Genomic DNA, 56,203 nt, shown 5'->3' with positions numbered 1-56,203 from the left:
GCAGCGAAGCAAGCCCAGGAACAGCAGAAGCAGGCGGAAGAGGCGGCAGCCAAAGCCGCAGCAGACGCGAAGGCGAAGGCAGATGCTCAGGCTAAGTTAGCCGCAGACGCGGCGAAGAAAGCGGCTGCTGATGCTCAGAAGAAAGCGGAAGCGGAAGCGGCGAAGAAAGCGGCTGCTGACGCGAAGAAGAAAGCGGAAGCGGAAGCGGCGAAAAAAGCGGCTGCCGACGCACAGAAGAAAGCCGAAGCGGAAGCCGCGAAGAAAGCTGCCCAGGAAGCCGAGAAGAAAGCGGCTGCTGATGCTGCGAAAAAAGCGGCCGCCGCCGAGAAAGCTGCGGCAGAAAAAGCCGCCGCTGCGGAAAAAGCTGCCGCTGATAAAAAAGCAGCCGCTGAGAAAGCCGCTGCCGATAAAAAAGCGGCTGCCGAAAAAGCCGCGGCTAAAAAGGCCGCAGCCGCTGAGAAAGCTGCCGCTGCCGCCGGTGTGGACGACCTGCTGGGTGACCTGAGCTCCGGTAAGAATGCACCGAAAACGGGCGGTGGGGCCAAAGGAAATGGACAGCCGTCAAAAGACAGCGGTGCCTCCGGAGCCAACGGTGGGGCAACAGGTGCAGATATCAGCGCTTATGCCAAGCAGATCCAGGTTGCGATTCAGAGCCGACTCTTTGATGCAGGCCTGTATCAGGGCAAGCAGTGCGTACTGCACATCAATCTTGCGCCAGACGGCAGGTTGAAAAGCGTGACGTCTGAAGGGGGCGATCCTGCGCTCTGTCAGGCTGCGTTGGCCGCAGCCAGATCGGCGAACATTCCTAAACCGCCTAGCGAGGCTGTTTATGAAAAGATAAAAGATGCCAAACTGGACTTTAAGCTGTAATCAACTCTTCTAACGGAAGTCTGAAAAACAGTCTATGGTCGTAAACAGGATAAGTAGTTTTGTCTATTTGGGTTTGTTAACATTCTGCTAAATTATCGTGGGTAAGGTTACCCAGATAAGGGAGATATGATGAAGCAGGCATTACGTGTAGCAGTTAGTTTTTTAATGCTGTGGGCAGCTGTACTGCACGCAGAAGTACGCATTGAGATCACCCAGGGGGTGGACTCAGCGCGTCCAATCGGTGTCGTTCCATTCCAGTGGGCAGGCCCGGGCGCTGCGCCTGAAGATATTGGCGGCATTGTTGCAGCTGACCTGCGTAACAGCGGTAAATTTAACCCGTTAGATCGTTCTCGTCTGCCGCAGCAGCCGGGTACCGCGCAGGACGTTCAGCCTGCTGCATGGTCTGCGCTGGGTATTGATGCGGTGGTTGTCGGCCAGGTTACCCCTGCACCAGACGGCGGCTATAACGTTGCGTATCAGCTGGTGGATACCGGCGGTGCGCCGGGTACCGTTCTGGCTCAAAACACCTATAAAGTGAACAAGCAGTGGCTGCGTTATGCAGGCCACACGGCGAGTGACGAAGTGTTTGAGAAGCTGACCGGGATTAAAGGTGCGTTCCGTACCCGTATCGCGTACGTTGTGCAGACCAACGGCGGCCAGTTCCCTTATGAGCTGCGCGTCTCTGACTACGATGGTTACAACCAGTTCACCGTACACCGTTCTCCGCAGCCGCTGATGTCTCCGGCATGGTCTCCTGACGGCTCCAGGCTGGCGTACGTGACCTTCGAGAGCGGCCGTTCCGCGCTGGTTATCCAGACGCTGTCTAACGGTGCCGTGCGTCAGGTTGCGTCATTCCCGCGTCACAACGGTGCACCTGCGTTCTCTCCGGACGGGACTAAACTGGCGTTTGCCCTATCTAAAACCGGTAGCCTGAACCTGTACGTCATGGACATTGGCTCTGGCCAGATCCGCCAGGTAACCGATGGTCGTAGCAACAACACGGAGCCAACCTGGTTCCCGGACAGCCAGAATCTGGCCTTTACGTCTGACCAGGCCGGTCGTCCACAAGTTTATAAAGTGAATATCAACGGCGGAGCAGCGCAGCGCATTACCTGGGAAGGTTCTCAGAACCAGGATGCTGACGTCAGTGCCGATGGTAAAACAATGGTAATGGTCAGCACTGCGGGTGGTCAGCAGCACATTGCCAAACAAGATCTGGTAACGGGAGGCGTACAAATACTGTCGTCAACGTTCCTGGATGAAACGCCAAGTCTGGCACCTAACGGCACCATGGTAATCTACAGCTCTTCTCAGGGGATGGGATCCGTGCTGAATCTGGTTTCTACAGATGGGCGTTTCAAAGCGCGTCTTCCGGCAACTGATGGACAGGTAAAATCACCTGCCTGGTCGCCGTATCTGTAATAATAATTAATTGATTACTAAAGGAATCTTAGAAATGCAACTGAACAAAGTGCTGAAGGGGCTGATGATCGCTCTGCCTGTAATGGCAATCGCAGCGTGTTCTTCTAACAAGAACGCAAGCAATGACCAGAGCGGCGAAGGCATGATGGGTGCCGGCACCGGTATGGACGCTAACGGCAATGGCAATATGTCTTCTGAAGAGCAAGCGCGTCTTCAGATGCAGCAGTTACAGCAGAACAACATCGTTTACTTCGATCTGGATAAATACGACATTCGTTCTGACTTCGCTGCAATGCTGGATGCGCACGCAAACTTCCTGCGTAGCAACCCGTCTTACAAAGTCACCGTAGAAGGTCATGCGGACGAACGTGGTACCCCAGAGTACAACATCTCCCTGGGTGAACGTCGTGCAAACGCTGTTAAAATGTACCTCCAGGGTAAAGGCGTTTCTGCTGACCAGATCTCCATCGTTTCTTACGGTAAAGAAAAACCAGCAGTACTGGGTCACGACGAAGCGGCTTACTCCAAAAACCGTCGTGCCGTACTCGTTTACTAAGAGAATTGCATGAGCAGTAACTTCAGACATCATCTGATGAGTCTGTCGTTACTGGTTGGAATAGCGGCCCCCTGGGCCGCTTTTGCTCAGGCACCAATCAGTAGTGTCGGCTCAGGCTCGGTAGAAGACCGGGTCACTCAGCTCGAGCGTATTTCTAACGCTCACAGTCAGCTTTTAACTCAACTCCAGCAGCAACTTTCCGATAACCAGAACGATATCGATTCCCTTCGTGGTCAGATCCAGGAGAGTCAGTATCAGCTTAATCAGGTTGTGGAGCGCCAGAAGCAAATTTTGTCGCAGATGGATAGCCTGAGCAGCGGCGGTGCGGCTGCACAGCCCGCAGCAGGCGATCAAAGCGGTGCGGCGACGCCTGCTCCAGCGGCAGATGCCTCAGCGTCGTCTGGAGCGCCTGTACAGAGCGGTGACGCGAATACGGACTATAACGCGGCCATTGCCCTGGTGCAGGACAAATCGCGCCAGGACGATGCTATCGTTGCGTTTCAGAACTTCGTGAAGAAATACCCTGATTCCACTTACCAGCCCAATGCGAACTACTGGCTGGGTCAGTTGAATTACAACAAGGGTAAAAAGGATGATGCGGCGTTTTATTTTGCCTCTGTGGTGAAAAATTACCCGAAATCACCGAAAGCGCCGGATGCGATGTTTAAAGTTGGCGTGATCATGCAGGACAAAGGCGACACGGCTAAAGCCAAAGCGGTTTATCAGCAGGTGGTTGCTAAATTCCCGGGCACCGACGGCGCCAAACAAGCGCAAAAACGTTTAAGTTCGATGGGTTGATTACCGCATGACCAGAAATCGCGTTATTTCTGGTCGTGCAGCATGATTCCTAAGCAGTTAAGTGATCTTCATCGAAATTTTTGTTGCGCAGAATTCTTAAATCAGTAATATATGCCGCCGTTGCCACGGGATATCAAACAACGTGAAAGCAGCGCAAAAGTGGGTCGTTAGCTCAGTTGGTAGAGCAGTTGACTTTTAATCAATTGGTCGCAGGTTCGAATCCTGCACGACCCACCAATGTAAAAAGGCGCCCTAAAGGCGCCTTTTTGCTATCTGTCGTTCCCCAGTGCTTTGTAGGTCGGGTAAGGCGACGCCGCCACCCGACAAATGCTGCCGGCACCAATTCCCGATGACAATCCGCCTCAAATTCGCTATCTTGTTTAGTATATAAAACACCATTGCCGTCATTTTTGCTTTCTACCGCAAAACAAAGGCAATATTGTTAAGCCAGTCAAACGAGAAGCCAAAATGAGTGTGATGTTTGATCCCGAAGCCGCAATTTATCCCTTCCCGCCGAAGCCAGCGCCGCTAAGCCGGGATGAGAAGCAGTTCTATCGTGAGAAAATTAAGCGTCTTCTTAAAGCGCGTGATGCGGTGATGGTGGCGCATTACTACACTGACCCGGAAATTCAGCAGCTGGCAGAAGAGACGGGCGGCTGTATCTCAGACTCGCTGGAGATGGCGCGTTTCGGCGCTAAACATCCTGCCTCTACGCTTCTCGTTGCGGGCGTTCGTTTTATGGGCGAAACGGCAAAAATCCTCAGCCCGGAAAAAACGATTCTGATGCCGACGCTGAATGCCGAATGCTCCCTCGATCTCGGCTGCCCGATTGATGAGTTCACCGCCTTCTGTGATGCTCACCCCGACCGTACCGTCGTGGTTTACGCCAACACCTCCGCTGCCGTCAAAGCCCGGGCAGACTGGGTAGTGACGTCCAGTATCGCCGTTGAGCTGATTGAACATCTGGACAGCATGGGTGAAAAAATCATCTGGGCGCCCGATCGCCATCTGGGAAACTACGTGCAAAAACAGACCGGTGCGGATGTGCTGTGCTGGCAGGGTGCCTGTATCGTCCACGATGAGTTCAAGACCCAGGCGCTGACCCGGATGAAAGGCTTATACCCGCAGGCCGCGATTCTGGTGCACCCGGAATCCCCGCAGTCGATCGTCGAGATGGCGGACGCCGTCGGCTCAACCAGCCAGTTAATTAACGCGGCAAAAACGCTGCCACACAAGCAGCTCATCGTGGCGACCGATCGCGGTATCTTCTACAAAATGCAGCAGGCCGTGCCGGAAAAAGAGCTGCTTGAAGCGCCAACCGCCGGAGAAGGGGCGACCTGCCGTAGCTGCGCGCATTGCCCATGGATGGCGATGAATGGCCTCAAAGCCATTGCGGAGGGGCTGGAGAACGGTGGCGCTGCGCATGAGATCCACGTGGATGCTGCCCTGCGTGAAGGCGCGTTAATTCCGCTTAACCGCATGCTGGATTTTGCGGCTACACTACGTACTTAACTTATTACGCCCCGGAGAAAAAATGGATTTTTTTAGTACACAGAACATCCTGGTTCACATCCCCATCGGTGCGGGCGGCTATGACCTGTCGTGGATTGAAGCGGTAGGTACGCTGGCCGGTTTACTCTGTATCTGGCTGGCCAGCCTGGAGAAGATCAGCAACTATGCGTTTGGGCTGATTAACGTTACGCTGTTTGCGATCATCTTCTTCCAGATCCAGCTCTACGCCAGCCTGCTTCTACAGCTGTTCTTCTTCGCGGCCAACATCTACGGCTGGTATGCCTGGTCGCGGCAAAACAGTCAGCAGGAGGCGGAGCTGCAAATCCGCTGGCTGCCGTTGCCAAAAGCCCTCGCCTGGCTCGCGGCCTGCGTGGTGGCTATCGGCCTGATGACCGTCTTTATCGATCCGGTATTTGCCTTCCTGACGCGCGTGGCGGTCTCGGTGATGTCGGGGCTGGGATTGAACGTCACCCTGCCAGAGCTTCAGCCGGACGCCTTCCCGTTCTGGGATTCCTGCATGATGGTGCTGTCGATTGCGGCGATGATCCTGATGACGCGTAAATACGTTGAGAACTGGCTGTTGTGGGTGGTGATTAACGTGATTAGCGTGGTGATTTTTGCCCTTCAGGGCGTTTATGCCATGTCGCTGGAGTATATGCTCCTGACCTTCATTGCTCTCAACGGCAGCCGCATGTGGATTAACAGCGCGCGTGAGCGTGGCTCTCGCGCGCTTTCCCGTTAATGGTGATGTGCGTGTGAGTGGCCGGACTGCGCCTCGTTAAGGTGGCAGTCTGGCCCGCTGCAAGGCTGGTACTCCATCTGGATAGTGGAGTGCGCAATCTCATAGTGATGCTCAAGGAAATGCTGAATACGTTCAAGCAGCGCGTCGTGATCGTGGGGTGGAACAACCTGAACGTGCAGCGTCATAAGCGGTTTTTCCCCAACCAGCCAGACGTGAACGTGATGGACGTTACGAACCTCAGGAATGGAGCGACTCAGGCTGCGCTTCAGTTCGCCAATATCCAGTGATGTGGGCGCGCCTTCAAGTAGCTCATTTACGCTCTCCTTCAGTAGCCGCCAGGCGCTGCGCAATACCAGGCACGATACCAGCACGGAAAGAATCGGGTCGATAGGGGTCCAGCCCGTACCCATAATAATCAGCGCGGCCACAATCGCACCAACAGAACCCAGCAAATCACCGAGCACGTGCAGCGCTGCGGCCCGCACGTTCAGATTTTTTTCGCTGCTGCCGCGATGCAATATCCAGAACGCCAGAATATTGGCCACCAGGCCGGCAATGGCAATCACCATCATCGTTGTCCCGGCTACCGGTTGAGGATGCCGAAAGCGCTGAAAAGCCTCCCAGACGATGAGTATGGTAATCACCACTAAGGCAATCGCATTCACAAAAGCGGCAAGCGTGGTCAGCCTGAGCCAGCCAAACGTGTGGCGGGCATTGGGCGGGCGACGGGCAAACTGCACGGCCAGCAGCGCGAAGAGCAGCGCCGCGGCATCGGTAAGCATGTGTCCGGCATCGGCCAGCAGCGCCAGCGAGCCGGAAATAAGGCCACCGATGACCTCAATAACCATAAACGTGGCGGTGACCGCAAATGCCAGCAGAAGCCGTTTGGCGTTTTCATCGCCGGAAGAGGGAGAATGGGAGTGGGAATGCGCCATGATATCTTTCCTGATTTATTATTATTTTTAGTGTAGCGTTTTTAAGTGCTTAAATAAAAAAGGAGAGCATGCGCTCTCCTTATTTCTTCTTAGACAGGCTTACTGAGTGGTGCCGTCCGTTTTGGTATTGGCATCGCTACCCACTTTGTCATTGGGGTCCGGACATTTACCGTCTTTACACATCGAGTTTTTATGAACCTCATCGTTGGTCATGCCGTCGTGGTTCATGGTGCCGGTATTCGTACCGCCGGTGTTAGTATTGCCCGTGTTGATATTGCTGTTATCAACATTATTTGGCGCAATATTCTGTTTTGCATCCGGTGCAACCTGGCCTGCTTCGGCAGCAGCATTCGCGTCACCGTTGCTGCCGGATGAACCTGCATCGGCTGCCAGCACGCTGCCGCTTGCCAGGGTAAGGGTTGCCGTCAGGAAAAGCGTAGTCAGTTTCGTCATTTTCATCATGGTGCTCCTGTTCTTATCGTTACGCTGGATAACATTCTCCAACAGTGCATCTTGTTCAGTGGCGAAAGATCCCGGATTTCTGCGTAAGGGCAGAATGGAATCGCGTATAAATATTTAAATTCAGCTGTTACAAGTAAAAAGTTTAGGCCAGATCTCATTTTTCGCTATTTTGTGGTTAATTTTAGGCGAATTCCAGGAATTATCTGCGTGAAGTGTAAAATCCCGTTTACACTTCAAGGCCGACAAGTTAGATTGAAAGCATTGCTTTCATTACTAAAGATATGGCAGAGCCGGAAAGAAGATGAATTATCAGAACGACGATTTACGCATTAAAGAGATCAATGAGTTATTACCTCCCGTAGCGCTCCTTGAAAAATTCCCCGCCACTGAAAATGCCGCCAACACGGTGTCTCATGCCCGCAAGGCGATCCACAAGATCCTCAAAGGTAGCGACGATCGTCTTCTGGTGGTGATCGGGCCGTGCTCTATTCACGATCCTGCTGCGGCCAAAGAGTACGCGTCACGACTGCTCACCCTGCGTGAAGAGCTGAAGGACGAACTGGAAATCGTGATGCGCGTCTATTTCGAAAAACCGCGTACCACCGTGGGCTGGAAAGGGCTGATTAACGATCCGCACATGGACAATAGCTTCCAGATCAACGATGGCCTGCGCATTGCGCGTAAGCTGCTGCTGGAAATTAATGACAGCGGGCTGCCGGCGGCGGGAGAATTCCTGGATATGATCACGCCGCAGTATCTGGCTGACCTGATGAGCTGGGGCGCCATCGGCGCGCGCACCACGGAATCTCAGGTTCACCGCGAGCTGGCGTCTGGCCTCTCATGCCCGGTGGGCTTCAAAAACGGCACGGATGGCACCATCAAGGTCGCGATTGATGCCATCAATGCGGCTGGCGCGCCGCACTGCTTCCTGTCGGTGACCAAATGGGGCCACTCGGCTATCGTGAATACCAGCGGTAACGGCGACTGCCATATCATTCTGCGCGGCGGTAAAGAGCCTAACTACAGCGCAAAACACGTGGCGGAAGTGAAGGCGGGTCTGGAGAAAGCGGGACTGGCGCCGCAGGTGATGATCGATTTCAGCCATGCGAACTCCAGCAAACAGTTCAAAAAGCAGATGGAAGTCGGGGCGGATGTTTGTCAGCAAATCGCCAACGGTGAACGCGCGGTGATTGGGGTGATGATCGAGAGCCATCTGGTGGAAGGCAACCAGAATCCTGAGGGCAGCGAGCCGCTGGTCTACGGTAAGAGCGTGACGGATGCCTGTATTGGCTGGGAAGATACCGATGCGATCCTGCGCCAGCTGGCGGATGCGGTAAAAGCGCGTCGCGGCTAAGTTTGTCGCGGGCAATAAAAAAGCGTGGATTGCTCCACGCTTTTTTTATGTCCGGCGAAAATTACTTCGCTTTACCCTGGTTCGCCACTGCCGCCGCTTTTGCAGCGATTTCGTCGGCATTACCCAGATAGTAATGTTTAACAGGTTTGAAGTTCTCGTCGAACTCGTACACCAGCGGTACGCCGGTAGGGATGTTCAGCTCGAGGATCTCATCTTCACCCATGTTGTCCAGGTATTTCACCAGCGCGCGCAGGGAGTTACCGTGAGCAGCGATAATAACGCGCTCGCCGCTTTTCAGGCGTGGCAGAATGGTTTCGTTCCAGTAAGGCACCACGCGGTCAATGGTCAGCGCCAGGCTTTCGGTCTGTGGTAGTTCAGCCTCAGTCAGCTTCGCGTAGCGCGGATCGTGACCCGGGTAGCGCTCGTCATCTTTGCTCAGCTCTGGTGGCGTTACCGCGAAACCGCGACGCCACTGCTTAACCTGCTCGTCACCGTATTTCTCTGCGGTTTCCGCTTTGTTCAGACCTTGCAGCGCACCGTAGTGACGCTCGTTCAGCTTCCAGGATTTCTCAACCGGCAGCCAGGCCTGATCCAGCTCGTCCAGAACGTTCCACAGGGTATGGATGGCACGTTTCAGCACAGAGGTGTAAGCAAAGTCAAAGGTGAAGCCTTCTTCTTTCAGCAGTTTACCTGCCGCTTTTGCTTCGCTCACGCCTTTCTCGGACAGATCAACGTCATACCAGCCGGTGAAGCGGTTTTCATTGTTCCACTGGCTTTCGCCGTGGCGCACCAGGACAAGCTTAGTATTAGCCATTTCTTACTCCTCAAGCATTTTGAATGATAACAATTCTCATTATATTGCCGTGACTGTGCCAGCAGCAACGCTTAACCCTAACCATAGCGAAAATAGTTCGAGAGTGTAAGATGCATGTGAATCCAGGGTTATGATTTTGTCTGCGATCGCCGCTATTTTCAGCAAGCGGAGATAAAAAAGCCCTCGCGGTGAGGGCAGGCTTTTTTGCCGGACGGCGCTTCGCTTATCCGGCCTACATTCATAGGCCCGTGCAGGCGCAGCGCCGCCGGGCGTTAAGCGCGCGGAATGAAATGATACTCGGTAACGCTCGTGTACTCTTCACCCGGACGCAGTACGCAGTCCGGCTGCGGCCATTCTGGATGGTTAGGGCTGTCCGGCAGGAATTCGCTCTCCAGCGCCAGACCTTGCCAGGCGGCGTAGTCGTTATGTTCACGCGCCGTGGTGCCCTCCAGGTAGTTGCCGGAGTAGAACTGAAGGGCAGGGGCGGTGGTGTAGACCGTCATCTGTAACTTCTCATCCGCAGACCAGACCTGTGCGGCAGGTTGAGAAAGATCGCCTTTCGCCTGCAACAGGAAAGCGTGGTCGTAGCCCTTCACCTTGCGCTGATCGTCATCACTCAGAAAATCCTGGGCGATGGTTTTCGGCTGACGGAAATCAAAGCTATTGCCGCTTACCGGTTTCAGCCCCTGATACGGAATACCCATCTTATCGACCGGCAGATACGCGTCCGCCAGGATCTGGAGTTTGTGGTTACGGACATCGGTCTGGTTGCCGTCGAGATTGAAGTAAGCGTGGTTAGTCAGGTTGACCGGGCACGGCTTGTCGACCGTCGCGCGGTACTCAATGGCGATGCGATTATCCCCGGTCAGGGTGAAGCGCGCGGTTGCGGTCAGATTGCCCGGGAAGCCCTGGTCACCGTCGAGGGAGTCCAGAGAGAACCAGACCTCACCGTCATTTTGCTGCACAATCTTCCAGCGGCGTTTATCAAACCCTTCCGGACCGCCGTGCAGCTGATTTTCACCCTGGCTTGAAAGCAGGGAATATTCTACGCCGTCCAGCTCAAACCGGCTTCTGGCGATGCGGTTGGCGTAGCGGCCTATGGACGCGCCAAGAAAAGCCTTCTGCTCAATATACTGCTCGGGGGATGCGCAGCCGAGCAGGGTTTCGCGCACGCTGCCGTCAGGCATGGGGACGCGGGCAGAAAGTAGGGTTGCGCCCCAGTCCATCAGCGTAACCACCATCCCGGCGCTGTTGCGCAGGGTTAACAGGCGATACGGCAGACCATCCGGTGCGAGTGTAGGTATTTCGTTTAGCACTGTCCGGCTCCTTGTGATGCTTTGCAGACATAGAAAGTTTCTTTGATGCCCGTTTTGGCTTCGTACTGTTTCGCCACGGCGTCCTGAACGGCAGGGACCAGCTCTTCCGGCACCAGGGCGACGACGCAGCCGCCAAACCCACCGCCGGTCATACGCACGCCGCCTTTGTCGCCAATCGTGGCTTTTACAATTTCAACCAGGGTGTCGATTTGCGGCACGGTGATTTCGAAATCGTCGCGCATGGAGGCATGCGATTCTGCCATCAGTTCGCCCATGCGCTTCAGGTCACCTTTCGCCAGCGCGGAGGCGGCTTCTACGGTACGGGCATTTTCCGTCAGCACGTGACGCACGCGCTTCGTTACGACCGGATCCAGCTCGTGGGCAACCTTGTTAAATTCATCGAGAGAAACATCACGCAGGGCCGGCTGCTGGAAGAAGCGCGCGCCGGTTTCACACTGCTCGCGGCGGGTGTTGTACTCGCTGCCCACCAGGGTGCGTTTGAAGTTACTGTTGATGATCACCACCGCCGCACCTTTTGGCAGCGGAACCGCTTTGGTGCCGAGCGAGCGGCAGTCAATCAGCAACGCATGCTCTTTCTTGCCCAGCGCGGAAATAAGCTGATCCATAATGCCGCAGTTGCAGCCCACGAACTGGTTTTCCGCTTCCTGACCGTTGAGGGCGATCTGCGCGCCGTCCAGCGGCAGATGATAAAGCTGCTGGAAGACGGTGCCGACCGCCACTTCCAGCGATGCAGAAGAGCTTAATCCTGCTCCCTGCGGCACGTTGCCGCTGATAACCAGATCGGCCCCGCCGAAATCCTTGTTACGCTTCAGAAGATGCTTCACCACGCCGCGCACATAGTTCGACCACTGCTGGCTGTCGTGGGTCACGATCGGCGCGTCGAGGGAAAATTCGTCCATTTCGTTGCCGTAATCCGCGGCGATCACCCGCACCATACGATCTGAACGTTTCGCGCAGCCGATCACCGTCTGGTAGTCAATGGCACAGGGCAGCACAAAACCGTCGTTATAGTCGGTGTGCTCGCCAATTAAATTAACGCGGCCTGGCGCCTGAATAACGTGGGTGGCAGGGTAGCCAAATTTTTCAGCAAACAGGGATTGTGTTTTATCTTTCAGATTCATTTTTAGACTCCTGATTCGCGGTAATGGACGTCGCTAACGGCACGCAGACGTTCTGCCGCCTGTTCCGCCGTCAGGTCGCGCTGGGTTTCCGCCAGCATTTCATAGCCCACCATGAATTTACGTACCGTTGCTGAGCGCAGCAGCGGCGGGTAGAAATGCGCATGCAGCTGCCAGTGTTGATTCTCTTCGCCGTTGAACGGCGCGCCGTGCCAGCCCATGGAGTAGGGGAAGGAGCACTGGAAGAGGTTATCGTAACGGCTGGTCAGTTTTTTCAGCGCCAGGGCAAGGTCGTCTTTCTGCGCGTCGCTGAGGTCGGTAATGCGCTGGACGTGGGCTTTTGGCAGCAGCAGCGTTTCAAACGGCCACGCCGCCCAGTACGGCACCACGGCAAGCCAGTGCTCGGTTTCCACCACGGTGCGGCTGCCGTCCGCCAGCTCACGCTGGGTGTAATCCACTAGCATCGGTGAACCGTTCTCTGCAAAATAGGCTTTTTGCAGCCGGTCTTCACGTTCGGCTTCGTTCGGCAGGAAGCTGTTCGCCCAGATCTGGCCGTGCGGGTGCGGGTTAGAGCAGCCCATCGCCGCGCCTTTGTTTTCAAACACCTGCACCCACGGATAGGTCTGGCCCAGCTCCGCCGTTTGCGCCTGCCAGGTGCTGACAACCTCTTTCAGCGCCTCAACGCTCAGCTCCGGCAGCGTTTTGCTGTGGTCGGGAGAGAAGCAGATCACGCGGCTGGTGCCGCGGGCGCTTTCGCAGCGCATCAGCGGGTCGTGGTTTTCCGGCGCGTCCGGCGTGTCGGTCATCAGCGCCGCGAAATCGTTTGTGAAAACGAAGGTGCCCTTGTAGTCCGGGTTTATATCGCCCGTCACGCGCGTGTTGCCCGGACAGAGGAAGCAGTCCGGATCGTGCTGTGGCAGCGTCTGTTTTGCAGGCGTCTCTTGCGCCCCCTGCCAGGGGCGCTTGGCGCGATGCGGTGAAACTAAAATCCATTGCCCGCTGAGCGGGTTAAAACGACGATGCGGGTGATCGACGGGATTAAATTGCGTCATGACAAATCCTTAGTCCGGATAGCCCTGCGGATGGCGTGACTGCCAGTGCCAGGTATCCTGTGCCATTTCATCGAGCGTGCGGGTGACACGCCAGTTAAGCTCTTTATCCGCTTTGGAGGCATCGGCCCAGTAAGCCGGAAGATCGCCATCGCGGCGCGGCGCGAAGTGGTAGTTCACCGGCTTGCCGCAGGCTTTGCTGAAGGCATTCACCACATCCAGCACGCTGCTGCCGACGCCGGCGCCGAGGTTGTAAATATGCACGCCCGGTTTATCCGCCAGCTGCTGCATCGCCGCCACGTGGCCGTCGGCCAGATCCATCACGTGAATGTAATCGCGCACGCCGGTGCCGTCTTCGGTGGGATAATCGTTACCAAAAATCGCCAGGGAGTCGCGACGCCCTACGGCCACCTGCGCGATATACGGCATCAGGTTATTTGGAATGCCCTGCGGATCTTCGCCCATGTCGCCTGACGGATGCGCGCCAACCGGGTTGAAGTAGCGCAGCAGCGCGATGCTCCACTCAGGCTGGGCTTTTTGCAGGTCGGTCAGGATCTGCTCCACCATCAACTTGCTTTTGCCATACGGGCTTTGCGGCGTACCGGTCGGGAAGCTTTCAACGTAAGGAATTTTTGGCTGGTCGCCGTAGACGGTCGCGGAGGAGCTGAAGATAAAGTTTTTCACGTTTGCCGCACGCATGGCGGAGATCAGACGCAGGGTACCGTTGACGTTGTTGTCGTAGTACTCAAGCGGTTTTGCTACCGATTCGCCCACCGCTTTCAGGCCTGCGAAGTGGATAACGGTTTCAATCGCGTGATCGTGAAGGATTTCAGTCATCAATGCTTCATTGCGAATATCGCCTTCCACGAAAGTCGGCTGTTTTCCCGCAAGGCGTTCAATGACTGGCAGCACGCTGCGCTTACTGTTGCACAGGTTATCAAGAATGACGACGTCGTGACCGCTTTGCAGCAGTTGCACACAGGTATGACTACCTATGTAACCGCTACCACCTGTTACCAGAACTCGCATATTTCGCTCCATTAGGCTTATGGTATGAATTAACCATAGCATATCAGAGACGCGAAAAGTGTGACATGGGATAAAATAGTGGTATCGTTTACACAGGCTTTCACACGCGCTTTTTCACCTGCTTCGTGCATTTTAGATCAAAGAGATAGAGAAGTATTGTTGCGGGTTGTCTGAAAAGCGGAGGGCGGCGCCCTCCACGGGTTAATCGATTTTGCTCAGCAGGTAGCGGTAATGCTCGCCGTCAGGCACAAATTCCAGCCGATGGGTCATGCAGGACGGGGCGTCTTCAGCATGGTGGGAGACAAACAGCAGTTGGGTTTCACCTTCGCTAATCAGTACATCCACAAAGCGTCGGATCAGCTGTCGGTTAAGCGGATCCAGTCCCTGCAACGGTTCGTCCAGAATCAGCAGCGTAGGGTGTTTGACCAGCGCGCGGACGATCAATGCCAGCCGCTGCTGCCCCCACGACAGGCTGTGGAAGGGCGCATCAGCTACCCGATGGTCCATCCCCAGAATATCCAGCCACGCCTGCGCCAGCTTGTGCTGCTTGTCCGATACCGCCTGATAAATACCAATAGAATCAAAGAAGCCGGACAGGATCACGTTGCGCACCGTGGTGCTCACGCGGTAGTCCAGATGCAGGCTGCTGCTGACATAGCCGATGTGCTTTTTGATGTCCCAGATGGTTTCCCCGCTGCCGCGACGGCGACCGAAGAGGGTCAGATCGTTGCTGTATCCCTGCGGATGATCCCCGGTGATCAGGCTCAGCAGCGTGGATTTACCCGCCCCGTTGGGCCCGACGATCTGCCAGTGCTCACCGGGATTAACCGTCCAGCTGAGGTGATTAAGAACAGGGCGATCGTCGTAGGCAACCACGCCATCGCGCAGCACGATGCGCGGCTGATCGGGATCAAGTCCGTGTCGCGCCGATGGCGCATCCGGCTCCGGCAGGGCGATACCGTCCAGCTTTTCGCTGTGCGCCAGCTGCGCAATCAGCGCCTGCCGGAGCAGTCCGGCCTTCTCGCCGGTTTCGGTCAGGCTACAGTCAGCCAGCACGCCCGCATAATGGACGAAATCAGGGATCTCATCAAAGCGGTTAAGGACCAGCACAAGCGTGTATCCCTGCTGGTTAAGCGTCGTCAGCAACGCGGCCAGCTGCGCGCGGGACTGCACATCCAGCCCGTCAAACGGCTCATCCAGAATCAGGAGTTCCGGCTCGCTCATCAGCGCCTGGCACAGCAGCGTTTTGCGCGTCTCGCCGGTAGAAAGGTATTTGAAACGGCGGTTAAGCAGGGCGGTAATGCCAAATTGCTCCGCCAGCTGCTGGCAGCGGGCAGGGTCTTTGATTTCATCCTGGATAATCTCCGCCGTCGTGCGGCCGGTATCTTCTTCACCGGGGCTGAGCAAATCGGTATTGTTACGCTGCCACTCATCGCTGACCAGCTTTTGCAGCTGTTCGAAGGAAAGGCGCGTTAGCCGGGTAAACGTGCACCGACGCTCTCCCTCCAGCTGGGTTAATTCACCCGCCAGGGCGCGGGCCAGTGCCGATTTTCCGCTGCCGTTCGTGCCCACAAACGCCCAGCTTTCTCCGGCGCGCAAGGTTAACTCTGGCAGCGATAAGGTACGGGTATCGCTAAGACGAAACGTGCCTTGCGAAATATGCAATGATGACATGTGTTATCCCATTTTTTGCAGCAACAGATGTCAGGGATACCCAGAGTCGTCAGGGTTGTCAATGCGCTTAGCATAATGTGGCGATAATTACCCGGTCGGCATTGAAATATGCGGTCACCACAGCACCTTCGACTAATTCAGCCGCGTCGTTCACCGGAACGGTGGCGCAGAGCGACTGTCCATCCGGCAGGGTCATCAGCACTTCACTCTGTTCTGCGCCGCGTTCAATGTGGCTAATTTCACCGCGTAGCTGGTTGTCGGCCTCTGCGGCCTGCTCAGGGTTAAGCGCAATGCCGATCCAGGGCGCTTTAAGTAATACCAGCACCTCCTGACCTTCATTCAGCCCGAGGCGCTGACCGCTTTGCGCGGTGATGGCGGCTTTAAGGCGCGTCGTACCGTCCGCCAGCAGGATCTCAATATGCTCCTGCACCTGCGAATGGTCGCGTCCCGTCACCGTACCAAACCACTGGTTGCGGGCGCTGGTCTGTAATGAAAAACGGGAGATGGCGCCCAGCAGGCTGTCCAGCGGCAGATTGTCGTCATCGCTTAACACATCAAAGGCTTTTTGCTGGATCTGCGCCAGTAAATCGTAGAGCTGGATCAGACGTTGCCCGTAACGCGTCAACACGGCGCCGCCGCCGCCTTTTCCGCCTGTGGCGCGGTCAACCAGCGTTTGTTCGCTCAGAGTGTTCATGTCGTTAATCGCATCCCAGGCGCTTTTATAGCTGATGCCGGCGTTTTTGGCACCCTGGCTAATCGAGCCAGTTTGTTCTATTTGTTTTAACAGGGCGATGCGTCGCGGATCGGCGAAAAGCTTCTGCTGAAGGCGTAGGGTGAGGAGAATTTCAGCCTGCATAACGGGGTCCCGGCAAAAAGGCTATTGTGACCCAAATGCCCTGATGCGAAAAGCGCACCGCACAAAAGGGGATGTTTTTCTTACTTTTCAGGGTAGAATAAGCCGTTCACAAGATCTGGAGAAAACCATGTTAGAGTTGTTGAAAAGTCTGGTATTCGCGGTAATCATGGTGCCAGTAGTGATGGCTATCATCCTCGGTGCCATCTACGGCCTGGGTGAAGTGTTCAACGTCTTTTCGAACATTGGTCATCGTCGTGACCAGCCTAAAAAGCAGCAATGATTTCCTCCAAAACGCCCGGTCAGTCCGGGCGTTTTGCTCTCAAGTTTATTTCTCTCCCGCCGATATCTTTTACAACGTTCCTTGAGTTTACGCACTAATGGGTACGATTTAACGCTATGAACGCCTGTGATATATCGTTATATTTATTTGTATATAACGAAACGCACAGGAGCTTCAAATGGCACGTTCATGGGTACGCCTTTTCGCAGGGGCAACGCTGACACTCTCACTCACCGGCCACGCGCTGGCGGATGAAGGAAAAATCACGGTCTTTGCGGCGGCGTCGCTGACTAACGCGATGCAGGATATTGCTGCGGAATACAAAAAAGAGAAAAACGTCGAGGTTGTCTCGTCATTTGCCTCCTCTTCCACGCTGGCCCGCCAGATCGAAGCGGGGGCGCCTGCGGATCTGTTCATCTCTGCCGATCAGAAATGGATGGATTACGCGGTGGAGAAAAAGTCTGTTGAAACGGCTACCCGCGAAACGCTGTTGGGCAATAGCCTGGTGGTGGTCGCGCCCGCAAACAGCAAGCAGGGCGACATTGCCATTAACAAACAGACGGACTGGACCCGTCTGCTGAACGGTGGCCGTCTGGCGGTGGGCGATCCGGAGCATGTTCCTGCCGGAATTTATGCGAAGGAAGCGCTGCAAAAGCTGGGCGCATGGGAGACCTTATCGCCGAAGCTGGCACCCGCAGAAGATGTGCGTGGCGCGCTGGCGCTGGTGGAGCGTAACGAAGCCCCACTCGGGATTGTTTACGGCTCCGATGCCGTCGCCAGTAAAGGCGTGAAGGTAGTGGGTACCTTCCCGGAGGACTCGCATCAGAAAGTGGAATATCCTGTTGCGATAGTTGATGGACATAAAAATGCGACCGTGACGGCCTTCGTTGACTATCTGAAGGGGCCGGAAGCGTCCGCTATCTTTAAACGTTACGGATTTACGACTCACGAATGATATTGACCGAACCTGAATGGCAGGCCGTGCTGCTGAGCCTGAAAGTCTCTTCCCTGGCGGTTGCGCTGAGTTTGCCCTTTGGGGTGTTCTTTGCCTGGTTACTGGTTCGCGTGAAGTTTCCAGGCAAAGCCCTGCTCGACAGTGTTCTCCATCTTCCGCTCGTCTTGCCGCCTGTGGTGGTCGGCTATCTGCTGCTGATCTCCATGGGGCGACGCGGCGTTATCGGCGAGTGGCTGTACGACTGGTTTGGCCTAACCTTTGCTTTCAGCTGGCGCGGCGCGGTGCTTGCCGCGGCGGTGATGTCCTTCCCGCTGATGGTGCGCGCTATCCGTCTGGCGCTGGAAGCGGTGGATATCCGGCTGGAACAGGCCGCCCGCACGCTGGGCGCAGGCCGCTGGCGGGTATTTCTGACCATCACCCTGCCGCTCACGTTACCGGGCATTATCGTCGGTACGGTGCTGGCTTTCGCCCGCTCGCTGGGCGAGTTTGGTGCGACTATTACTTTTGTATCAAACATTCCGGGCGAGACGCGGACCATCCCGTCGGCGATGTATACCCTGATTCAGACGCCGGGCGGCGAAGGTGCGGCGGCCCGGCTGTGTATTATTTCGATTGTGCTCGCCCTGGTCTCGCTGCTGGTGTCGGAGTGGCTGGCGCGCCTCAGCCGTGAACGGATGAGGAAACCGTGATGCTGGAACTCAACTTTACGCAAACCCTGGGCAACCACACCCTGACGCTGAATGAAACGCTGCCTGCCAGCGGTATCACCGCGATTTTTGGCGTTTCCGGGGCGGGAAAAACGTCGCTGATAAATGCGATTAGCGGCCTGACGCGCCCCCAGTCTGGCCGCATTGTGTTAAATAATCGCGTCTTAAACGACGCGGAGAAAAAGATTTGCCTGTCACCGGACAAGCGCCGCATCGGCTATGTATTTCAGGATGCGCGCCTCTTTCCGCACTACAGCGTGCGCGGTAACCTGCGCTACGGCATGGCAAAAAGCATGGCCGGACAGTTCGATAAGCTGGTGGCGCTGCTGGGTATCGAATCGCTGCTGGATCGTCTGCCGCCTTCGCTGTCGGGGGGCGAAAAACAGCGCGTGGCGATTGGCCGCGCCCTGTTAACCGCGCCGGAACTGCTGCTGCTGGATGAGCCGCTGGCCTCGCTGGATATTCCGCGCAAGCGCGAGCTGCTGCCGTACCTGCAACGTCTGGCGCGGGAAATCAACGTACCCATGCTGTACGTCAGCCATTCGCTGGATGAGATCTTACATCTGGCCGATAAAGTGCTGGTGCTGGAAGCGGGGAGGGTGAAGGCCTTCGGTAATCTCGAAGAGGTGTGGGGCAGCAGCGTTATGCACCCGTGGCTGCCAAAGGAGCAGCAGAGCAGCATTCTGAAGGTGAGCGTACTGGAGCACCATCCGCACTATGCGATGACCGCCCTGGCGCTGGGCGATCAGCATCTGTGGGTTAACAAAATCGACACGCCGATTCAGTCGACGTTACGCATCCGCATTCAGGCGTCAGATGTCTCACTGGTCCTGCAACCGCCGCTGCAAACCAGTATCCGCAATGTGTTGCGCGCAAAAGTGGCGCAGTGTTTTGATGATAACGGCCAGGTAGAAGTACAGCTGGAAGTGGGCAGCAGAACGCTGTGGGCGCGCATCAGCCCGTGGGCCAGGGATGAGTTAGGCATCAGGCCTGGCCTGTGGCTTTACGCGCAAATCAAGAGCGTCTCCATCACCGCCTGATTACAGCAGGTGGGTGTAGATAAACTGCGCGATGCTGTCGGTGGTGTTATCGCCAATTACGACGTCAGCACGCGCTTTCACCGCGTCATCAGCGTTACCCATCGCCACGCCCGTGCCGGCGGCTTCCAGCATGCTGATGTCGTTATAGTTATCGCCAAAGGCAATCACGTCCCGCATCGATCCGCCCTGAGATTCAACGAACTGGGTCAGACGTTTGCCTTTGCTGTTGCCTTTGCGGGCGATATCCACCTGATCGTGCCAGGACCATTCACATTCCAGACCCAGCGTATGCTCAACATGCTTTGCGAAGGTATTGAGTTTGCTGGTGTCCTCATCGGTCAGGGCAAATTTCCAGATAGCCTCAACGTCTTCCGCCGCCCGGCGCAGGGAGGCAACCTGAGTGAACACCGGACGCTGCGCTTCCGGCAGGGACAGAGCCCAGTTGCTGGTGCGGATCACATGACCGGTAGGGCGTTCATACAGCATGGCGTTATCCACATACATCAGGCCATGAATTGCGTGCTCATCCAGTAAATCAATTAATTGCAGCGCCTGAGAAACAGGAAGCGGATCGGAGGTTAAAACCTTTTTTGCCTGATAATCATACAAATAGGTGCCATTACAACAAATTGCAGGTGTATCTAAGCCCAGTGCCTGATAAAAAGGATGAATGGCAACGTGATGTCGACCCGTTACGATGAGGAGTTGATACCCCGCTTCCTGGGCTCGTTTGAGGGCTTCAAGGGAAGAGGGGAGCAGGGTTTTCTGCGGGGTAAGCAGTGTTCCGTCTAAATCCAGTGCAATCACTCGCGAGGTCATTTTTTCTTCCGGGTTAACGTTGAATTTAAGGTCTGTCGGGATGGTACACCGAGAGCGGAACCCTGCAAAATCCCGGACTACAATTCAGCATTCACCGTTAAAAAATAATCAGGAGTATTCATGAAACAAACCGTTTATACCGCCAGTCCTGAAAGTCAGCAGATCCATGTCTGGCGTTTGAATACAGAAGGTTCGCTTACGCTGGTTCAGGTTGTTGATGTGCCAGGCCAGGTTCAGCCGATGGTCGTCAGCCCGGATAAACGTTTTCTGTATGTCGGCGTGCGCCCGGAATTCCGCGTGCTGGCCTACCGCATCTCCCCGGATGATGGCGCCCTGACCTATACCGCAGAAGCCCCGCTGCCGGGCAGCCCGACCCATATTTCTACCGACCACAAAGGCAACTTTATCTTCAGCGGCTCCTACAATGCAGGCTGCGTGAGCGTTACCCGCCTGGAAGACGGTATTCCCGTTGAAACCGTCGACGTGGTCGAAGGGCTCGAAGGATGCCACTCCGCCAACATCTCGCCGGATAACCGTACGCTGTGGGTGCCCGCGCTGAAGCAGGATCGCATCTGCCTGTTTACCCTGAGCGATGACGGCCATCTGGTCGCGCAAAGCCCGGCGGAAGTCACTACCGTGGAAGGTGCAGGCCCGCGCCACATGGTCTTCCACCCGAATCAGCAGTATGCCTATGTCGTTAACGAGCTGAACAGCTCGGTAGACGTGTGGGAACTGAAAGATCCTAACGGGCAGATCGAGTGCGTACAGACGCTGGATATGATGCCATCTGACTTCTCCGACACGCGTTGGGCGGCAGACATTCATATCACGCCGGATGGCCGTCACCTGTATGCCTGCGATCGTACCTCCAGCCTGATCACCGTGTTCAGCGTTTCAGAAGACGGCAGCGTCCTGGCAGTTGAAGGCTTCCAGCCGACAGAAACCCAGCCGCGCGGCTTTAACGTCGACCACAGCGGCAAATACCTGATTGCGGCGGGGCAGAAATCTCACCACATCGCGCTGTATGAAATCACAGGCGTGCAGGGGCTGCTGGAAGAGAAAGGCCGTTATGCGGTCGGACAAGGTCCAATGTGGGTTGTGATTAACGCGCACTGATCCGCAGACGAAAAAAAAACCTCGCCCATGCGAGGTTTTTTTATGTCTGGAGTAGGCCGGGTAAGGCGAAACCGCCACCCGGCAAAACAGCTTACTGCTTCGGCTCAGCAACCACTTTACTGCCCAGACCGCGGTTGTTGTATTCCCACATGCGGTTGAAGTTAGCGTCGTTCAGGTTGCGCTGCACGTTCTCTTTATCATCCACCGTGCCCGTGTTGCCGGAGAATGGACGTTTCGAGATCGCCGCATCCGCCCACGGTTTCGCCATGTTAAAGCCTTCATTAATCACGCTGTCGCGGATCACGACCTGGCCATTGGTGGCAGAGTCTACGTCCAGAGAGCGACCAAGCTGGGCAACGCCATCGCCAGCCGCAGTAAAGCGGCTATTCACGGCCAGGAAACCATAGAACAGGTTGGACTGCGTGGCCGGCGCGAACACGTAACCTTCCTGCTGAGTGCGAGAATTCACCACGCGGAAATCGGTGTTCTCAAACACCACCGCACCGCGGCCAGAGACCATATCCACGTCGCCTTCAACGTAGCTGTTGGTCACCAGAGTACGCGTCAGACGGTTGTTCTGAAGGGTGTTCTGCACGCCACTGTTGGTCACGAAGAAGGTGTTCTGGCGGCCCAGAATATTGACGTTGTTAATCTGTACCTTGTCGCCATCGCTGCGCAGCGCCACGGCCTGGTGATTACCCGCGTCAACGCTGTCCCCCAGGGTGTTCTGAATGGTCAGGTTCTGCAATTGCAGGCCGTTGTTCTGTGACCAGAATACCGCAGAGCACATCACGCCAATGGTGGCGGCACGCTTGCTCTGGCAGTTATCGAACATATACCACGCCGGCTTACCTGGCATGTATTTACCGGCCGGGTTCACCAGATGACGCCAGGTGGTACTGTCGATTTCGGAATCAATCGCCAGGCCAATTTTCACGTCGACCGCTTTTTCACCCAGGCCGTAAAGCGTAATGCTTCCCGGCGCGGCAGGAACGTAAACGGTTCCTTCGTATTCACCCGGCAGGATGGCAATGTACTGACGAGATGCGCTGTGCTTGGTGATGGCAGCATCCACGGCTGCCTGTATGGAGGTGTGCGTCACGCCCTGCGCCCCGGCCGGACCCACAACGAAGTCTGGCTGTTTCGGCAGATTAATAGAAGAAGGCGTCCACGGGGCTGCATTAGGATCCATCGCCGAGAAGTAGTGCGCACGGGTGAAGTTCTTCGCTTCATCCGCTGACAGGATCGGACGGGAAGCGGTGCCCGGAGCAACCTGCTCAGAAGGTTGCTGATCCGGTGGAGTTGAACTGCAAGCGGATAAAGTCACGCCAAAGGCAAGTGCCAACGCCAGACGGGAAATCCTGGATATAGTCAAGGTAATGCTCCTGGGTATGCAAGTCTTATCTGGATAGACGAAATAGCCTGCTTTTTTATACTAAGTTGAGCGAAACGGGAAGATAAAAAGGGCAAAAGTTGCATTTTTGCCCTGAGGTGACGGGAAAGTCATCACAAATAAATAACATTTTCCCACAAGGCGGTTGACAGCAGGCGACAGATGAAAATAAATGTCTATACAACCCATGACAAGTGGAAGGCACATGCAGCAGCTTCATCCCGACGATGTGATATGGCGAAATGCGCGACTGGCAACCCTGGCCGCAGGCGAGCCGGAACCCTATGGCCTGAAGGCGCATCATGCCCTCGTCGTGCGCGGCCAGACGATCCTGGCCGTTATCCCTGATTCAGAGGTTCCCTCCGGGCATTCCCAGTGTGTCGATCTCCATGGACGTCTGGTGACACCCGGCCTGATTGACTGCCACACCCATCTGGTGTTCGGCGGCGATCGCGCAGCGGAATGGGAGCAACGGCTTAACGGCGTGTCGTATCAGCGTATTAGCGAGCAGGGCGGCGGCATTAACGCCACGGTCACGGCCACCCGCAACAGTTCGCCGGAAACGCTGCTGACCGTGGCACAGCAGCGGCTCCAGCGGTTGATGAATGAAGGCGTAACGACCGTTGAAATCAAATCGGGATACGGACTGAATGCCGAAGCCGAAGAGAAAATGCTGCGGGTTGCCCGCCAGCTCAGCCTGAACAATCAGGTCGATATCAGCCCGACGCTGCTGGCCGCGCACGCCGTCCCCGCGGAGTACCGACAGGATCCGGATGCGTATCTGACGCTGGTCTGTGAGCAGATCGTGCCCGCCCTGTGGCAAAAAGAGTTGTTTGAAGCGGTGGACGTGTTTTGTGAAAACGTCGGCTTTACGCCGGCGCAAACCGAGCGTCTGTTCCGGGCCGCCACCGCGCTCGGTATTCCGGTAAAAGGGCATGTGGAGCAACTGTCGAATCTGGGCGGTGCGGCGCTGGTCAGCCAGTATAAAGGGCTGTCGGCCGATCATATTGAGTATCTCGATGACGCGGGTATTCAGGCAATGGCGCAAAGCGGTACGGTGGCGGTATTGCTCCCCGGCGCGTTCTATTTTCTTCAGGAGCGCCAGCGTCCACCGGTGGCGCAGCTCAGAAAGCAGGGCGTGCCGATGGCCGTCGCCACCGACTACAACCCGGGCACCAGTCCGTTTGCCAGCCTGCATCTGGCGATGAACATGGCCTGCGTCCAGTTTGGCCTCACGCCGGAAGAGGCCTGGGCTGGCGTGACGCGCCATGCGGCGCAGGCGTTAGGACGTGGTGAGACGCACGGGCAGTTAAGGGCGGGTTATGTGGCTGATTTCGTCGTCTGGGAGGCGGACCATCCGGTTGAGATGGTTTATGAGCCGGGGCGGAATCCTTTATATCAACGCGTGTTTCGGGGGCAGGTAGCATGAAATTGTGGCATCCCGTTTCCCCGCAGGTGTGGCAGGGACGTGACGACAGCGCCGAGTCCAGCACCGCAAAACGTCTCTTCCAGACCATACAGCAGCGCGAACGCTTTTCACCCGTACCGTCGGGCATCGCCCTGATGGGCTTTGAATGTGATGAAGGGGTTAAGCGTAACCAGGGCAGGCCCGGCGCTGCACGGGCGCCCGATGCGTTGCGCGGCGCGCTGGCGAATATGGCAAGCCATCAGGGACATGCGCGCCTTGTGGATATGGGCTCCATTTACGTTGAGGGTAACGCGCTGGAGGCGGCTCAGCAGGCGCTGAGCGAGGCCATAACCGCGTGCCAGCAATCCGGGATGCGTACTCTTGTTTTCGGCGGTGGACATGAAACCGCCTGGGCGCACGGGCGCGGCGTACTGGACGCTTTTCCACAGGATCGCGTTGCGGTGATTAACCTGGATGCGCACCTCGATTTGCGCCAGGCCGAGTGGGCCACCTCCGGCACGCCGTTCCGCCAGCTGGCGCAGTACTGCGCGTCGCAGTCGCGGGACTTTCTCTACGCCTGCCTGGGGGTCAGCCGCGCGGCGAATACCCAGACGCTGTGGGAGGAAGCCGGGCGGCTGAACGTTACGCTGGTTGAAGATCTTAATTTTCGCCGCGACGCGTTATCCGCGCTGGATACCGTGCTTGCGCAGGCAGATCGGGTTTATCTCACCGTTGACCTCGATGTGCTGCCCGCCGCAGAAATGCCCGCCGTGTCGGCCCCTGCGGCGTTGGGGATCCCGGCGCTGGATCTGTTACCGGTGATTGAGCGTATCTGCCGAAGCGGTAAACTACAGGCGGCGGATCTGGTGGAATATAATCCGCACTACGACCGGGACGGTCAGGGGGCGAAGCTTGCTGCCCGACTGGCCTGGCAAATTGCTCACTGGTGGGCATAACACATTACAGGAGTCAGCATGTTTTCACGCTCACCGCAGCAACCCTCCAGCCCACCCGCACCTTTTTATGAGAAGGTGAAAAAGGCGATCGGCGAAAAAATTGCTGCCGGCGTCTGGCGTCCGCACGATCGTATTCCCTCCGAAGCCGAGCTGGTCGCACAGTTTGGCTTTAGCCGGATGACCATCAACCGGGCGCTGCGGGAACTTACCGATGAGGGATTGCTGGTGCGTTTGCAGGGCGTCGGGACCTTCGTGGCCGAGCCCAAAGGGCAGTCAGCGCTGTTTGAAATCCGCAGCATTGCCGATGAAATTGCCGCCCGTAACCATCAGCACCACTGCGAGGTGCTGGTGCTTGAAGAGACGCAGGCCAGCGCCGAGCAGGCCATCGAGCTGAACGTTAAAGAGGGCACGCGAATTTTTCATTCGGTGATGGTGCATTATGAGAACGACATTCCGGTCCAGATTGAAGATCGCTGCGTCAACGCGGAGCGGATACCGGACTACCTGAATCAGGATTACACCCAAACCACGCCGCACGCGTATCTCTCGCTCGTCGCCCCGCTGACGGAGGGGGAGCATATCGTGGAGGCCGTGCGCGCGACCCCGCAGGAGTGCGGGCTGTTGCGCATTAAAGAGCACGATCCCTGCCTGCTGATCCGCCGTCGGACCTGGTCGTCCACGCACATTGTGTCGCATGCGAAGCTGCTGTTCCCGGGGGATCGCTACCGGTTACAGGGCTATTTTATGTCATAAGTTTTATAAGCGTGATCGCTAACGCAATATAACAAAATTGTATCTTTTTTGTTAAATCCGGCCTTGTGTGTGCTTGTCTATACAAGTATATCTAAATGCATCACCTGTCCCGAATGAGGAACACACAATGTCGTCAGATAAATACCGCAAGCAGGATGTCCGCGCCCCGCGCGGCACCACGCTCACCGCAAAAAGCTGGCTCACCGAAGCACCGCTGCGCATGTTGATGAACAACCTCGATCCTGAGGTGGCTGAAAATCCCCACGAGCTGGTGGTCTACGGCGGTATTGGCCGCGCCGCGCGCAACTGGGCGTGCTATGACGCCATTGTCGACTCTTTGACGAATCTCGAAAACGACGAAACGCTGCTGGTGCAGTCCGGTAAGCCGGTCGGCGTATTCAAAACCCATAAAAATGCGCCACGGGTGCTGATTGCCAACTCCAACCTGGTGCCGCACTGGGCGACATGGGAGCACTTTAACGAGCTGGACGCGAAAGGGCTGGCCATGTACGGCCAGATGACCGCTGGCAGCTGGATCTACATCGGCAGCCAGGGGATTGTGCAGGGCACCTATGAAACCTTCGTGGAAGCGGGTCGCCAGCACTACAGCGGCTCGCTGAAAGGCCGCTGGGTGCTTACCGCCGGACTGGGCGGCATGGGCGGTGCCCAGCCGCTGGCCGCTACGCTTGCGGGCGCGTGTTCGCTAAATATTGAGTGCCAGCAGAGCCGTATCGATTTCCGTCTGCGTACCCGTTACGTCGATGAACAGGCCGACAACCTCGATGACGCACTGGCGCGCATCAAACGCTACACCGCCGAAGGAAAAGCGGTGTCGGTTGCCCTGTGCGGCAATGCGGCGGATATCCTTCCTGAACTGGTCGCGCGCGGCGTGCGTCCGGATCTGGTTACCGACCAGACCAGCGCCCACGATCCGCTCCACGGCTATCTGCCAAAAGGCTGGACGTGGGAAGACTACCAGCAAAAAGCGGAAACCGACCCTGAAGGCACGGTGCTGGCGGCGAAGCGTTCGATGGCGGATCACGTCTCCGCTATGCTGGCCTTTAGCCAGAGGGGTATTCCAACCTTTGACTACGGCAACAACATCCGCCAGATGGCGAAAGAGATGGGTGTGAATAACGCCTTTGACTTCCCGGGATTCGTGCCCGCCTATATTCGTCCGCTGTTCTGCCGTGGCATCGGCCCGTTCCGCTGGGTTGCCCTGTCCGGTGATCCGGAAGATATTTACAAAACCGATGCCAAAGTGAAGGAAATTATTGCCGACGACGAACATCTGCACCGCTGGCTGGATATGGCGCGCGAGCGCATCAATTTCCAGGGTTTACCGGCGCGCATCTGCTGGGTCGGGCTGGAGTGGCGGCAAAAGCTGGGGCTGGCCTTCAACGAAATGGTGCGCAGCGGTGAAGTCTCCGCGCCTATCGTCATTGGCCGCGACCATCTGGACTCCGGCTCCGTCGCCAGCCCGAATCGTGAAACCGAAGCCATGCGCGACGGCTCGGATGCGGTCTCCGACTGGCCGCTGCTGAATGCTTTACTGAATACCGCCAGCGGTGCGACCTGGGTATCGCTACACCACGGCGGCGGCGTCGGGATGGGCTTCTCCCAGCACTCAGGGATGGTCATCGTCTGTGACGGAACCGATGAAGCGGCCGCGCGCATCGCCCGCGTGCTGCATAACGACCCGGCAACCGGCGTGATGCGCCATGCGGATGCGGGTTACGAGATTGCCATTGATTGTGCCAAAGAGCAGGGTCTGAACCTGCCGATGATCCACGCCACACAAGGAAAGCCTGCATGAACGCCTTAACACTCACTCCCGGCTCTCTGACGCTCAAACAGCTGCGTAACGTCTGGCGTAAGCCGGTTACGCTCTCCCTTGATGAAAGTGCCCACCGTGCCATTAACGACAGCGTGGCCTGCGTGGAGGCTATTGTGGCAGAGGGACGCACCGCCTACGGCATCAATACCGGGTTTGGCCTGCTGGCGCAAACCCGCATCGCTACCCACGATCTGGAGAATCTACAGCGCTCGCTGGTGCTGTCGCACGCGGCAGGGGTTGGCCAGCCGCTGGACGATGAGATCGTCCGCCTGATGATTGTTTTGAAAATCAATAGCCTGGCGCGCGGTTTTTCCGGCATTCGCCTGAGCGTGATCCAGGCGCTGATGGCGCTGGTCAATGCGGAAGTTTACCCGTGGATCCCGGCGAAAGGTTCTGTCGGGGCCTCCGGCGATCTGGCGCCGCTGGCGCATATGTCGCTGCTGCTGCTGGGTGAAGGCAAAGCGCGCTGGCAGGGCGAGTGGCTGCCTGCGAAAGAGGCGCTGGCAAAAGCCGGCTTAACCCCAATCACCCTCGCGGCAAAAGAGGGGCTGGCGCTGCTCAACGGCACGCAGGCGTCGACCGCTTTCGCGCTGCGCGGCCTGTTTGAAGCGGAAGATCTGTTCGCCTCCGCGGTGGTCTGCGGTGCGCTGACCACCGAAGCCGTGCTCGGCTCGCGTCGTCCGTTTGACGCGCGTATTCACGCGGTGCGCGGCCAGCGCGGGCAGATTGACGCCGCGGCGATGTACCGTCACCTGCTTACCGACACCAGCGATATTGCCGATTCGCATCACAACTGTGAGAAGGTACAGGATCCGTATTCTCTGCGCTGTCAGCCGCAGGTGATGGGCGCATGCCTGACGCAGCTGCGCCAGGCGGCAGAGGTGCTGCTGGTGGAGGCCAATGCGGTCTCCGACAACCCGCTGGTGTTTGCTCAGGAAAACGAGGTGGTTTCCGGCGGCAACTTCCACGCCGAGCCGGTGGCAATGGCGGCGGATAATATCGCGCTGGCGATTGCCGAAGTCGGCGCGTTGTCTGAACGTCGCATCGCGCTGATGATGGATAAACATATGTCCCAGTTGCCCCCATTCCTGGTGCGCAACGGTGGGGTGAACTCGGGCTTTATGATCGCCCAAGTGACCGCCGCGGCGCTGGCAAGCGAGAACAAAGCGCTGTCGCATCCGCACAGCGTGGATAGCCTGCCAACCTCCGCGAACCAGGAAGATCACGTGTCGATGGCCCCGGCGGCCGGGCGTCGACTGTGGGAGATGGCCTCCAACACCCGTGGCGTGCTGGCGGTAGAGTGGCTGGCGGCGTGTCAGGGTATCGATCTGCGCGAAGGGCTTAAATCCAGCCCGCTGCTGGAGCAGGCGCGTCATACGCTGCGCGAGCACGTTACGCATTACGATGATGACCGCTTCTTTGCGCCCGATATTGATAAGGCGATTCAGCTTCTGGAAGAAGGAACCCTTGCAGGACTGCTACCTTCCGTGCTGTGATTTTTTTGCCCGGTGGCGCTGCGCTTACCGGGCCTGCGAATGCGAAATATAGGCCGGGTAAGGCGTAGCCGCCACCCGGCTTTTTTTATGAATACATCGCCGTGATCGACGCGCTGCCCAGCGTATGGAAATGGACGTTGAAACCGACCATCGCGCCGCTTGCCTCTTCGTCGACCTCAATCTTGTCCACGTCCAGCGCGTGCACCGTGAAGATATAGCGGTGGGTTTCCCCTTTTGGCGGCGCCGCGCCGCCGTAGCCCGCTTTACCAAAGTCCGTGCGCGTCTGTATCGCGCCGTCCGGCAGGGCGACCAGGTCGGAGCCCGACCCCTGCGGCAGCACGCGCGTATCCGCGGGCAGGTTTGCCACCACCCAGTGCCACCAGCCGGAGCCGGTCGGGGCGTCCGGATCGTAGCAGGTCACCACAAAGCTTTTGGTTCCCGGCGGCACGTCGTCCCACGCCAGATGGGGAGAGATATTATCCCCCTGATAGCCCATCCCGTTAAACACGTGACGTTCCGGCAGCTTTTCACCGTCGCGCAAATCTTTACTGATGATTTTCATCCGATTTCCCTCGTTACTGACTCATTCAGAAAGTGTAACGCATGGGGCTAAATCGTGAAATGCGCTGGCATGTGAACGGCTTTGACCACTGCGTCGGTCAGCTTGCGTAACTGCTCCGGAGAAATGGTGTACGGCGGCATGAGGTAAATCAGCTTGCCGAAGGGCCGCACCCACACGCCCTGGTCAACGAAGAAGCGCTGCAATACGGCCATGTTTACCGGATGCGTTGTCTCGATCACGCCGATGGCGCCCAGCACGCGGACGTCCGCAACGTATTCCGCATCCGCCGCCGCGCTCAGCTGCTGCTTCAGCTGCGCCTCAATCGCCGCCACCTGCGCCTGCCACTTGCCGCTTTCCAGAATGGCGAGGCTTTCGCTTGCCACGGCGCAGGCCAGCGGGTTGCCCATAAACGTCGGGCCGTGCATAAAGCAGCCCGCGTCGCCGTCGCTAATGGTGTCGGCAACATGCCGGGTGGTGAGCGTGGCGGAGAGCGTCATGGTGCCGCCGGTCAGCGCTTTACCCAGGCACAAAATATCCGGTGCGATCCCCGCATGTTCGCAGGCGAAAAGCTTCCCGGTGCGGCCAAAGCCGGTGGCGATTTCATCGGCAATCAGCAGAATACCTTCGCGGTCGCACATCTTGCGAATGCGCTTCAGCCACTCGGGGTGGTACATCCGCATTCCGCCCGCGCCCTGCACAATCGGTTCGAGAATAACGGCGGCAATTTCATGGCGATGGGCCGCCAGCAGCCGCGCGAAGCCCACCATGTCCCTCTCGTCCCATTCGCCGTCAAAGCGGCTTTGCGGAGCCGGTGCAAACAGGTTTTCCGGCAGATAGCCTTTCCACAGGCTGTGCATGGAGTTGTCCGGATCGCACACCGACATCGCCCCGAAGGTGTCGCCGTGATAGCCGTTGCGGAAGGTGAGAAACCGCTGGCGCGTTTCGCCCTTCGCATGCCAGTACTGCAACGCCATTTTCATCGCCACCTCCACGGCCACCGAGCCGGAATCGGCAAGGAAGACGCACTCCAGCGATTCAGGCGTCATCGCCACCAGGCGGCGACATAGATCGACCGCAGGCTGATGGGTGATCCCGCCAAACATCACGTGTGACATCCGGTCAATCTGCGCCTTCATCGCCGCGTTCAGCCGCGGGTGGTTGTAGCCATGGATCGCCGCCCACCAGGAGGACATTCCGTCAACCAGCCGCTCGCCGCTGGCGAGATGCAGCTCGCAGCCGTGGGCTGAGGCCACCGGATAGACGGGAAGGGGGCGGGTCGTAGAGGTGTAAGGGTGCCAGATATGCTGCTTGTCGAAGGCGAGATCGTCCTGGGTCATAATCGACTTGTAAACCATTTTGAAAAGTTTTAGGTTTACAAGTATAAACCGAACCGACAATTAACAAAACCCTTTGGAGAAGCCCGATGGCTCACCACGCACGCTGGACGATGTCGCAAGTCACTGAATTATTCAATAAACCTTTCCTGGAGCTGATGTTTGAAGCGCAACAGGTGCACCGCCAGCACTTCGATCCTCGCCATGTGCAGGTCAGCACGCTGCTGTCGATCAAAACCGGGGCCTGCCCGGAAGACTGCAAATATTGCCCGCAAAGCGCGCGCTACAAAACCGGTCTCGAATCCGAACGCCTGATGGAAGTCGAGCAGGTACTCGACTCCGCGCGTAAGGCCAAAAACGCCGGCTCGACCCGCTTCTGCATGGGCGCCGCGTGGAAGAATCCACATGACCGCGACATGCCCTATCTGGAGCAGATGGTGAAGGGCGTGAAGGAGATGGGGCTTGAGGCCTGCATGACCCTCGGCACGCTGAACGAGGAGCAGGCGCAGCGCCTCTCGGCGGCGGGGCTGGATTACTACAACCACAACCTTGATACCTCGCCGGAATTTTACGGCAATATCATCACCACGCGCACCTATCAGGAGCGTCTGGACACGCTGGATAAAGTGCGCGATGCGGGGATCAAGGTCTGTTCCGGCGGTATCGTGGGGCTGGGCGAGACGGTAAAAGATCGTGCCGGCCTGCTGTTACAGCTGGCGAACCTGCCGACCCCGCCGGAAAGCGTGCCCATCAACATGCTGGTGAAGGTAAAAGGCACGCCGCTGGCGGATAACGAGGACGTGGATGCCTTCGATTTTATCCGCACCATCGCGGTGGCGCGCATCATGATGCCGACCTCCTACGTGCGCCTCTCTGCCGGTCGCGAGCAGATGAGCGAGCAGACCCAGGCGATGTGCTTTATGGCAGGGGCCAACTCTATTTTCTACGGCTGCAAGCTCCTGACCACGCCGAACCCGGTAGAGGACAAAGATGTTCAGCTGTTCCGCAAGCTGGGGCTGAACCCGCACCAGACAGAGGTGCTGGCGGGGGATAACGAGCAACAGCAGGAGCTGGAGCAGCAGATTTTCAACGCCGACACCGACCAGTTCTACAACGCGGCAGCCGTATGACCTGGCAGGCACGTATCAATTCCGCGCTCGACAAGCGTCGGGCAGCGGATGCGTTTCGGGTTCGCGGGGTAGTGGAAAACGGCGCGGGCCGTTTTCTCTCCCGGGAAGGCCGGCGGTTCTGTAATTTCTCCAGCAACGATTATCTTGGCCTGAGCCAGCACCCGCAGATCGTTCGCGCCTGGCAGCAGGGCGCGGAACGATACGGCGTGGGCAGCGGTGGATCCGGGCATGTCAGCGGCTACACCACGGCGCATCAGGCGCTGGAGGAGGCGCTGGCCGACTGGCTGGGTTACCCGCGAGCGCTGCTGTTTATCTCCGGTTTTGCCGCGAATCAGGCGGTCATTGCCGCCCTGATGGGCAAAGATGACCGGATTGTCGCGGACCGCCTGAGCCATGCGTCCCTGCTTGAAGCGGCACACCTCAGCCCGGCACAGCTGCGGCGTTTTGCCCATAACGATGCCGCTCAGCTGAACGTCCTGCTGGGAAAACCCTGCGCAGGCCTTCAGCTGGCGGTAACGGAAGGGATCTTCAGCATGGATGGCGACAGCGCGCCCCTTGCCGCGCTGCACGACGCCGCAAAGCAGCAGAACGCCTGGCTGCTGGTTGACGATGCACACGGCATTGGCGTTACCGGCGAGGAGGGGCGCGGAAGCGCTTATCAGCAGGGCGTCAGGCCGGAACTGCTGGTGGTCACCTTTGGAAAAGGCTTAGGCGTCAGCGGCGCCGCGGTGTTATGCAGCGAGCCGGTGGCCGACTACCTGATGCAGTTCGCCCGACACCTGATCTACAGCACCAGCATGCCCCCGGCGCAGGCCGTGGCGCTGTCTGCCTCGCTGGACGTGATCCGTGGCGAGGATGGCGCTGAACGCCGCGCGCGCCTGGCTGAACATATTCAGCGTTTTCGTCGGGGAGTCAGCGAGCTCTCTTTCCGGCTAACCGACTCCCGCAGCGCCATTCAGCCCGTGATTGTAGGTGAAAACCCGCGCGCGCTGGCGCTGGCACAGATGCTGCGAGAACGCGGGCAGTGGGTATCGGCGATCCGCCCGCCCACCGTGCCGCCGGGTACGGCGCGTTTGCGTCTGACGCTCACGGCAGCGCACGAGCCGCAGGATATCGATACGCTTCTGGAGGCTCTGCATGTCTCCTGTCAATAAACAGGCCGTTGCCGCCGCGTTTGGCCGGGCAGCGCAAAGCTATTCCCGGCACGATGAGCTGCAACGCCTGAGCGCGCGCGGGCTGCTGGCCGCGCTCGGTGAGAGCCGGTTTGCGCAGGTGCTGGACGCCGGCTGCGGGCCAGGAGGCAACAGCCGCTACTGGCGCGCAGCCGGCAGCCACGTGACGGCGCTGGATTTATCCGCGCAGATGCTGGATGAAGCCCGCCAGCAGCAGTCAGCAGACCGCTATCTGGTGGCCGACATCGAGGCCATTCCGCTGGGGGATGCCCAGTTTGACCTCGTCTGGAGCCATCTGGCGGTGCAGTGGTGCGCCAGCCTGCCGCAGGCGCTACGCGAGCTTTACCGCGTGGCGCGCCCCGGCGGAACGGTGGCCTTTACCACCCTGCTGGAAAGTTCGTTGCCGGAGCTGAATCAGGCGTGGAAGGCGGTGGACGAGCAGCCGCACGCCAACCGGTTTCTCGCTCACGAGCAGGTCATTCAGGCCCTGGCTGGCTGGCGCTATCGCAGCGTGGTCCAGACCGTCACCCTCGAATTTAGCGATGCGTTAAGCGCCATGCGCTCTCTTAAGGGCATAGGCGCTACGCACCTGCACGCCGGGCGGGAGAAGAAACCCTTAACCCGCGGGCAGCTCCAGCGTCTGGAGCTGGCCTGGCCGCAGGAACGGGGCCAGTTCCCGCTCTCTTATCATCTTTTTCATGGGATTATTGAACGTGACTGAACGTTATTTTGTTACCGGCACGGACACCGAAGTCGGTAAAACCGTTGCCAGCGCCGCGCTGTTACAGGCGGCGCGTCTGCTGGGGAAAACGACGGCGGGGTACAAGCCCGTGGCCTCTGGCAGCGAGATGACGCCGGAAGGCATACGCAATACCGATGCGCTGGCGCTACAGCGTAACAGCAGCCTTGCGCTGGCCTATTCTGCGGTAAACCCCTATACCTTTGCTGAACCCACTTCGCCGCACATCGTCAGCGCTGATGAAGATCGGCCGATTGATTTTTCGGTTCTCTCTTCCGGGTTACGCGCTCTGGAAACGCAGGCCAACTGGGTGCTGGTGGAAGGGGCCGGTGGCTGGTTCACCCCGCTGACTGACGAGCAGACGTTCGCTGACTGGGTGCAGGCCGAACAGCTTCCGGTCATTCTGGTGGTGGGCGTGAAGCTTGGCTGCATCAACCACGCCATGCTGACCGCGCAGGCGGTGCAGCAGGCCGGGTTGCGTCTGGCTGGGTGGATTGCCAACGACGTGGTTGCGCCGGGTAAACGTCATGCTGAGTATCTGGCGACGCTGAAGCGAATGTTGCCTGCGCCGTTCCTCGGGGAGATCCCGTGGCTTGCCGACGGCGCAGAGCAGGCGGAAACCGGACGCTATCTTGACCTCAGCGCCTTATGTCCCGCGCCATCCAGTGGGCAATAAGATCGTCATCCAGCTCGTTAACGTGGCCCTGCGCCACGTTACGCCCGCGATAAAGCATGCAGAAACGATCCGCGACCCGGCGGATGAACGACAGCTGTTGCTCCGCTAACAGCACCGTCATGCCCAGCTCCCGATTTAGCCGCACCAGCAGTTGCCCGAGCCTGCGGGCAAAACGTTGTCCTGCGCCATGCATAGGCTCGTCCAGGATCAGCACGCGCGGGCGATTAACCAGCGCGCTGGCGAGGGCGAGCTGATACTGGTCGTCAGGGGACAGCGTAGAGGCCCGGATCTGTCGCAGCGTATAAAGCTCCGGAAACAGGGCGTATACCTCATTTTTTAATGCCGGATCGGGTTTCCCCGTCGCCCGCATGGCGATATGCAAATTTTCATCGACGGTCAGTTGGGAAAATATCCGCCGGTCCTGCGGGACGTAGCCTATCGTTGGCCTCGCAGGAAATTCTGAGGCAGGGCTGAGCAAATTACGCGGCGGTGCACCGGCCTCGTGCCAGATGATGGTGCCGCTCTCGACGGGCACTTTCCCGGTAATGCAGTTCATGAGCGTGGATTTACCCATACCAGGCAGGCCAACTATGCCTGTACAGATGCCTTGCGGGAAATCGATATTCACGTTCCATAGCGTATGTTGGCTTCCGTAAAACTGATTTACAGCACGCAGACTCAACATCTTTCTCTCCTTAAAAATGTGTGGGGTGATGCTCAGATTGATATCTGCAAAACGCCTGCCAGGAACTTCATAATGATTAAAAAAAGGCCGTTTTTAGGAATAACTCACTGCTAAAAGCGCAACGTTTGTTCGAAATGCACGCTACCGGTGCCGTGCATGTCGGGTTGTGGTGCAGTGAAAAGGACGGAAATGTGATTAAGATCTCGCCAGGCGCTTATGAAAAAATGAACGTTTTCCAGGCAAAAAAGAGTGATAAAAATATTTTATTGCCGCTTCGTGGGAAAAACCGGGAATTTGCGGGAGTGCATGCTGTACGGGCTGGAGGCAGTTATCCACTATTCCTGTGGATAACCTTGTGCATTAGAGTTAGAAAACACGCGATAAGCGAGAGAATACGCGGGTTACGCCCAAATTGATGCGAAACGCGGCTTTAGGAAATAGTCTATATTTTTTAACGAATTAGATAAAAGCAATTCCCTCAATCCTGGCGAGACCTGTTGCCATAAAACTTTCATAACCGCCCTTGACAAATGTTAAAAAAGTAATAGTTCTGGGGATAACCCCCCTGAGGCTGGTGTTTTATAGGGTCACAGTCGAAATTTGGCTCGCGAACGCACTAATTCTCTCCGTGCTACGCTAAATATCCTTACACGCTACTGGTTTTTCATCCAGTGTTTTTTACTGGCAATCCTGGCCACAACGAGTAAAATTACTCACCTGCCGCTTATTCTGTCATCAGGTCGTCGCCAATGAGTAAACCGTTCAAACTGAATTCTGCTTTCCGTCCTTCCGGGGATCAGCCCGAGGCCATTCGTCGCCTGGAAGAGGGGCTGGAAGACGGGCTGGCGCACCAGACCCTGCTGGGGGTAACCGGTTCGGGTAAAACCTTCACCATTGCCAACGTCATCGCCGATCTCCAGCGTCCGACGATGGTCCTCGCGCCGAACAAAACGCTGGCGGCGCAGCTGTATGGTGAGATGAAAGAGTTCTTCCCGGAGAACGCGGTGGAATATTTCGTCTCTTACTACGACTACTACCAGCCGGAAGCCTACGTTCCCAGCTCTGACACGTTTATCGAGAAAGATGCCTCGGTGAACGAACATATCGAGCAGATGCGTTTGTCTGCGACCAAGGCGCTGCTTGAGCGTCGCGATGTGGTGGTGGTGGCCTCGGTGTCGGCGATCTACGGCCTGGGCGATCCGGATCTCTATCTCAAGATGATGCTGCACCTGACGCAGGGGATGATTATCGATCAGCGGGCGATTTTGCGCCGTCTGGCGGAGTTGCAGTACACCCGAAACGATCAGGCGTTCCAGCGCGGGACCTTCCGCGTGCGCGGTGAGGTGATTGATATCTTCCCTGCGGAATCGGACGACATGGCGCTGCGCGTTGAGCTGTTCGACGAAGAGGTTGAACGCCTGTCGCTGTTCGATCCGCTGACCGGCCACGTCGAGTCGGTGATCCAGCGCTTCACCATCTACCCCAAAACGCACTACGTGACGCCACGCGAGCGTATCGTGCAGGCGATGGAAGAGATCAAAGGCGAGCTGGCGGACCGCCGCAAAGTGCTGCTGGCGAACAATAAGCTGCTGGAAGAGCAGCGCCTGAGCCAGCGAACCCAGTTCGATCTGGAGATGATGAACGAGCTGGGCTACTGCTCCGGCATTGAAAACTACTCGCGCTACCTCTCCGGGCGCGGGCCAGGCGAAGCGCCGCCAACGTTGTTTGACTACCTTCCGGCGGACGGCCTGCTGGTGATCGACGAATCTCACGTTACGATCCCGCAGATCGGCGGGATGTATCGTGGTGACCGGGCGCGTAAAGAGACGCTCGTGGAGTACGGGTTCCGTCTGCCGTCGGCGCTGGACAACCGTCCGATGAAGTTTGAAGAATTTGAGGCGCTCGCCCCGCAGACCATCTACGTATCGGCAACGCCGGGCAACTACGAGCTGGAAAAATCCGGTGATGACGTGGTGGACCAGGTGGTGCGTCCGACCGGGCTGCTGGATCCGATTATCGAGGTGCGGCCCGTGGCGACGCAGGTGGACGATCTGCTCTCGGAAATCCGTGCCCGTTCCGCCATCAACGAGCGCGTGCTGGTGACCACGCTCACCAAACGTATGGCGGAAGATTTGACGGAGTATCTGGAAGAACACGGCGAGAAGGTGCGGTATCTGCACTCGGATATCGATACCGTGGAGCGTATGGAGATCATCCGCGACCTGCGCCTGGGCGAGTTCGACGTGCTGGTAGGTATCAACCTTCTGCGAGAAGGTCTGGATATGCCGGAAGTGTCGCTGGTGGCGATTCTGGACGCCGACAAAGAGGGCTTCCTGCGTTCTGAGCGCTCGCTGATCCAGACCATTGGCCGCGCCGCGCGTAACGTCAACGGGAAGGCGATTCTGTACGGGGATAAAATTACCCCGTCCATGGCCAAAGCCATTGGCGAAACGGAGCGCCGTCGCGAGAAGCAGCAGCGCTACAACGAAGAGCACGGCATTACGCCGCAAGGGCTGAACAAGAAGGTGGTGGATATCCTGGCGCTGGGTCAGAACATAGCGAAGACCAAAGCGAAAGGCCGCGGCAAGGCCCGTTCAGTGGTGGAAGAGGATACCGTTGCGCTGACGCCGAAAGCGTTGCAGCAGAAGATCCACGAGCTGGAAGGGCAGATGATGCAGCACGCGCAGAATCTGGAGTTCGAAGAGGCTGCGCAAATCCGCGATCAGCTGCATCAGCTGCGGGATCTGTTTATCGCGGCATCGTGAGTTTTTTGCCCGGTGGCGCTGCGCTTACCGGGCCTACAGGTTTAGCGTCTTTTGTAGCCCCGGTAAGCGCAGCGCCACCGGGGTTTTTGTTAACCCAATTCCTGAATCGCTTTCTCCAGCGCCTCGCGCAGCAGGTGGCGGTCGTGACGATATTTTATATCGCTGGCTTCCAGCGGCTCCTGCACCACCACGCGATCGCCAATCCCTGACACATCCACGTTCGGCCCAACCACGACGCCGTCGATAATTTTCTTACCGACGTACTGTTCCATCAGGTTCAGCTTGTCCGCCAGCGACAGGCTTGCCGCCGCCGGGCTAAGTTCGCGGCCTAAATTACCGATATAGACCATGGGTGCAGGCGTTCTGCGCAGCGCCTGCGCCAGCTCTTTGACCAGCAGAAGCGGCATCAGGCTGGTGTAAAAACTCCCCGGCCCAATCAGGATCAGATCGGCCTCGCCAATCGCTTCAACCGCTTCTCGCGTCGCGGGTACGCTGGGGTAGGTCATCAGCTCTTTTGGCGGCAGGAGAAGCTGGTCGATATTCACTTCACCATACACTTCGTGATCGTCGGCATCGATCGCCATCAAATCCACCGGCTGTTCGGACATCGGGATCAGAAACGCATCCACCTTAAGCAGGTTCCGAATTAAATTAATCGCTTCCAGAGGGCGCACGCTCAGGTGATCCAGCGCCTTTAACATCAGATTTCCAAGGTTATGGCCTGAAAGTTCGCCATTACCGCCAAAACGGTACTCAAACATCGCTGAAGCCACGCTGGGCTCCGTAATGAGCTGGTTAAGGCAGTTGCGCATGTCACCCCAGGCGATCCCGCCTTCAGCACGTCGGATCCGCCCGGTCGAGCCGCCGTTATCCGTTGTTGTCACAATGCCCGTCAGGCGTGAGCCCAGTGACGATAACGACGACATGACCCGTCCCAGACCGTGACCCCCGCCAAGAGCGACCACGCGGTCCAGATCCGCAAAAGTGCGATTGCGCATACCCATTCCTTATCCTGTTTAGCTTGCGTCACAGTAACGCAACTACTCCTAAAAGACGATGCCTCTCACAATCCATAATGACGTATATCAATGCGAAAGCGCGGTTTTTGCGTATTCTGTAGGGAAAATGCACGATAACACCGTTATGTATAAGATTATACAGCGAAAAAACGACAATGGCGAAGTGGCGATTTCCACGCTACTATCGCCATAACCACGTTTTCAAAACTGAAAACATACACTCTAGCCCTGGCGCCTGTGTCGAGAGATATGGCGTCCTGGCCGTGGCGGATTTGCCACCAGGGTACAGAAAGAAATGACTGTGCCTCCCGATCTGGAAAGGTGTACATGGCTTCACAACTTACTGATGCTTTCGCGCGTAAGTTTTTCTACTTACGTTTGTCGATTACCGACGTGTGCAACTTCCGTTGCACCTACTGCCTGCCCGATGGTTACAAGCCCGGCAGCGTCACCAATAACGGCTTTCTCTCCGTGGATGAAGTACGCCGCGTCACGCGTGCGTTCTCGGAACTCGGCACGGAAAAAGTGCGTCTGACCGGCGGAGAGCCTTCCCTGCGCCGTGATTTCCCTGACATCATCGCCGCCGTGCGTGAAAACGAACGTATCCGCCAGATTGCGGTGACCACCAACGGTTACCGCATGGCCCGTGACGTGGCGAACTGGCGCGATGCGGGTCTGACGGCGATTAACGTCAGCGTTGATAGCCTTGACGCCCGTCAGTTCCACGCGATTACCGGCCAGGACAAGTTCCGCCAGGTGATGGACGGCATCGATGCCGCGTTCACCGCCGGTTTCGATAAGGTCAAAGTCAATACCGTATTGATGCGTGATGTGAACCATCATCAGCTGGACACCTTCCTGGCGTGGATCAAACCACGCCGCATTCAACTGCGTTTTATTGAGCTGATGGAGACCGGTGAGGGCAGCGAACTGTTCCGTCGGCATCACATCTCCGGCATGGTGCTGCGCGACGAGCTGCTGAAACGCGGCTGGATCCACCAGATCCGCCAGCGCAGCGATGGCCCGGCGCAGGTCTTTTGTCACCCGGACTACGAAGGCGAAATCGGCCTGATCATGCCCTATGAGAAAGACTTCTGTGCCAGCTGCAACCGCCTGCGCGTCTCCTCCGTTGGCAAGCTGCACCTCTGCCTGTTCGGGGATGGTGGCGTAGAACTGCGCGATTTGCTGGAAGACGATGCCCAACAGGGCGCACTTGAAGCACGCATTTCCGAGGCGCTGACGCACAAAAAGCAGACCCATTTCCTGCATCAGGGCAACACCGGCATTACTCAGAACCTGTCATATATCGGCGGGTAATCAGGCTTTAGAAGGAACCAGAAGATGAGTCAGGTAAGCGCGGAATTTATCCCGACACGCATTGCTATTCTTACCGTTTCCGATCGTCGTGGTGAAGAGGATGATACCTCCGGCCACTGGCTGCGCGAGGCGGCACACGAAGCCGGACACCAGATTGTTGATAAAGCGATCGTCAAAGAGAACCGTTACGCCATTCGTGCGCAGGTTTCGCAGTGGATTGCGAGTGACGACGTCCAGGTGGTGCTGATCACTGGCGGCACCGGCTTTACCGCAGGCGACCAGGCGCCAGAAGCGCTGCTTCCGCTGTTCGATCGTGAAGTGGAAGGCTTCGGCGAAGTGTTCCGCATGCTCTCGTTTGAAGAGATTGGCACCTCTACGCTCCAGTCCCGTGCCGTAGCGGGGATGGCGAACAATACGCTGATTTTCGCCATGCCGGGATCGACTAAAGCCTGCCGTACCGCGTGGGAAAATATTATTGCCCCGCAGCTGGATGCCCGTACCCGTCCGTGTAATTTTCATCCCCATTTGAAGAAGTAAACTATGTCACAACTGACCCACATTAACGCCGCTGGCGAAGCGCATATGGTGGATGTCTCCGCCAAGGCCGAAACGGTGCGCGAGGCGCGTGCTGAAGCGTTCGTCACCATGCTGCCGGAGACGCTGGCGATGATTATCGACGGCAGCCATCACAAGGGTGATGTATTTGCGACCGCCCGCATCGCCGGTATTCAGGCCGCTAAGCGTACCTGGGACCTCATCCCGCTCTGTCATCCGCTGATGCTGAGCAAGGTGGAAGTGAATTTGCAGGCGCAGCCGGAGCATCACCGCGTGCGCATCGAGTCTCTGTGCCGCTTAACCGGGAAAACCGGCGTGGAGATGGAGGCGTTGACGGCTGCCTCCGTGGCGGCGCTGACCATCTACGACATGTGTAAAGCGGTACAGAAAGATATGGTGATTGGCCCGGTGCGTCTGCTGGCAAAAAGCGGCGGCAAATCCGGTGATTTTAAGGTGGAAAACCATGATTAAGGTGCTCTTTTTTGCCCAGGTCCGTGAGCTGGTCAATACTGACAGCCTGACGCTGGACGGCGCTTTTGCAGACGTCGCCGCCCTGCGCGCGCACCTGGCGGCGCAGGGCGACCGCTGGGCGCTGGCGCTGGATGAAGGCAAGCTGCTGGCAGCCGTGAATCAGACGCTGGTTGAATTTACGCACCCGCTGGCTGATGGCGATGAAGTGGCGTTCTTCCCGCCGGTCACAGGGGGTTAAGATGAGGGAAACCCGAATTCTGGTCGGCCCTGAGCGCTTTAGCGTCGGTACCGAATACAGCTGGCTGGCAGAGCGCGATGAAGACGGCGCGGTCGTGACGTTTACCGGAAAAGTGCGTAACCACAACCTCGGCGACAGCATAAAAGCGCTGACGCTGGAGCACTATCCGGGGATGACCGAAAAATCGCTGGCGGCCATTGTCGAAGAGGCGCGGGGACGCTGGCCGCTGGGGCGCGTTACGGTTATCCATCGCATCGGCGAAATGTGGCCCGGTGAAGAGATTGTGTTTGTCGGCGTCACCAGCGCGCACCGCACAAGCGCTTTTGCTGCGGGGGAGTTCATCATGGATTACCTCAAAACCAAAGCGCCGTTCTGGAAGCGTGAAGCGACGCCGGAAGGCGAGCGCTGGGTGGAATCGCGGGACAGCGACAAACAGGCTGCCAGCCGCTGGTAACAGGTTTATGAGGATGTGTTAGTCTTAACGTGTGTGTTTACTTAATCAGGAGTGAATCATGGACCGATTTCCGCGTTCCGATTCGATAGTACAGCAGACCCGTAGCGGGCTGCAAACCTACATGGCTCAGGTGTATGGCTGGATGACGGTCGGCTTGCTGCTTACCGCGTTTATCGCGTGGTATGCGGCAAACACGCCTGAACTGATGATGTTCATCTTCTCCAGCAAAATCACCTTCTTTGGGCTGATCATTGCGCAACTGGCGCTGGTGTTCGTTCTCTCCGGGCTGGTGCACAAGCTCAGCGCGGGCATGGCGACTACGCTGTTTATGCTCTATTCAGCGCTGACCGGGCTGACGCTCTCCAGTATTTTCATCGTCTACACCTACTCCTCCATTGCCAGCACGTTTGTGGTAACCGGCGGGATGTTTGGCGTGATGAGCCTGTACGGCTACACCACGAAACGCGACCTGAGCGGTTTCGGCAGCATGCTGTTCATGGGGCTGATCGGGATTGTGCTGGCGTCGCTGGTGAACCTGTGGCTGAAGAGTGAAGCGCTGATGTGGGCGGTGACCTATATCGGGGTGGTGATCTTCGTTGGCTTAACCGCCTACGACACCCAGAAGCTGAAAAACATTGGTGAACAAATTGATGTTCGCGACAGTTCAAACCTGCGCAAACACGCCATTCTGGGCGCGCTGACGCTTTATCTGGACTTCATCAACCTGTTCCTGATGCTGCTGCGTATTTTCGGTAACCGTCGCTGAGGTTGCTTTGCCGGGTGGCGGTGCGGTCTGGTGCCCTCACCCTGACCCTCTCCCACGGGAGAGGGAACAAACACTAAAAACGGCAACAAGGTTGCCGTTTTGCTTTTATTTCGCCATTGCCTTCTCATTTTTCGCCCGTAACTTCTTCGCCCGACTCTCCAGCACCAGATAACAGACCGTTGCCAGCGCCAGCGGCAGGAAATAGTAGATCATGCGGTACGCGAGCAGGGCGGCGATAATCGTTCCCTGAGAGACATGCTCACCTGCAAGCAGCGCGATAAACACCGCTTCCAGTACGCCAATCCCCGCCGGAATGTGCACAATCACGCCAGCAATACTGCTTACCAGCAGCACGCCCAGCACGAAGAAGTAATTCACATCTTCCCCAATCAGCAGCCAGATAATGGCCCCCATCGCCATCCAGTTGGCGCTGGATACCACCATTTGCAGAACGGCAAACTTCCATGAGGGCAGCACCAGCTTCTGACCTTTAATGGTCATATGGCGACGTTTAGCAAAGGCGCAGGCCCACAGGTAGGCCACAATAATCAACAGCAGCACGATGCCAAGAATGCGCAGCGTCGCTTCATCGATGTACCAGTGGGCAGGCAGCTGTACCACGCCAATAGTGAAAATCACTCCGCCCAGCAGGATATACCCCAGCCAGTTGGTGGTAATACTCAGCGAGAAAATGCGCGTGATGGTGCCGCCCGGCAATCCGAGGCGTGAGTACAGGCGATAGCGCATGCCAATCCCGCCCACCCAGGTGCTCAGCGTCAGGTTAAAGGCGTAGCAGATGAACGACACCAGCATCACCTGCCGCTTTGCCAGCTTGTGCCCGCAGTAGGCGCGCCCTAACAGGTCATAGCAGCCGTACATCAGGTAACTTACTATTACCAGCCCAATGGCGCCCAGCAGCACCGTCCGGTTGTAGTTGCGGATAACTTTCCACACCTCTTCCCAGTCAACCTTTTGCGCGTACACCACCAGGAGTACCGCGACGGCGATGAAGAACAGCCACGTCAGGATTTTTTTCGCCAGCCGCCAGCGAGGATGAGATTTTGACATCAGGTTTTCCCTCCATCTTCCGCCTCTACGCGGTCCTGGGTTTCCATTTCGGGTTGCACGGGTGGATCCACCAGCGCCAGTTTCGGCGTATGCGCCGGTAGCCAGCCCACCATGGCCGGGAAGTGGCGCAGGAAGTGGAACACCACCACGCCGATGCCCACGTTCCACCAGCTGCGTTTCGGCACCATGGACTCATCCACCCGCACGCAATCTTTATTGATCAGACCCTGAAGGTTATCGCGCAGGGTCTGATTAAACTGACGATCGTGGATAATCAGGTTCGCTTCCAGGTTGAGCGATAAGCTCAGTGGATCGAGGTTACTGGAGCCGACGGTCGCCCAGTGGTCATCCATCACCGCCACTTTGCCGTGCAGCGGGCGGCGGCGATATTCATAGATCTGCACGCCGCTTTTAACCAGATAGCGATAGAGCAGACGCGCGCCCACCTTCACAATCGGCATATCGGGCTCGCCCTGGACGATGAGCTTCACGCTCACGCCGCGTCGGGCCGCGTTGCGCATGGCGTGTAAAATCCGGTAGCCGGGGAAGAAATAGGCGTTGGCGATAATCACCTCGCGCTTCGCGTTCGCCAGCATCTTCAGGTAATGACGCTCGATATCGTCCCGGTGCTCCTCGTTGTCCCGCCAGACAAATAGCGCCTGCGCCTCGCCGGGCTTGCGGTTTTCTTCCGGGCGATGACGGCGTCGCCACCAGCGGCGAGCGGCCTCTTTGCCGGGTAAGTTTTCCAGCACGAACAGCTGGATGTCCTGTACCACCGGTCCCTCAATACGGATCGCATAATCCTGTTTGGCCTCAGGACCGTAATCCGACATATGCTCGGCGGAGTAGTTGATGCCGCCCACGAAGGCCACCGTTTCGTCCACTACCACAATTTTGCGGTGCATTCGGCGGAACAGGTTGGTGCGCATGCCGAACAGACGCGGGCCGGGATCGTAATAGCGGAACACCACCCCTGCGGCGGTGAGTTCGTTAACAAATTCATCGCTCAGATCCGGCGAACCATACCCGTCGAGCAGAACCTCAATTTTTATACCGCGACGGGCGGCATGCAGCAGCGCACTGTGCAACTGCCTGCCCACGTCGTCTTCAAACCAGATGAACGTTTCCAGGAATACTTTCTGCTGTGCGTGGCTAATCGCCTCAAAGACCGCGGGGTAAAAGTTATCGCCATTTTCCAGCAGCGTGATACGGTTACCTTCCTGCCATGTGCATTTCATAAGTGGATCTCCGCGCTGAGTGGGGCATGGTCGGAGAGATGTCGCCAGTTGAGCAAGGCCAGCGCCGTCGGGCTACTGGCGTGGGCATTTTTTACGTAGATGCGGTCAAGGCGCAGCAGGGGGAAGCGCACCGGAAACGTCCGCGCAGGGCGACCGCGGGCGCGGGTAAAAATCTCCTCCAGCCCCGCATTGATCTTCAGCGGATGGTTGGCGCGCTGACGCCAGTCGTTAAAATCACCGGCTACCACCACGGGTTCGCCCTCGGGCAGCGCATTCGTCCACTCGGCCAGCATCTGAAGCTGGGCCTGACGGTGGGCTTCACGCAGGCCAAGGTGAACGCAGCCTACGTGAATGGGAAAATCGAGATCCGGCGGCGCGATGCGGCAGTAAAGCAACCCGCGCTTTTCGCTCTCGCCGACCGACACGTCGCGATTTTCATAATGTTCAATCGGATAGCGCGACAGCACTGCGTTACCGTGATGCCCCTCCGGGTAGACCGCATTGCGCCCGTAGGCGTAATCGCTCCACATCGTGTCCGCCAGAAATTCGTAGTGTGGCGTGTCGGGCCAGTTTTCGAAATGCATCGGGTGCACCTCGTGTGCGCCCATGACCTCCTGAAGGCAGACAATATCGGCGCTGACGGTGCGTACCGCGTCGCGCAGCTCCGGTAAAATGAAGCGGCGGTTAAATGCTGTGAAGCCCTTATGAATGTTAATCGTCAGCACCTTGAGTGAGAAATGCTGCGTTTTTTTGCTCATAAACACCTTCCTGGGTGACTATCCCGATGAAAATAAAGTGTAGTAGGCGTCACAAAAAGATGCGGCGTTACGGAATTTTCCGTAAAGTGCGGTAGTCTGAACTAGCAGAGAAAAATCCTTCAGGAGAGAAGCCATGAAGTGGCAACAACGCGTTCGTGTCGCAACCGGTTTGAGTTGCTGGCAGATAATGTTGCATTTACTGGTCGTGGCCGTACTTGTAATGGGCTGGATGAGCGGCACGCTGGTGCGTGTGGGCTTAGGGCTATGTGTGCTTTACGGCGTGACCGTGCTGTCGATGCTGTTTTTACAGCGTCACCACGACGCGCGCTGGCGTGAAGTGGGTGATGTGCTCGAAGAGCTCACCACGACCTGGTATTTTGGTGCGGCAATGATCGTCCTGTGGCTGCTGTCACGCGTGCTGCAAAATAACCTGCTGCTGGCCCTGGCGGGTCTGGCTATCCTCGCAGGGCCGGCAGTGGTGTCGTTGCTCACCAAAGAGAAAAAGCTACGCGATGTTTCGTCTAAACATCGCATAGGCCACTGAGCCCGTTGTGGCCGCGATGACCAGTAGCGGCCACAAACTTCCCCACACAATATCCAGACTCGCATCCTTCAGATAGATTTGCTTGGTAATATCCGTGAAGTGACGAATCGGGTTTATCCACGTCAAATCCTGTAACCATACCGGCATGTTCTCAACAGGCGAAACGTACCCTGATAGCAAAATCGCCGGCATCATAAAGACAAACACCCCGATAAACGCCTGCTGCTGGGTTGAGCAGAGCGCGGAAATCAGCAGCCCAAACCCGACCAGCGACAGGCCGTAAATCACCATCGTGAAGTAAAACAGCGCCAGCGATCCGGCAAACGGGATCTGGTAGGCCCAAATCCCGACGCCCAGCACGATGGTGGCCTGGAAAGTGGCGACGATCAGCGCCGGCACTGCCTTGCCGACAAATATCTGCCAGGTGGCGAGCGGAGAGACCAGCAGCTGATCCAGCGTGCCCTGTTCACGTTCGCGCGCCACGGACAGTGAGGTGACGATCATCACGCCAATCGTGGTGATCATGGCAATAAGCGACGGGACCACAAACCACTTGTAGTCCAGATTCGGGTTGTACCAGTTGCGCACCACCAGTTCGCTGTTGTTGGGCTTCGGTTTACCCGTCATCAGCTCCTGCTGATAATCCTTCACCACCTGTTGCAGATAGTTCGCCGCAATCTGGGCGCTGTTGGAGTTACGCCCGTCGAGGATAAGCTGCATCGGCGCGGTCTGGAAGGTGTCCAGGTTCCGGGAGAAATCCGCCGGGAAGCGCACCAGCAGTAACGCTTTCTGCGTGTCGATGGTGGGCTGGATCGCCTGCGGGCTTTTCAGCAACAGGACATGGGTGAAGGCCTTAGCGCGGGCGAAACGCTGGGTCAGCTCAACGGAATGCTTGCCGTTGTCTTCGTTGTAAATCGCGATGGTGGCGTTTGTGACCTCCAGCGTGGCGGCAAACGGAAACAATACAACCTGAAGCAGCACCGGCAGCACAAGAATGGCGCGGGTCTGCGGCTCACGCAGCAGCGATTGCAGCTCTTTGCGGATCAATGTCCATAAACGGTGAAACATCGCGTCGTCCTCCTGTCGGGTGCGCTTGCGCTTACCCGACCTACAAAATCCGATGGCTAATCTAATCTTCTTTTCGTTTTCATCCACGTCAGGCCGATAAACATCACCGCCGACGCCAGCAAAAACAGGGTGTTGATAATCAGTACCACCGGGATATTCCCCGCCAGGAACAGGCTTTGCAGGGTGCTGACAAAGTAGCGCGCCGGAATGATGTAGGTCACGGCGCGGATCACCGCCGGCATGCTGTCTATCTGGAAGATAAACCCGGAGAGCATAATCGACGGCAGAAAAGCCGCGTTCAGCGCCACCTGCGCGGCGTTAAACTGGTTGCGGGTGATGGTGGAAATTAACAGTCCCATCCCCAGCGTGCTGAGTAAAAACAGGCTGGTAATAAAGAACAGCAGCACCAGCGAGCCGCGGTACGGCACGCCGAGGATAAAGACGGCGACCAGCATGCACAGCAGCATCGCCAGCATGCCGAGAAAGTAGTAGGGGATGAGCTTACAGAGCAAAAGCTCGACGCGCGTCACTTCGGTTGAAAGTAGCGCCTCCATGGTGCCGCGCTCCCACTCGCGGGCGATGACCAGCGAGGTCAGGATCGCGCCAATCACCGTCATGATGATGGTCACCGCCCCCGGGATAATAAAGTGCTGGCTGATGGCGGCGGGGTTAAACCAGTAGCGCGTCTGCACGTCAATCAGCGGTTCAAACGTCTCCCCCCGGTCTTCGGCGCGCTGCATCTGCCACAGCTGCCAGATCCCCTCCGCATAGCCCTGCACGAAGTTGGCGGTGTTCGGCTCGCTGCCGTCGGTAATTACCTGGATCGGCGCATCGGCGCCCGGGCGCGCCATGTTGGCGGCAAAATCCACCGGGATGACGATCAGGCCGCGAATTTTCCCGGCCTGCATTTTCTGGATCAGTTCCTGCCGGCTGTCGCTGATGGTGGCGTCGATGTAAGGCGAGCCGGTCATGGCGTGGGTGAAGTCCAGCGCCTCTTCGCTCTGCTGCTCCAGCAAAATCCCGACCCGCAGCTTGCTGGAGTCGAGGTTAATCCCATAGCCAAAGATAAACAGCAGCAGCAGGGGGATCACCACCGCAATCAGCCAGCTGCTGGGATCGCGCACGATCTGTCGCGTCTCTTTGATGCACAGGGCGCGCACCCGGCGCCAGGAAAGGGCGTTACTGCGCATGAGCATTCTCCTTATCCCAGTCGTGGATGAGGGTGATAAACGCCTGCTCCATGGTCGGGTCTGGCTGTGCGTCGGCGGCGGCCTGCGCTTTCAGATCATCCGGCGTGCCGTGGGCAATCAGCTTGCCGCGATAGACCAGCCCGATGCGGTCGCAGTATTCCGCCTCATCCATAAAGTGGGTGGTGACCATCACGGTCACGCCTTTTTCCACCATGCTGTTGATATGCAGCCAGAATTCACGGCGGGTGAGGGGGTCCACGCCTGACGTGGGTTCATCAAGAAACAGGATATCCGGCTCGTGCATCAGTGAGCAGGCCAGCGCCAGCCGCTGCTTAAAGCCAAGCGGCAGCGCGTCGGTAGCGTGTGACGCGATATCGGTCAGGCCGAAGGCCTCGCACATGCGGTCGATTTTCTCGTTCTGCGCCCGCCCCCGCAGGCCGTACACGCCGGAGAAAAATCGCAGGTTCTGCTCAACCGTCAGGTTGCCGTAGAGCGAAAATTTCTGTGCCATATAGCCCAGATGCTGGCGCGCCTTGCCGGAGCTGACTTTAAGATCCATGTCCAGCACCAGCGCCTTGCCGGACGTCGGCACCAGCAGGCCGCACATCATCTTAAAGGTGGTGGATTTTCCCGCGCCGTTTGGCCCGAGCAGGCCAAATATCTCGCCGCGCTTCACCGCAAAGTTGACGTTGTCGGTGGCGGCGAAGTCCCCGAATTTTTTGGTCAGCGATTTCGCCTCGATGACCGTTTCGCCCGGCGTGCCTTCCACCGTGTGCAGAATGGCGCCAAGGGGCGATTCCGACGTGCCTGCACCGCCCAGAAGGTCGATAAACGCATCTTCAAAGCGCGGGGCGGTCTCGTCCATTTCAATCTCAGGCATGCCCGGGGCATGACGAATATCGTCGACGGTGGCCTCTTTTTTGAGGATCACGCGCACCGAGCGGCCCTGAATCATGCCGTCGCTGATCTGCGGCAGCTTCAGCACCCGTTGCAGCAGCGTGCGGTTGGACTCCTGCGGACTATGCAGCAGAAAACTGCGCCCGGCCATGGTGTGCGTCAGCTCGGTGGGCTCGCCCTGATAGAGCAGTTCGCCTTCGTTCATCAGCAGCACGTCGCGGCACTGCTCCGCTTCATCAAGGTAAGAGGTGCTCCAGAGGATCAGCATGCCGTCACCCGCCAGCTCGTGCACCATCTGCCACAGCTCGCGGCGGGAAATCGGGTCCACGCCCACGCCGGGTTCATCCAGCAGCAGCACTTTTGGCTCGCCCACCAGCGTACAGGCCAGCCCCAGCTTCTGCTTCATCCCGCCGGAAAGCTTGCCCGCCAGCCGGTCGGTGAACGGGCCGAGGGAGGTAAATTCGAGCAGTCGGGCGAAGGTTTTCTGCCGGGTTTCACCGGTGACGCTGCGCAGGTCGGCGTACAGATTGAGGTTCTCCATCACCGTCAGATCTTCGTACAGGCCAAACTTCTGCGGCATATAGCCGAGCATGGCGTGGAGCGCGCCGTCGTCTTTTATCGGGTCAAGGCCAAGCACGCTGGCCGAGCCTTCATCCGGCTTCAGCAGCCCCGCCAGCATCCGCATCAGCGTGGTTTTACCCGCGCCGTCCGGACCCACCAGTCCGGTCACGTAGCCTTTTTGAATGGTGCAGTTCAGCGGCGCGACCGCCGGTTTATCCATTCCGGGGAAGCGTTTGACCAGATTATTGAGCTGGATAACCGCATCATTCATGTCGTTCCCCGTCGTTTAAGGTCACGGTAACAGGCATGCCCTGACGCAGCGCGCCGTCCGCGTCGGTGACGATGATGCGCAGACGGTACACGAGGTCGGTGCGCAGGTCCGGCGTTTCAACGGTCTTCGGCGTGAATTCGGCGGTAGGGGAGACGAAGCCCACTTTACCGTGATACGGCTTGTCCGGGCGACCGTCGGTATAGAGCAGCAGCTCGCGGCCCGGCTGCATCTGGCCGAGATTCGGTTCATCAATGTAGGCCCGCACCCAGACTGGACGGGTTAAGGACAGCGTCAACACGGTGCTGCCTGCGCTGAGCATGCTGCCCGGCTCCACCGCGCGGGTCATCAGCGTGCCGTCAGACGGGGCGGTTAAGATAGTGTCGTGCAGATCCAGCTCCGCCTGAGCCAGCTGTGCCTGCGCCTGCTCGAGGCTGGCCTTCGCCTGGGCGATGTCCTGCTCGCGGTTACCGGAGCGGTACTGGCTTAATTTATCCTGCGCGGATTTCAGCGTCGCCTGCGCCTGGTCGCGGGATGACCGCGCGTTTTCCAGATCGTTGGCGGAAATGGTGCGGCTTTTCCACAGCCCCTGCTGGCGGTTATAGAAGTTCTGCGCGTAGTCGTAGGCGGCTTTGGCCTGCTTAACGGCGGCAGCGGCCTGGGCAATCTCCTCATCGCGATAGCCCGCCAGCATCAGGTCATACTGCGCCTGGGCGACAGAGACGCCAGCTTTTGCCTGCATCAGCGCGTTCTCAAAGGGGGCTTTATCCAGCACGCCCAGCGTCTGCCCGGCTTTGATGGCGTCGCCCTCGTCAACGCTCAGCGAGGCGAGACGCCCGCCAACCCGGAAGCTCATATTCACGGTGCGGATATCCACGTTGCCGTACAGCGTCAGGCCGCGATCCTGCTGGCTCTGATACCACAGCCAGCCGCCGATTCCCGCAGCAAGCAAAACAACAACCACCAGTATGATGGCGACAGGTTTTTTCATGACTTATGGCTCCTTTGCGTTAAGCCTTGCAGGATGAGATCAACGTGACAGGTAATGACCTGGCTGATTTGCCCGGCTTTATCCTCATCGAACTGTGTCCAGCCCGTACGTAAGAGGATGGTCTCGCGCCCCAGACGGAAGGCGAGCACTTCGCCCAGCAGGGCGTGGGTATGCAAAATGGTGTCGGTATCGCCGGCGTCCCGTCCGGTATAGGCGGCGATCAGCCGGGTCAGATGGCTATGCATCGGGGCGATCACCTGATCGTGCACCAGCTGGTAGGCGGCAGTGGGGGAGAGCTGCTCGCGAGAGATAAATTTGCTCAGGTTCAGCGTATCGTCGTGCGTCAGCAGGCGGATCATATTGTGGCAGGCGTTAAGGATCAGCTGGCGGATGGCCGCCCGGTCCGGCTCTGGCTGGCTGAATAACGCGGTGGCCTCTTCCACGTGCGGACGAAAGCTGGTGTCGATAAAATCCGCGATCCACTGGGCGCAGGCGAGATATAAATCCTCTTTTGAACCAAAATAGTAGGTAATGGCCGCAATATTCTGCCCGGCCTGGGCGGCGATATCCCGCGTGGTGGCATGCAGGCCATACTCGCCAAACTGCGCCAGCGCGGCGGCGATAAGCTGGCTTTTGGCCTGTTCACCTTTGGTTGTCGTCGGTGTCGTATTCATGTCGGCATTAAAAATTAATCAATCGATTGATTAAAATTATACCTGAATCGCTAAATCGTCGAGGGATACGACAGGGATATTTTATGCGCCACGTCACAAAAGCTGCTACACTCCGCACCTTCGCGACATTGTGGTTTTTGTCCTTCTATTCGTGATATCTCCCTGAAAACTACACCTGTGATGGTCGGGGCGGTTCGGAGTTTTTATGTCTTTTGATTCCCTTGGCCTGAACCCGGAAATTCTGCGCGCGATCGCAGAGCAGGGCTACGTTGAGCCAACCCCTATCCAGCAGCAGGCTATTCCGGCCGTGCTTCAGGGCCGTGACCTGATGGCCAGCGCCCAGACCGGCACCGGTAAAACCGCGGGCTTTACCCTGCCGCTGTTAGAGCTGCTGGTAAAAAACCAGCCGCACGCCAAAGGCCGTCGTCCGGTGCGCGCGCTGATCCTCACCCCAACCCGCGAGCTGGCAGCCCAGATTGGCGAGAACGTGCGTGAGTACAGCCGCTACCTCAATATTCGCTCGCTGGTGGTGTTCGGCGGGGTGAGCATTAACCCACAGATGATGAAGCTGCGCGGCGGCGTGGACGTACTGGTGGCAACGCCGGGTCGTCTGCTGGATCTGGAGCACCAGAACGCGGTGAAGCTCGACAGCATTGAAATTCTGGTGCTGGACGAAGCCGACCGCATGCTGGATATGGGCTTTATTCACGACATTCGCCGCGTGCTGGCCAAGCTGCCGGCGCGTCGTCAGAACCTGCTTTTCTCCGCGACCTTCTCCGACGAGATCAAGGCGCTGGCGGAAAAGCTGCTGCATAACCCGCTGGAAGTGGAAGTGGCGCGCCGCAACACCGCCTCCGAACAGGTGACGCAGCACGTGCACTTCGTTGATAAGAAGCGCAAGCGGGAGCTGCTCTCCCAGATGATTGGTCAGGGCAACTGGCAGCAGGTGCTGGTCTTTACCCGCACCAAGCACGGCGCCAACCACCTGGCGGAACAGCTGAATAAAGACGGCATCCGCAGCGCGGCGATCCACGGTAACAAGAGCCAGGGCGCGCGTACCCGCGCGCTGGCGGACTTCAAGTCCGGCGACATCCGCGTGCTGGTGGCGACCGACATCGCTGCCCGTGGCCTCGATATTGAAGAGCTGCCGCACGTGGTGAACTACGAGCTGCCAAACGTCCCGGAAGATTACGTTCACCGTATCGGTCGTACCGGCCGTGCGGCAGCAACAGGTGAGGCGCTCTCTCTGGTCTGCGTGGACGAGCACAAGCTGCTGCGCGACATCGAACGCCTGCTGAAGAAAGAGATCCCGCGCATCGAAACCCCGGGCTATGAAGTGGACCCGTCCATCAAAGCCGAGCCGATTCAGAACGGTCGTCAGGGCGGCGGTCGCGGTCAGGGCGGCGGCGGTCGTGGCCAGCAGCCGCGTCGTTCCGAAGGCGGTGCGCCAAAATCCGCGGGCAAGCCGCCGCGTCGTAATAACGACGGCAAGCCGGCCGGTGAAAACCCGTGGCGCAGCGGTGAAGGCAAACCGGCAGGCGAGGGGCAGCGCCGACGCCGCCCGCGCAAGCCTGCTAACCCGCAGTAATCTGGAAGCCCGGCCGTAAAGCCGGGCTTTTCTTTTTGCGACGGCGAAGAGAAAGTGCCACAATAGTGGCTGTTTATACAGTATTTCAGGTTTTCCAATGGCTTTAACCGCGGCGCTGAAAGCGCAAATAGGCGCCTGGTATAAGGCGCTTCAGCAGCAGATCCCCGATTTTATCCCCCGAGCGCCGCAGCGGCAGATGATTGCCGACGTGGCAAAAACGCTCGCCGGGGACGACGGGCGACATCTGGCGATTGAAGCCCCGACCGGCGTCGGGAAAACCCTGTCGTATCTCATTCCCGGCATCGCCATCGCGCGGGAAGAGGACAAAACGCTGGTGGTCAGCACTGCGAACGTGGCCTTGCAGGATCAGATCTTCAGCAAAGATTTGCCGCTGCTGCGCAAAATTATCCCCGATCTCCGCTTCACCGCCGCCTTTGGGCGCGGGCGCTACGTCTGCCCGCGTAACCTGGCGGCGCTGGCCAGCAGCGAGCCCTCGCAGCAGGATCTGCTCGCCTTTCTTGATGACGAGCTGACGCCAAACAACAAGGCCGAGCAGGAGCAGTGCGCAAAGCTGAAAGCCGAGCTCGACGGCTATAAGTGGGACGGCCTGCGGGATCACACCAGCCTGGCAATTAGCGACGACCTGTGGCGCAGGCTCAGTACCGATAAAGCCAGCTGCCTGAACCGCAACTGTCACTACTACCGCGAGTGTCCGTTCTTCGTCGCCCGACGCGAGATCCAGGAGGCGGAGGTGGTTGTCGCCAACCACGCGCTGGTGATGGCCGCGCTGGAGAGCGAAGCGGTGCTGCCGGAGCCGAAAAACCTGCTGCTGGTGCTTGACGAAGGCCATCATCTGCCCGACGTGGCGCGCGACGCGCTGGAGATGAGCGCGGAAATCACCGCTCCGTGGTTCCGACTTCAGCTGGATCTGTTCTGCAAACTGGTGGCGACCTGCATGGAGCAGTTCCGCCCGAAAACCACGCCGCCGCTGGCGGTACCCGAGCGTCTGAGCGACCACTGCGAAGAGGTTTACAGCCTTATCTCGTCTCTGAACAACATCCTCAATCTTTATCTTCCGGCAGCCCAGGAGGCAGAACACCGCTTCGCGATGGGCGAGTTGCCGGAAGAGGTGATGGAGATCTGCCAGCAGCTGGCGAAGCATCTCGAAAAGCTGCGTGGGCTGGCGGAGATGTTCCTGAACGACCTCAGCGAGAAAACTGGCTCGCACGACGTGGTGCGGCTGCACCGCATCCTGCTGCAAATGAACCGCGCGCTGGGGATGTTTGAGGCGCAGAGCAAGCTCTGGCGGCTGGCCTCGATGGCGCAGGCGTCGGGCGCGCCGGTCACCAAATGGGCCACCCGCGAAGTGCGCGACGGGCAGGTGCACCTCTTTTTCCACTGCGTGGGCATCCGCGTGGCCGATCAGCTGGAAAAGCTGATCTGGCGCAGCGTGCCGCATGTGGTCGTCACCTCTGCGACGCTGCGCTCTCTGAACAGCTTTTCACGGTTGCAGGAGATGAGCGGCCTGAAGGAGAAAGCGGGCGATCGTTTTGTGGCGCTGGACTCGCCGTTCAACCACTGCGAGCAGGGCAAGCTGGTCATTCCACGCATGAAATACGAGCCGCTTATCGACAACGAAGAGCAGCACATTGCGGAGATGGCGGCTTACTTCCGCGAGCAGGTCGAAAGTAAAAAATACCCTGGCATGCTGGTGCTGTTTGCCAGCGGGCGGGCGATGCAGCGCTTCCTGGAGCACGTCACTGACCTGCGTTTACTCCTGCTGGTGCAGGGCGACCAGCCCCGTTACCGGCTGGTGGAAACGCACCGCAAACGTATTGATAACGGCGAGCGCAGCGTGCTGGTGGGGCTACAGTCCTTTGCCGAAGGGCTGGATTTGAAGGGGGATTACCTGACGCAGGTGCATATCCATAAGATCGCCTTCCCGCCTATCGACAGCCCGGTGGTGATCACAGAGGGCGAGTGGCTGAAAAGCCTCAACCGCTATCCGTTTGAGGTGCAGAGTTTGCCCGCAGCGTCGTTTAACCTGATTCAGCAGGTGGGGCGTCTGATTCGTAGCCACGGCTGTTGGGGTGAGGTAGTGATTTACGACAAGCGTTTGCTCACCAAAAATTACGGTCAGCGGCTACTGAACGCGCTGCCGATCTTTCCGATTGAGCAGCCGGAGGT

54 protein-coding genes, 1 tRNA gene and 1 riboswitch (2 of these 56 only partly in view) are annotated in these 56,203 nt (G+C 57.8%); of the genes, 32 read left to right on the top strand and 23 right to left on the bottom strand.

Annotated features, from left to right (window positions below; translation table 11 throughout):
- The 7 genes from tolA to pnuC form a co-directional block, all read left to right on the top strand.
- Window positions 1–870, top strand: partial view of a cell envelope integrity protein TolA gene (gene tolA, locus A3466_RS02985; RefSeq protein WP_063449336.1) — the 3' portion only. 384 nt of this gene lie to the left of the window's left edge; only the last 870 of its 1,254 coding nucleotides appear in the window; the start codon falls outside the window, past its left edge; it ends in the stop codon at window positions 868–870.
- A gap of 129 nt (window positions 871–999) precedes the next feature.
- Window positions 1,000–2,292 (top strand): Tol-Pal system beta propeller repeat protein TolB, encoded by a 1,293-nt coding sequence (tolB, locus tag A3466_RS02980; RefSeq protein ID WP_063449335.1) that lies wholly within the window; start codon window positions 1,000–1,002, stop codon window positions 2,290–2,292.
- A 34-nt stretch (window positions 2,293–2,326) separates the two neighbouring features.
- Window positions 2,327–2,848, top strand: coding sequence for a peptidoglycan-associated lipoprotein Pal (gene pal, locus A3466_RS02975; protein WP_003858578.1), 522 nt, complete (start codon window positions 2,327–2,329; stop codon window positions 2,846–2,848).
- Window positions 2,849–2,857: 9 nt separating this feature from the next.
- On the top strand, window positions 2,858–3,646 hold the full coding sequence (gene cpoB, locus A3466_RS02970; RefSeq protein ID WP_063449334.1) for a cell division protein CpoB: 789 nt from the start codon (window positions 2,858–2,860) through the stop codon (window positions 3,644–3,646).
- 161 nt (window positions 3,647–3,807) lie between these two features.
- Window positions 3,808–3,883, top strand: a tRNA-Lys gene (locus tag A3466_RS02965).
- Between the two features lie 231 nt (window positions 3,884–4,114).
- Window positions 4,115–5,158, top strand: coding sequence for a quinolinate synthase NadA (nadA, locus tag A3466_RS02960; protein WP_063449333.1), 1,044 nt, complete (start codon window positions 4,115–4,117; stop codon window positions 5,156–5,158).
- A 22-nt stretch (window positions 5,159–5,180) separates the two neighbouring features.
- A complete protein-coding gene (gene pnuC, locus A3466_RS02955) occupies window positions 5,181–5,900 on the top strand; it encodes a nicotinamide riboside transporter PnuC (RefSeq protein ID WP_063449332.1) in 720 nt (239 codons plus the stop codon).
- Here pnuC and zitB read toward each other — a convergent pair.
- The gene (gene zitB / locus A3466_RS02950) at window positions 5,897–6,835 is read right to left on the bottom strand and encodes a CDF family zinc transporter ZitB (protein WP_063449331.1); all 939 of its coding nucleotides are present in this window, start codon (window positions 6,833–6,835) and stop codon (window positions 5,897–5,899) included. The two genes, pnuC and zitB, sit on opposite strands and share 4 nt — an antisense overlap.
- Before the next feature lie 99 nt (window positions 6,836–6,934).
- Window positions 6,935–7,294 (bottom strand): protein YbgS, encoded by a 360-nt coding sequence (locus A3466_RS02945; RefSeq protein WP_063449330.1) that lies wholly within the window; start codon window positions 7,292–7,294, stop codon window positions 6,935–6,937.
- A 304-nt stretch (window positions 7,295–7,598) separates the two neighbouring features.
- Between A3466_RS02945 and aroG the strand changes: the two genes are divergently transcribed.
- On the top strand, window positions 7,599–8,651 hold the full coding sequence (aroG, locus tag A3466_RS02940; protein ID WP_063449329.1) for a 3-deoxy-7-phosphoheptulonate synthase AroG: 1,053 nt from the start codon (window positions 7,599–7,601) through the stop codon (window positions 8,649–8,651).
- Window positions 8,652–8,712: 61 nt separating this feature from the next.
- Here aroG and gpmA read toward each other — a convergent pair whose 3' ends face one another.
- The 7 genes from gpmA to modE all read right to left on the bottom strand — a co-directional run bounded on the left by gpmA (window position 8,713) and on the right by modE (window position 16,528).
- Entirely contained in the window at window positions 8,713–9,465 is a 753-nt protein-coding gene (gpmA, locus tag A3466_RS02935; protein ID WP_006809557.1) for a 2,3-diphosphoglycerate-dependent phosphoglycerate mutase, read from the bottom strand.
- 272 nt (window positions 9,466–9,737) lie between these two features.
- A complete protein-coding gene (gene galM, locus A3466_RS02930; RefSeq protein WP_063449328.1) occupies window positions 9,738–10,781 on the bottom strand; it encodes a galactose-1-epimerase in 1,044 nt (347 codons plus the stop codon).
- The gene (gene galK, locus A3466_RS02925) at window positions 10,775–11,923 is read right to left on the bottom strand and encodes a galactokinase (protein WP_063449327.1); all 1,149 of its coding nucleotides are present in this window, start codon (window positions 11,921–11,923) and stop codon (window positions 10,775–10,777) included. Before galK ends, galM begins: the two co-directional genes overlap by 7 nt.
- A gap of 2 nt (window positions 11,924–11,925) precedes the next feature.
- Window positions 11,926–12,972 (bottom strand): galactose-1-phosphate uridylyltransferase, encoded by a 1,047-nt coding sequence (galT, locus tag A3466_RS02920; protein WP_063449326.1) that lies wholly within the window; start codon window positions 12,970–12,972, stop codon window positions 11,926–11,928.
- A gap of 9 nt (window positions 12,973–12,981) precedes the next feature.
- Entirely contained in the window at window positions 12,982–13,998 is a 1,017-nt protein-coding gene (gene galE, locus A3466_RS02915; protein ID WP_063449325.1) for a UDP-glucose 4-epimerase GalE, read from the bottom strand.
- Between the two features lie 201 nt (window positions 13,999–14,199).
- Window positions 14,200–15,672: a molybdate ABC transporter ATP-binding protein ModF gene (modF, locus tag A3466_RS02910; protein WP_063449324.1), complete on the bottom strand. Its 1,473-nt coding sequence runs from the start codon at window positions 15,670–15,672 to the stop codon at window positions 14,200–14,202.
- A gap of 67 nt (window positions 15,673–15,739) precedes the next feature.
- The gene (gene modE / locus A3466_RS02905; protein WP_063449323.1) at window positions 15,740–16,528 is read right to left on the bottom strand and encodes a molybdenum-dependent transcriptional regulator; all 789 of its coding nucleotides are present in this window, start codon (window positions 16,526–16,528) and stop codon (window positions 15,740–15,742) included.
- A gap of 127 nt (window positions 16,529–16,655) precedes the next feature.
- Between modE and A3466_RS02900 the strand changes: the two genes are divergently transcribed.
- From A3466_RS02900 to modC, 4 genes are all read left to right on the top strand, one after another.
- Window positions 16,656–16,808, top strand: a complete 153-nt coding sequence (locus tag A3466_RS02900; protein WP_003858549.1) for an AcrZ family multidrug efflux pump-associated protein — start codon at window positions 16,656–16,658, stop codon at window positions 16,806–16,808.
- Window positions 16,809–16,986: 178 nt separating this feature from the next.
- Window positions 16,987–17,763: a molybdate ABC transporter substrate-binding protein gene (modA, locus tag A3466_RS02895; protein WP_063449322.1), complete on the top strand. Its 777-nt coding sequence runs from the start codon at window positions 16,987–16,989 to the stop codon at window positions 17,761–17,763.
- Window positions 17,760–18,452 (top strand): molybdate ABC transporter permease subunit, encoded by a 693-nt coding sequence (gene modB, locus A3466_RS02890; RefSeq protein ID WP_063449321.1) that lies wholly within the window; start codon window positions 17,760–17,762, stop codon window positions 18,450–18,452. The genes modA and modB overlap by 4 nt, the downstream gene beginning before the upstream one ends.
- Window positions 18,452–19,510 (top strand): molybdenum ABC transporter ATP-binding protein ModC, encoded by a 1,059-nt coding sequence (gene modC / locus A3466_RS02885; RefSeq protein WP_063449320.1) that lies wholly within the window; start codon window positions 18,452–18,454, stop codon window positions 19,508–19,510. Before modB ends, modC begins: the two co-directional genes overlap by 1 nt.
- On the opposite strand, the gene A3466_RS02880 is transcribed toward modC, so the two are convergent.
- Entirely contained in the window at window positions 19,511–20,329 is an 819-nt protein-coding gene (locus A3466_RS02880; protein WP_063449319.1) for a pyridoxal phosphatase, read from the bottom strand.
- A 120-nt stretch (window positions 20,330–20,449) separates the two neighbouring features.
- Between A3466_RS02880 and pgl the strand changes: the two genes are divergently transcribed.
- Window positions 20,450–21,445: a 6-phosphogluconolactonase gene (gene pgl / locus A3466_RS02875; protein WP_063449318.1), complete on the top strand. Its 996-nt coding sequence runs from the start codon at window positions 20,450–20,452 to the stop codon at window positions 21,443–21,445.
- A 91-nt stretch (window positions 21,446–21,536) separates the two neighbouring features.
- Here pgl and A3466_RS02870 read toward each other — a convergent pair whose 3' ends face one another.
- The gene (locus tag A3466_RS02870; protein ID WP_063449317.1) at window positions 21,537–22,820 is read right to left on the bottom strand and encodes a putative acyl-CoA thioester hydrolase; all 1,284 of its coding nucleotides are present in this window, start codon (window positions 22,818–22,820) and stop codon (window positions 21,537–21,539) included.
- Between the two features lie 223 nt (window positions 22,821–23,043).
- On the opposite strand from A3466_RS02870, the gene hutI reads away from it, so the two are divergent.
- From hutI to hutH, 5 genes are all read left to right on the top strand, one after another.
- The gene (hutI, locus tag A3466_RS02865; protein ID WP_063449316.1) at window positions 23,044–24,267 is read left to right on the top strand and encodes an imidazolonepropionase; all 1,224 of its coding nucleotides are present in this window, start codon (window positions 23,044–23,046) and stop codon (window positions 24,265–24,267) included.
- Window positions 24,264–25,202, top strand: coding sequence for a formimidoylglutamase (gene hutG / locus A3466_RS02860; RefSeq protein WP_063449315.1), 939 nt, complete (start codon window positions 24,264–24,266; stop codon window positions 25,200–25,202). The genes hutI and hutG overlap by 4 nt, the downstream gene beginning before the upstream one ends.
- Before the next feature lie 18 nt (window positions 25,203–25,220).
- A complete protein-coding gene (locus tag A3466_RS02855; protein ID WP_063449314.1) occupies window positions 25,221–25,955 on the top strand; it encodes a histidine utilization repressor in 735 nt (244 codons plus the stop codon).
- A 127-nt stretch (window positions 25,956–26,082) separates the two neighbouring features.
- A complete protein-coding gene (gene hutU, locus A3466_RS02850) occupies window positions 26,083–27,771 on the top strand; it encodes a urocanate hydratase (RefSeq protein WP_063449313.1) in 1,689 nt (562 codons plus the stop codon).
- Window positions 27,768–29,288: a histidine ammonia-lyase gene (gene hutH, locus A3466_RS02845; RefSeq protein WP_063449312.1), complete on the top strand. Its 1,521-nt coding sequence runs from the start codon at window positions 27,768–27,770 to the stop codon at window positions 29,286–29,288. The genes hutU and hutH overlap by 4 nt, the downstream gene beginning before the upstream one ends.
- 85 nt (window positions 29,289–29,373) lie before the next feature.
- Here the strand turns inward: hutH and A3466_RS02840 are convergent, their stop codons facing one another.
- On the bottom strand, window positions 29,374–29,850 hold the full coding sequence (locus A3466_RS02840; protein WP_063449311.1) for a kinase inhibitor: 477 nt from the start codon (window positions 29,848–29,850) through the stop codon (window positions 29,374–29,376).
- A gap of 47 nt (window positions 29,851–29,897) precedes the next feature.
- Window positions 29,898–31,187, bottom strand: a complete 1,290-nt coding sequence (gene bioA, locus A3466_RS02835; protein ID WP_074160897.1) for an adenosylmethionine--8-amino-7-oxononanoate transaminase — start codon at window positions 31,185–31,187, stop codon at window positions 29,898–29,900.
- 86 nt (window positions 31,188–31,273) lie between these two features.
- Between bioA and bioB the strand changes: the two genes are divergently transcribed.
- From bioB to bioD, 4 genes are read left to right on the top strand one after another with little or no spacing between them, the layout of a single operon-like run.
- A complete protein-coding gene (gene bioB, locus A3466_RS02830) occupies window positions 31,274–32,314 on the top strand; it encodes a biotin synthase BioB (protein ID WP_063449309.1) in 1,041 nt (346 codons plus the stop codon).
- Window positions 32,311–33,468, top strand: coding sequence for an 8-amino-7-oxononanoate synthase (gene bioF / locus A3466_RS02825; RefSeq protein ID WP_063449308.1), 1,158 nt, complete (start codon window positions 32,311–32,313; stop codon window positions 33,466–33,468). The genes bioB and bioF overlap by 4 nt, the downstream gene beginning before the upstream one ends.
- Window positions 33,452–34,207 (top strand): malonyl-ACP O-methyltransferase BioC, encoded by a 756-nt coding sequence (gene bioC, locus A3466_RS02820; protein WP_063449307.1) that lies wholly within the window; start codon window positions 33,452–33,454, stop codon window positions 34,205–34,207. The genes bioF and bioC overlap by 17 nt, the downstream gene beginning before the upstream one ends.
- Entirely contained in the window at window positions 34,200–34,901 is a 702-nt protein-coding gene (gene bioD / locus A3466_RS02815; RefSeq protein ID WP_074160920.1) for a dethiobiotin synthase, read from the top strand. Before bioC ends, bioD begins: the two co-directional genes overlap by 8 nt.
- Here the strand turns inward: bioD and A3466_RS02810 are convergent.
- Window positions 34,864–35,586: an ABC transporter ATP-binding protein gene (locus tag A3466_RS02810; RefSeq protein WP_063449305.1), complete on the bottom strand. Its 723-nt coding sequence runs from the start codon at window positions 35,584–35,586 to the stop codon at window positions 34,864–34,866. The two genes, bioD and A3466_RS02810, sit on opposite strands and share 38 nt — an antisense overlap.
- A gap of 749 nt (window positions 35,587–36,335) precedes the next feature.
- Between A3466_RS02810 and uvrB the strand changes: the two genes are divergently transcribed.
- The gene (gene uvrB / locus A3466_RS02805) at window positions 36,336–38,351 is read left to right on the top strand and encodes an excinuclease ABC subunit UvrB (protein WP_063449304.1); all 2,016 of its coding nucleotides are present in this window, start codon (window positions 36,336–36,338) and stop codon (window positions 38,349–38,351) included.
- Window positions 38,352–38,440: 89 nt separating this feature from the next.
- Here the strand turns inward: uvrB and yvcK are convergent, their stop codons facing one another.
- Window positions 38,441–39,349, bottom strand: a complete 909-nt coding sequence (gene yvcK / locus A3466_RS02800) for a uridine diphosphate-N-acetylglucosamine-binding protein YvcK (protein WP_063449465.1) — start codon at window positions 39,347–39,349, stop codon at window positions 38,441–38,443.
- 227 nt (window positions 39,350–39,576) lie between these two features.
- Window positions 39,577–39,710, top strand: a riboswitch (molybdenum cofactor riboswitch).
- Between yvcK and moaA the strand changes: the two genes are divergently transcribed.
- From moaA to A3466_RS02770, 6 genes are all read left to right on the top strand, one after another.
- A complete protein-coding gene (gene moaA, locus A3466_RS02795; RefSeq protein ID WP_063449303.1) occupies window positions 39,698–40,687 on the top strand; it encodes a GTP 3',8-cyclase MoaA in 990 nt (329 codons plus the stop codon). (Overlaps the previous riboswitch by 13 nt.)
- 24 nt (window positions 40,688–40,711) lie before the next feature.
- Window positions 40,712–41,224 (top strand): molybdenum cofactor biosynthesis protein B, encoded by a 513-nt coding sequence (gene moaB / locus A3466_RS02790; protein ID WP_063449302.1) that lies wholly within the window; start codon window positions 40,712–40,714, stop codon window positions 41,222–41,224.
- Between the two features lie 3 nt (window positions 41,225–41,227).
- On the top strand, window positions 41,228–41,713 hold the full coding sequence (gene moaC / locus A3466_RS02785) for a cyclic pyranopterin monophosphate synthase MoaC (protein WP_063449301.1): 486 nt from the start codon (window positions 41,228–41,230) through the stop codon (window positions 41,711–41,713).
- The gene (gene moaD / locus A3466_RS02780; RefSeq protein WP_063449300.1) at window positions 41,706–41,951 is read left to right on the top strand and encodes a molybdopterin synthase sulfur carrier subunit; all 246 of its coding nucleotides are present in this window, start codon (window positions 41,706–41,708) and stop codon (window positions 41,949–41,951) included. The genes moaC and moaD overlap by 8 nt, the downstream gene beginning before the upstream one ends.
- A gap of 1 nt (window position 41,952) precedes the next feature.
- Entirely contained in the window at window positions 41,953–42,405 is a 453-nt protein-coding gene (gene moaE / locus A3466_RS02775) for a molybdopterin synthase catalytic subunit MoaE (RefSeq protein WP_063449299.1), read from the top strand.
- Window positions 42,406–42,463: 58 nt separating this feature from the next.
- A complete protein-coding gene (locus A3466_RS02770; RefSeq protein WP_063449298.1) occupies window positions 42,464–43,171 on the top strand; it encodes a Bax inhibitor-1/YccA family protein in 708 nt (235 codons plus the stop codon).
- A 105-nt stretch (window positions 43,172–43,276) separates the two neighbouring features.
- Here the strand turns inward: A3466_RS02770 and A3466_RS02765 are convergent, their stop codons facing one another.
- The 3 genes from A3466_RS02765 to A3466_RS02755 are packed head-to-tail and all read right to left on the bottom strand — an operon-like array spanning window position 43,277 to window position 46,235.
- The gene (locus tag A3466_RS02765) at window positions 43,277–44,239 is read right to left on the bottom strand and encodes a lysylphosphatidylglycerol synthase domain-containing protein (RefSeq protein ID WP_063449297.1); all 963 of its coding nucleotides are present in this window, start codon (window positions 44,237–44,239) and stop codon (window positions 43,277–43,279) included.
- Window positions 44,239–45,477 (bottom strand): cardiolipin synthase ClsB, encoded by a 1,239-nt coding sequence (clsB, locus tag A3466_RS02760; RefSeq protein ID WP_063449296.1) that lies wholly within the window; start codon window positions 45,475–45,477, stop codon window positions 44,239–44,241. The genes A3466_RS02765 and clsB overlap by 1 nt, the downstream gene beginning before the upstream one ends.
- Window positions 45,474–46,235, bottom strand: a complete 762-nt coding sequence (locus tag A3466_RS02755; protein WP_063449295.1) for an endonuclease/exonuclease/phosphatase family protein — start codon at window positions 46,233–46,235, stop codon at window positions 45,474–45,476. The genes clsB and A3466_RS02755 overlap by 4 nt, the downstream gene beginning before the upstream one ends.
- A gap of 133 nt (window positions 46,236–46,368) precedes the next feature.
- Here A3466_RS02755 and A3466_RS02750 point away from each other — a divergent pair, with 133 nt between their 5' ends.
- Window positions 46,369–46,779: a YbhQ family protein gene (locus A3466_RS02750; protein WP_006809522.1), complete on the top strand. Its 411-nt coding sequence runs from the start codon at window positions 46,369–46,371 to the stop codon at window positions 46,777–46,779.
- Here A3466_RS02750 and A3466_RS02745 read toward each other — a convergent pair.
- The 5 genes from A3466_RS02745 to cecR are packed head-to-tail and all read right to left on the bottom strand — an operon-like array spanning window position 46,741 to window position 52,428.
- A complete protein-coding gene (locus tag A3466_RS02745) occupies window positions 46,741–47,847 on the bottom strand; it encodes an ABC transporter permease (protein WP_063449294.1) in 1,107 nt (368 codons plus the stop codon). The genes A3466_RS02750 and A3466_RS02745 overlap by 39 nt on opposite strands.
- 56 nt (window positions 47,848–47,903) lie before the next feature.
- Window positions 47,904–49,037, bottom strand: a complete 1,134-nt coding sequence (locus tag A3466_RS02740; RefSeq protein WP_063449293.1) for an ABC transporter permease — start codon at window positions 49,035–49,037, stop codon at window positions 47,904–47,906.
- Window positions 49,027–50,766, bottom strand: a complete 1,740-nt coding sequence (locus A3466_RS02735; protein WP_063449292.1) for an ATP-binding cassette domain-containing protein — start codon at window positions 50,764–50,766, stop codon at window positions 49,027–49,029. Before A3466_RS02735 ends, A3466_RS02740 begins: the two co-directional genes overlap by 11 nt.
- The gene (gene hlyD / locus A3466_RS02730) at window positions 50,759–51,754 is read right to left on the bottom strand and encodes a secretion protein HlyD (protein ID WP_063449291.1); all 996 of its coding nucleotides are present in this window, start codon (window positions 51,752–51,754) and stop codon (window positions 50,759–50,761) included. Before hlyD ends, A3466_RS02735 begins: the two co-directional genes overlap by 8 nt.
- Window positions 51,751–52,428 (bottom strand): transcriptional regulator CecR, encoded by a 678-nt coding sequence (gene cecR, locus A3466_RS02725; RefSeq protein ID WP_063449290.1) that lies wholly within the window; start codon window positions 52,426–52,428, stop codon window positions 51,751–51,753. Before cecR ends, hlyD begins: the two co-directional genes overlap by 4 nt.
- Before the next feature lie 205 nt (window positions 52,429–52,633).
- On the opposite strand from cecR, the gene rhlE reads away from it, so the two are divergent.
- Both rhlE and dinG read left to right on the top strand, forming a co-directional pair.
- Window positions 52,634–54,016 (top strand): ATP-dependent RNA helicase RhlE, encoded by a 1,383-nt coding sequence (gene rhlE, locus A3466_RS02720; protein WP_063449289.1) that lies wholly within the window; start codon window positions 52,634–52,636, stop codon window positions 54,014–54,016.
- Between the two features lie 97 nt (window positions 54,017–54,113).
- Window positions 54,114–56,203, top strand: partial view of an ATP-dependent DNA helicase DinG gene (gene dinG / locus A3466_RS02715; RefSeq protein WP_063449288.1) — the 5' portion only. Its footprint extends 88 nt past the window's final position; the window shows 2,090 of its 2,178 coding nt (coding positions 1–2,090); it begins with the start codon at window positions 54,114–54,116; its stop codon lies off the right edge, out of view.

It is taken from the genome of Enterobacter genomosp. S (assembly GCF_001631805.1).
GTDB lineage: Bacteria > Pseudomonadota > Gammaproteobacteria > Enterobacterales > Enterobacteriaceae > Enterobacter > Enterobacter quasihormaechei.
This window is presented reverse-complemented; position numbering and strand designations above follow the sequence as displayed.

What these genes read in the sequence shown, in the direction of transcription:
- cpoB (WP_063449334.1), top strand. Translation starts at nt 2,858, where the DNA reads ATGAGCAGTAACTTCAGACATCATCTGATGAGTCTGTCGTTACTGGTT.
- hutU (WP_063449313.1), top strand. Translation starts at nt 26,083, where the DNA reads ATGTCGTCAGATAAATACCGCAAGCAGGATGTCCGCGCCCCGCGCGGC.
- aroG (WP_063449329.1), top strand. Translation starts at nt 7,599, where the DNA reads ATGAATTATCAGAACGACGATTTACGCATTAAAGAGATCAATGAGTTA.
- bioF (WP_063449308.1), top strand. Translation starts at nt 32,311, where the DNA reads ATGACCTGGCAGGCACGTATCAATTCCGCGCTCGACAAGCGTCGGGCA.
- pal (WP_003858578.1), top strand. Translation starts at nt 2,327, where the DNA reads ATGCAACTGAACAAAGTGCTGAAGGGGCTGATGATCGCTCTGCCTGTA.
- A3466_RS02945 (WP_063449330.1), bottom strand. Translation starts at nt 7,294, where the DNA reads ATGAAAATGACGAAACTGACTACGCTTTTCCTGACGGCAACCCTTACC.
- moaC (WP_063449301.1), top strand. Translation starts at nt 41,228, where the DNA reads ATGTCACAACTGACCCACATTAACGCCGCTGGCGAAGCGCATATGGTG.
- moaB (WP_063449302.1), top strand. Translation starts at nt 40,712, where the DNA reads ATGAGTCAGGTAAGCGCGGAATTTATCCCGACACGCATTGCTATTCTT.
- A3466_RS02810 (WP_063449305.1), bottom strand. Translation starts at nt 35,586, where the DNA reads ATGTTGAGTCTGCGTGCTGTAAATCAGTTTTACGGAAGCCAACATACG.
- hutH (WP_063449312.1), top strand. Translation starts at nt 27,768, where the DNA reads ATGAACGCCTTAACACTCACTCCCGGCTCTCTGACGCTCAAACAGCTG.
- A3466_RS02770 (WP_063449298.1), top strand. Translation starts at nt 42,464, where the DNA reads ATGGACCGATTTCCGCGTTCCGATTCGATAGTACAGCAGACCCGTAGC.
- rhlE (WP_063449289.1), top strand. Translation starts at nt 52,634, where the DNA reads ATGTCTTTTGATTCCCTTGGCCTGAACCCGGAAATTCTGCGCGCGATC.
- modA (WP_063449322.1), top strand. Translation starts at nt 16,987, where the DNA reads ATGGCACGTTCATGGGTACGCCTTTTCGCAGGGGCAACGCTGACACTC.
- galK (WP_063449327.1), bottom strand. Translation starts at nt 11,923, where the DNA reads ATGAATCTGAAAGATAAAACACAATCCCTGTTTGCTGAAAAATTTGGC.
- pnuC (WP_063449332.1), top strand. Translation starts at nt 5,181, where the DNA reads ATGGATTTTTTTAGTACACAGAACATCCTGGTTCACATCCCCATCGGT.
- A3466_RS02900 (WP_003858549.1), top strand. Translation starts at nt 16,656, where the DNA reads ATGTTAGAGTTGTTGAAAAGTCTGGTATTCGCGGTAATCATGGTGCCA.
- cecR (WP_063449290.1), bottom strand. Translation starts at nt 52,428, where the DNA reads ATGAATACGACACCGACGACAACCAAAGGTGAACAGGCCAAAAGCCAG.
- hutI (WP_063449316.1), top strand. Translation starts at nt 23,044, where the DNA reads ATGCAGCAGCTTCATCCCGACGATGTGATATGGCGAAATGCGCGACTG.
- modE (WP_063449323.1), bottom strand. Translation starts at nt 16,528, where the DNA reads ATGCAGGCTGAAATTCTCCTCACCCTACGCCTTCAGCAGAAGCTTTTC.
- A3466_RS02750 (WP_006809522.1), top strand. Translation starts at nt 46,369, where the DNA reads ATGAAGTGGCAACAACGCGTTCGTGTCGCAACCGGTTTGAGTTGCTGG.
- moaA (WP_063449303.1), top strand. Translation starts at nt 39,698, where the DNA reads ATGGCTTCACAACTTACTGATGCTTTCGCGCGTAAGTTTTTCTACTTA.
- pgl (WP_063449318.1), top strand. Translation starts at nt 20,450, where the DNA reads ATGAAACAAACCGTTTATACCGCCAGTCCTGAAAGTCAGCAGATCCAT.
- bioC (WP_063449307.1), top strand. Translation starts at nt 33,452, where the DNA reads ATGTCTCCTGTCAATAAACAGGCCGTTGCCGCCGCGTTTGGCCGGGCA.
- modC (WP_063449320.1), top strand. Translation starts at nt 18,452, where the DNA reads ATGCTGGAACTCAACTTTACGCAAACCCTGGGCAACCACACCCTGACG.
- moaD (WP_063449300.1), top strand. Translation starts at nt 41,706, where the DNA reads ATGATTAAGGTGCTCTTTTTTGCCCAGGTCCGTGAGCTGGTCAATACT.
- A3466_RS02765 (WP_063449297.1), bottom strand. Translation starts at nt 44,239, where the DNA reads ATGTCAAAATCTCATCCTCGCTGGCGGCTGGCGAAAAAAATCCTGACG.
- bioB (WP_063449309.1), top strand. Translation starts at nt 31,274, where the DNA reads ATGGCTCACCACGCACGCTGGACGATGTCGCAAGTCACTGAATTATTC.
- A3466_RS02740 (WP_063449293.1), bottom strand. Translation starts at nt 49,037, where the DNA reads ATGCGCAGTAACGCCCTTTCCTGGCGCCGGGTGCGCGCCCTGTGCATC.
- A3466_RS02745 (WP_063449294.1), bottom strand. Translation starts at nt 47,847, where the DNA reads ATGTTTCACCGTTTATGGACATTGATCCGCAAAGAGCTGCAATCGCTG.
- gpmA (WP_006809557.1), bottom strand. Translation starts at nt 9,465, where the DNA reads ATGGCTAATACTAAGCTTGTCCTGGTGCGCCACGGCGAAAGCCAGTGG.
- moaE (WP_063449299.1), top strand. Translation starts at nt 41,953, where the DNA reads ATGAGGGAAACCCGAATTCTGGTCGGCCCTGAGCGCTTTAGCGTCGGT.
- hutG (WP_063449315.1), top strand. Translation starts at nt 24,264, where the DNA reads ATGAAATTGTGGCATCCCGTTTCCCCGCAGGTGTGGCAGGGACGTGAC.
- clsB (WP_063449296.1), bottom strand. Translation starts at nt 45,477, where the DNA reads ATGAAATGCACATGGCAGGAAGGTAACCGTATCACGCTGCTGGAAAAT.
- A3466_RS02840 (WP_063449311.1), bottom strand. Translation starts at nt 29,850, where the DNA reads ATGAAAATCATCAGTAAAGATTTGCGCGACGGTGAAAAGCTGCCGGAA.
- modF (WP_063449324.1), bottom strand. Translation starts at nt 15,672, where the DNA reads ATGTCATCATTGCATATTTCGCAAGGCACGTTTCGTCTTAGCGATACC.
- tolB (WP_063449335.1), top strand. Translation starts at nt 1,000, where the DNA reads ATGAAGCAGGCATTACGTGTAGCAGTTAGTTTTTTAATGCTGTGGGCA.
- uvrB (WP_063449304.1), top strand. Translation starts at nt 36,336, where the DNA reads ATGAGTAAACCGTTCAAACTGAATTCTGCTTTCCGTCCTTCCGGGGAT.
- hlyD (WP_063449291.1), bottom strand. Translation starts at nt 51,754, where the DNA reads ATGAAAAAACCTGTCGCCATCATACTGGTGGTTGTTGTTTTGCTTGCT.
- bioA (WP_074160897.1), bottom strand. Translation starts at nt 31,187, where the DNA reads ATGACCCAGGACGATCTCGCCTTCGACAAGCAGCATATCTGGCACCCT.
- A3466_RS02735 (WP_063449292.1), bottom strand. Translation starts at nt 50,766, where the DNA reads ATGAATGATGCGGTTATCCAGCTCAATAATCTGGTCAAACGCTTCCCC.
- modB (WP_063449321.1), top strand. Translation starts at nt 17,760, where the DNA reads ATGATATTGACCGAACCTGAATGGCAGGCCGTGCTGCTGAGCCTGAAA.
- zitB (WP_063449331.1), bottom strand. Translation starts at nt 6,835, where the DNA reads ATGGCGCATTCCCACTCCCATTCTCCCTCTTCCGGCGATGAAAACGCC.
- galT (WP_063449326.1), bottom strand. Translation starts at nt 12,972, where the DNA reads ATGACGCAATTTAATCCCGTCGATCACCCGCATCGTCGTTTTAACCCG.
- A3466_RS02755 (WP_063449295.1), bottom strand. Translation starts at nt 46,235, where the DNA reads ATGAGCAAAAAAACGCAGCATTTCTCACTCAAGGTGCTGACGATTAAC.
- nadA (WP_063449333.1), top strand. Translation starts at nt 4,115, where the DNA reads ATGAGTGTGATGTTTGATCCCGAAGCCGCAATTTATCCCTTCCCGCCG.
- galE (WP_063449325.1), bottom strand. Translation starts at nt 13,998, where the DNA reads ATGCGAGTTCTGGTAACAGGTGGTAGCGGTTACATAGGTAGTCATACC.
- yvcK (WP_063449465.1), bottom strand. Translation starts at nt 39,349, where the DNA reads ATGCGCAATCGCACTTTTGCGGATCTGGACCGCGTGGTCGCTCTTGGC.
- A3466_RS02880 (WP_063449319.1), bottom strand. Translation starts at nt 20,329, where the DNA reads ATGACCTCGCGAGTGATTGCACTGGATTTAGACGGAACACTGCTTACC.
- A3466_RS02855 (WP_063449314.1), top strand. Translation starts at nt 25,221, where the DNA reads ATGTTTTCACGCTCACCGCAGCAACCCTCCAGCCCACCCGCACCTTTT.